General features: G+C 70.6%; 49 protein-coding genes and 1 other RNA gene (2 of these 50 only partly in view). 26 read left to right on the forward strand and 24 right to left on the reverse strand.

What is annotated here, in order from left to right; translation table 11 throughout:
* The 4 genes from lnt to ASF94_RS18905 all read right to left on the reverse strand — a co-directional run.
* On the reverse strand, positions 1–1,161 hold the 5' portion of the coding sequence (gene lnt, locus ASF94_RS18890) for an apolipoprotein N-acyltransferase (RefSeq protein ID WP_082493417.1). The gene continues 471 nt to the left of window position 1, outside the view; 1,161 of the gene's 1,632 nt are visible here — the first part of the coding sequence; its start codon is at positions 1,159–1,161; its stop codon lies off the left edge, out of view.
* Positions 1,161–2,060 (reverse strand): HlyC/CorC family transporter, encoded by a 900-nt coding sequence (locus tag ASF94_RS18895; RefSeq protein ID WP_056670193.1) that lies wholly within the window; start codon positions 2,058–2,060, stop codon positions 1,161–1,163. The genes lnt and ASF94_RS18895 overlap by 1 nt, the downstream gene beginning before the upstream one ends.
* A gap of 145 nt (positions 2,061–2,205) precedes the next feature.
* Complete coding sequence (locus ASF94_RS18900) at positions 2,206–2,964, reverse strand: GNAT family N-acetyltransferase (RefSeq protein ID WP_056670196.1); 759 nt, start codon at positions 2,962–2,964, stop codon at positions 2,206–2,208.
* 251 nt (positions 2,965–3,215) lie between these two features.
* Entirely contained in the window at positions 3,216–3,698 is a 483-nt protein-coding gene (locus tag ASF94_RS18905) for an Lrp/AsnC family transcriptional regulator (protein WP_056670197.1), read from the reverse strand.
* A 164-nt stretch (positions 3,699–3,862) separates the two neighbouring features.
* On the opposite strand from ASF94_RS18905, the gene ASF94_RS18910 reads away from it, so the two are divergent.
* The 3 genes from ASF94_RS18910 (at position 3,863) to ASF94_RS18920 (ending at position 6,988) form a co-directional block, all read left to right on the forward strand.
* Positions 3,863–4,834 (forward strand): triacylglycerol lipase, encoded by a 972-nt coding sequence (locus ASF94_RS18910; protein ID WP_056670198.1) that lies wholly within the window; start codon positions 3,863–3,865, stop codon positions 4,832–4,834.
* Positions 4,835–4,838: 4 nt separating this feature from the next.
* Positions 4,839–5,828: a lipase secretion chaperone gene (locus ASF94_RS18915; protein ID WP_056670201.1), complete on the forward strand. Its 990-nt coding sequence runs from the start codon at positions 4,839–4,841 to the stop codon at positions 5,826–5,828.
* Between the two features lie 152 nt (positions 5,829–5,980).
* Positions 5,981–6,988 (forward strand): tripartite tricarboxylate transporter substrate binding protein, encoded by a 1,008-nt coding sequence (locus ASF94_RS18920; protein WP_056670204.1) that lies wholly within the window; start codon positions 5,981–5,983, stop codon positions 6,986–6,988.
* Positions 6,989–7,126: 138 nt separating this feature from the next.
* Here ASF94_RS18920 and ASF94_RS18925 read toward each other — a convergent pair whose 3' ends face one another.
* Positions 7,127–8,047 carry a triacylglycerol lipase gene (locus ASF94_RS18925; RefSeq protein WP_056670206.1) on the reverse strand — a complete coding sequence of 307 codons (921 nt, stop codon included), beginning with the start codon at positions 8,045–8,047 and terminating at the stop codon, positions 7,127–7,129.
* 124 nt (positions 8,048–8,171) lie between these two features.
* Positions 8,172–10,886, reverse strand: coding sequence for a sulfite reductase flavoprotein subunit alpha (locus ASF94_RS18930; RefSeq protein WP_056670209.1), 2,715 nt, complete (start codon positions 10,884–10,886; stop codon positions 8,172–8,174).
* 202 nt (positions 10,887–11,088) lie between these two features.
* Between ASF94_RS18930 and ASF94_RS18935 the strand changes: the two genes are divergently transcribed.
* Positions 11,089–12,783, forward strand: coding sequence for an AMP-binding protein (locus tag ASF94_RS18935; protein WP_056670211.1), 1,695 nt, complete (start codon positions 11,089–11,091; stop codon positions 12,781–12,783).
* A 36-nt stretch (positions 12,784–12,819) separates the two neighbouring features.
* Here ASF94_RS18935 and ASF94_RS18940 read toward each other — a convergent pair whose 3' ends face one another.
* On the reverse strand, positions 12,820–13,227 hold the full coding sequence (locus tag ASF94_RS18940; RefSeq protein WP_056670212.1) for a GFA family protein: 408 nt from the start codon (positions 13,225–13,227) through the stop codon (positions 12,820–12,822).
* Positions 13,228–13,789: 562 nt separating this feature from the next.
* On the opposite strand from ASF94_RS18940, the gene ASF94_RS18945 reads away from it, so the two are divergent.
* The 6 genes from ASF94_RS18945 (at position 13,790) to rbsD (ending at position 20,128) form a co-directional block, all read left to right on the forward strand.
* The gene (locus ASF94_RS18945; RefSeq protein WP_056670606.1) at positions 13,790–14,746 is read left to right on the forward strand and encodes a sugar ABC transporter substrate-binding protein; all 957 of its coding nucleotides are present in this window, start codon (positions 13,790–13,792) and stop codon (positions 14,744–14,746) included.
* Positions 14,747–15,062: 316 nt separating this feature from the next.
* Positions 15,063–16,709 carry a sugar ABC transporter ATP-binding protein gene (locus ASF94_RS18950; RefSeq protein WP_056670214.1) on the forward strand — a complete coding sequence of 549 codons (1,647 nt, stop codon included), beginning with the start codon at positions 15,063–15,065 and terminating at the stop codon, positions 16,707–16,709.
* On the forward strand, positions 16,706–17,713 hold the full coding sequence (locus ASF94_RS18955) for an ABC transporter permease (RefSeq protein WP_056670215.1): 1,008 nt from the start codon (positions 16,706–16,708) through the stop codon (positions 17,711–17,713). Before ASF94_RS18950 ends, ASF94_RS18955 begins: the two co-directional genes overlap by 4 nt.
* 11 nt (positions 17,714–17,724) lie before the next feature.
* Positions 17,725–18,795 (forward strand): LacI family DNA-binding transcriptional regulator, encoded by a 1,071-nt coding sequence (locus ASF94_RS18960; protein ID WP_056670216.1) that lies wholly within the window; start codon positions 17,725–17,727, stop codon positions 18,793–18,795.
* Complete coding sequence (gene rbsK, locus ASF94_RS18965; RefSeq protein ID WP_056670219.1) at positions 18,792–19,742, forward strand: ribokinase; 951 nt, start codon at positions 18,792–18,794, stop codon at positions 19,740–19,742. Before ASF94_RS18960 ends, rbsK begins: the two co-directional genes overlap by 4 nt.
* Complete coding sequence (gene rbsD / locus ASF94_RS18970) at positions 19,739–20,128, forward strand: D-ribose pyranase (protein WP_056670222.1); 390 nt, start codon at positions 19,739–19,741, stop codon at positions 20,126–20,128. The genes rbsK and rbsD overlap by 4 nt, the downstream gene beginning before the upstream one ends.
* 54 nt (positions 20,129–20,182) lie before the next feature.
* On the opposite strand, the gene ASF94_RS18975 is transcribed toward rbsD, so the two are convergent.
* Complete coding sequence (locus ASF94_RS18975) at positions 20,183–21,304, reverse strand: sensor histidine kinase KdpD (protein ID WP_056670223.1); 1,122 nt, start codon at positions 21,302–21,304, stop codon at positions 20,183–20,185.
* A gap of 163 nt (positions 21,305–21,467) precedes the next feature.
* Between ASF94_RS18975 and ASF94_RS18980 the strand changes: the two genes are divergently transcribed.
* Entirely contained in the window at positions 21,468–21,830 is a 363-nt protein-coding gene (locus ASF94_RS18980) for a response regulator (RefSeq protein WP_056670226.1), read from the forward strand.
* Positions 21,831–21,876: 46 nt separating this feature from the next.
* Here ASF94_RS18980 and ASF94_RS18985 read toward each other — a convergent pair whose 3' ends face one another.
* The 4 genes from ASF94_RS18985 to ASF94_RS19000 form a co-directional block, all read right to left on the reverse strand.
* Entirely contained in the window at positions 21,877–23,430 is a 1,554-nt protein-coding gene (locus ASF94_RS18985; protein WP_162244649.1) for a sensor domain-containing diguanylate cyclase, read from the reverse strand.
* Positions 23,431–23,585: 155 nt separating this feature from the next.
* Positions 23,586–24,377, reverse strand: coding sequence for an rRNA pseudouridine synthase (locus ASF94_RS18990; protein ID WP_056670229.1), 792 nt, complete (start codon positions 24,375–24,377; stop codon positions 23,586–23,588).
* 127 nt (positions 24,378–24,504) lie between these two features.
* Complete coding sequence (locus ASF94_RS18995; protein WP_056670231.1) at positions 24,505–26,202, reverse strand: MBL fold metallo-hydrolase; 1,698 nt, start codon at positions 26,200–26,202, stop codon at positions 24,505–24,507.
* A 175-nt stretch (positions 26,203–26,377) separates the two neighbouring features.
* Complete coding sequence (locus ASF94_RS19000) at positions 26,378–27,643, reverse strand: flavin-dependent oxidoreductase (protein ID WP_056670233.1); 1,266 nt, start codon at positions 27,641–27,643, stop codon at positions 26,378–26,380.
* 423 nt (positions 27,644–28,066) lie between these two features.
* Between ASF94_RS19000 and ASF94_RS19005 the strand changes: the two genes are divergently transcribed.
* Positions 28,067–29,059 (forward strand): Bug family tripartite tricarboxylate transporter substrate binding protein, encoded by a 993-nt coding sequence (locus ASF94_RS19005; protein ID WP_235505433.1) that lies wholly within the window; start codon positions 28,067–28,069, stop codon positions 29,057–29,059.
* Positions 29,060–29,368: 309 nt separating this feature from the next.
* Here the strand turns inward: ASF94_RS19005 and ASF94_RS19010 are convergent, their stop codons facing one another.
* From ASF94_RS19010 to ASF94_RS19030, 4 genes are all read right to left on the reverse strand, one after another.
* Complete coding sequence (locus ASF94_RS19010; protein WP_056670238.1) at positions 29,369–29,827, reverse strand: tetratricopeptide repeat protein; 459 nt, start codon at positions 29,825–29,827, stop codon at positions 29,369–29,371.
* Between the two features lie 3 nt (positions 29,828–29,830).
* Positions 29,831–30,622, reverse strand: a complete 792-nt coding sequence (locus ASF94_RS19015) for an ABC transporter ATP-binding protein (protein WP_056670239.1) — start codon at positions 30,620–30,622, stop codon at positions 29,831–29,833.
* Positions 30,623–30,879: 257 nt separating this feature from the next.
* Positions 30,880–31,728, reverse strand: coding sequence for an ABC transporter permease (locus ASF94_RS19025; RefSeq protein WP_082493420.1), 849 nt, complete (start codon positions 31,726–31,728; stop codon positions 30,880–30,882).
* A 22-nt stretch (positions 31,729–31,750) separates the two neighbouring features.
* Positions 31,751–32,845, reverse strand: a complete 1,095-nt coding sequence (locus tag ASF94_RS19030; protein WP_200933152.1) for an ABC transporter substrate-binding protein — start codon at positions 32,843–32,845, stop codon at positions 31,751–31,753.
* A 201-nt stretch (positions 32,846–33,046) separates the two neighbouring features.
* On the opposite strand from ASF94_RS19030, the gene ASF94_RS19035 reads away from it, so the two are divergent.
* From ASF94_RS19035 to ASF94_RS19065, 7 genes are all read left to right on the forward strand, one after another.
* Positions 33,047–34,222 carry an acyl-CoA dehydrogenase family protein gene (locus ASF94_RS19035; RefSeq protein WP_056670244.1) on the forward strand — a complete coding sequence of 392 codons (1,176 nt, stop codon included), beginning with the start codon at positions 33,047–33,049 and terminating at the stop codon, positions 34,220–34,222.
* A gap of 10 nt (positions 34,223–34,232) precedes the next feature.
* Positions 34,233–35,069, forward strand: a complete 837-nt coding sequence (locus tag ASF94_RS19040) for a transporter substrate-binding domain-containing protein (RefSeq protein WP_056670246.1) — start codon at positions 34,233–34,235, stop codon at positions 35,067–35,069.
* Positions 35,070–35,152: 83 nt separating this feature from the next.
* Positions 35,153–36,100, forward strand: coding sequence for a cytochrome-c peroxidase (locus ASF94_RS19045; RefSeq protein WP_200933154.1), 948 nt, complete (start codon positions 35,153–35,155; stop codon positions 36,098–36,100).
* A 139-nt stretch (positions 36,101–36,239) separates the two neighbouring features.
* A complete protein-coding gene (locus ASF94_RS19050; RefSeq protein WP_056670252.1) occupies positions 36,240–36,536 on the forward strand; it encodes a cupin domain-containing protein in 297 nt (98 codons plus the stop codon).
* Positions 36,537–36,549: 13 nt separating this feature from the next.
* Entirely contained in the window at positions 36,550–37,428 is an 879-nt protein-coding gene (dapF, locus tag ASF94_RS19055; RefSeq protein WP_056670254.1) for a diaminopimelate epimerase, read from the forward strand.
* Positions 37,425–38,174 carry a DUF484 family protein gene (locus tag ASF94_RS19060; RefSeq protein ID WP_082493422.1) on the forward strand — a complete coding sequence of 250 codons (750 nt, stop codon included), beginning with the start codon at positions 37,425–37,427 and terminating at the stop codon, positions 38,172–38,174. The genes dapF and ASF94_RS19060 overlap by 4 nt, the downstream gene beginning before the upstream one ends.
* A 22-nt stretch (positions 38,175–38,196) precedes the next feature.
* On the forward strand, positions 38,197–39,210 hold the full coding sequence (locus tag ASF94_RS19065) for a tyrosine recombinase XerC (RefSeq protein ID WP_056670257.1): 1,014 nt from the start codon (positions 38,197–38,199) through the stop codon (positions 39,208–39,210).
* A gap of 48 nt (positions 39,211–39,258) precedes the next feature.
* On the opposite strand, the gene rnpB is transcribed toward ASF94_RS19065, so the two are convergent.
* Positions 39,259–39,694, reverse strand: an RNA gene (rnpB, locus tag ASF94_RS19660) — RNase P RNA component class A.
* Between the two features lie 173 nt (positions 39,695–39,867).
* Between rnpB and cysK the strand changes: the two genes are divergently transcribed.
* The 6 genes from cysK to ASF94_RS19095 all read left to right on the forward strand — a co-directional run bounded on the left by cysK (position 39,868) and on the right by ASF94_RS19095 (position 47,221).
* On the forward strand, positions 39,868–40,785 hold the full coding sequence (cysK, locus tag ASF94_RS19070) for a cysteine synthase A (RefSeq protein ID WP_056670260.1): 918 nt from the start codon (positions 39,868–39,870) through the stop codon (positions 40,783–40,785).
* 192 nt (positions 40,786–40,977) lie between these two features.
* On the forward strand, positions 40,978–41,742 hold the full coding sequence (locus ASF94_RS19075; RefSeq protein ID WP_056670619.1) for an endonuclease/exonuclease/phosphatase family protein: 765 nt from the start codon (positions 40,978–40,980) through the stop codon (positions 41,740–41,742).
* Positions 41,739–43,019, forward strand: coding sequence for a cardiolipin synthase ClsB (clsB, locus tag ASF94_RS19080; RefSeq protein ID WP_056670262.1), 1,281 nt, complete (start codon positions 41,739–41,741; stop codon positions 43,017–43,019). Before ASF94_RS19075 ends, clsB begins: the two co-directional genes overlap by 4 nt.
* Before the next feature lie 26 nt (positions 43,020–43,045).
* Complete coding sequence (locus tag ASF94_RS19085; RefSeq protein ID WP_082493437.1) at positions 43,046–44,164, forward strand: YbhN family protein; 1,119 nt, start codon at positions 43,046–43,048, stop codon at positions 44,162–44,164.
* Positions 44,165–44,203: 39 nt separating this feature from the next.
* Positions 44,204–45,358, forward strand: a complete 1,155-nt coding sequence (locus tag ASF94_RS19090) for a hypothetical protein (protein WP_056670265.1) — start codon at positions 44,204–44,206, stop codon at positions 45,356–45,358.
* A gap of 99 nt (positions 45,359–45,457) precedes the next feature.
* The gene (locus tag ASF94_RS19095; protein WP_056670268.1) at positions 45,458–47,221 is read left to right on the forward strand and encodes an NAD(P)/FAD-dependent oxidoreductase; all 1,764 of its coding nucleotides are present in this window, start codon (positions 45,458–45,460) and stop codon (positions 47,219–47,221) included.
* 46 nt (positions 47,222–47,267) lie between these two features.
* Here ASF94_RS19095 and ASF94_RS19100 read toward each other — a convergent pair whose 3' ends face one another.
* The 5 genes from ASF94_RS19100 to ASF94_RS19120 form a co-directional block, all read right to left on the reverse strand.
* Positions 47,268–48,521 (reverse strand): Zn-dependent hydrolase, encoded by a 1,254-nt coding sequence (locus ASF94_RS19100; protein ID WP_056670271.1) that lies wholly within the window; start codon positions 48,519–48,521, stop codon positions 47,268–47,270.
* 101 nt (positions 48,522–48,622) lie between these two features.
* The gene (gene hydA / locus ASF94_RS19105; RefSeq protein ID WP_056670274.1) at positions 48,623–50,092 is read right to left on the reverse strand and encodes a dihydropyrimidinase; all 1,470 of its coding nucleotides are present in this window, start codon (positions 50,090–50,092) and stop codon (positions 48,623–48,625) included.
* 25 nt (positions 50,093–50,117) lie between these two features.
* Positions 50,118–51,608: an NCS1 family nucleobase:cation symporter-1 gene (locus ASF94_RS19110; RefSeq protein ID WP_056670277.1), complete on the reverse strand. Its 1,491-nt coding sequence runs from the start codon at positions 51,606–51,608 to the stop codon at positions 50,118–50,120.
* 85 nt (positions 51,609–51,693) lie between these two features.
* On the reverse strand, positions 51,694–53,001 hold the full coding sequence (gene preA, locus ASF94_RS19115) for an NAD-dependent dihydropyrimidine dehydrogenase subunit PreA (protein WP_056670280.1): 1,308 nt from the start codon (positions 52,999–53,001) through the stop codon (positions 51,694–51,696).
* 51 nt (positions 53,002–53,052) lie between these two features.
* Positions 53,053–54,405 carry an NAD(P)-dependent oxidoreductase gene (locus tag ASF94_RS19120; protein WP_056670283.1) on the reverse strand — a complete coding sequence of 451 codons (1,353 nt, stop codon included), beginning with the start codon at positions 54,403–54,405 and terminating at the stop codon, positions 53,053–53,055.
* Positions 54,406–54,702: 297 nt separating this feature from the next.
* Between ASF94_RS19120 and ASF94_RS19125 the strand changes: the two genes are divergently transcribed.
* Positions 54,703–55,404, forward strand: a complete 702-nt coding sequence (locus ASF94_RS19125) for a TetR family transcriptional regulator C-terminal domain-containing protein (protein WP_082493423.1) — start codon at positions 54,703–54,705, stop codon at positions 55,402–55,404.
* A gap of 63 nt (positions 55,405–55,467) precedes the next feature.
* Here ASF94_RS19125 and ASF94_RS19130 read toward each other — a convergent pair whose 3' ends face one another.
* The gene (locus ASF94_RS19130) at positions 55,468–55,827 is read right to left on the reverse strand and encodes a YXWGXW repeat-containing protein (protein WP_056670288.1); all 360 of its coding nucleotides are present in this window, start codon (positions 55,825–55,827) and stop codon (positions 55,468–55,470) included.
* A gap of 166 nt (positions 55,828–55,993) precedes the next feature.
* A protein-coding gene (locus ASF94_RS19135) for a methyl-accepting chemotaxis protein (RefSeq protein ID WP_056670290.1) crosses the window boundary here: on the reverse strand, positions 55,994–56,890 show its 3' portion. 684 nt of this gene lie beyond the right edge of the window; the window shows 897 of its 1,581 coding nt (coding positions 685–1,581); the start codon falls outside the window, past its right edge; it ends in the stop codon at positions 55,994–55,996.

A 56,890-nucleotide genomic window follows, 5' to 3' on the forward strand; every position in this document is an offset into this window, starting at 1 on the left:
CCCGCGGTTGAAGTCGCCCAGCGGGATGTTCATCAGCTCGGTGAACCAGCGGAAGAAGGGCGGAACGAATTCGCCGAACGGCACCAAGTGGTGCTTGTCGTAGCGGTACGGCGTGCCCTGCCCGGGCGCGAAGCCCAGCACCGAATTGGTGTAGCCCAGTTCGCCGTTGCCCAGCGGAATGCCGATCAGCGCGGCCTGCCCGCCGCTGGCGTAGCGGGCGGTGATGCCCTCCAGGTAGCCGGGCATCAGCTGCTGGGGCAGCAGGGGAATGGCGGTTTCCGGGGCCACCACCAGCGATGCGGTGGCGCCGTTCAGCTGGTCGGCGTACCAGCGCAATGCCAGCGGCACGCCGCTGCCGGGCTGGAACTTCTCGTCCTGCGGGATGTTGCCCTGCAGCAAGGCCAGCGACAGCGTGCGCGGCGGCTCGATGCCGGTGTGGCACATCTCCACCGCGCAGTGCCGCTGGGCCGTCAGCGCCGCCCAGGCCAGCAGCGCAACGGTCGCCAGCACCCAGACGCCCCGGCGGCGCGCATCGGCGCGGCGCAGCAGCGCGATGCCCATGGCCAGCGCGGCGGCGACGAAGCCGATGCCGTACACGCCCAGGCTGCGCGCCAGCACGGCCAGCGGCCCGTCCACATGCGCATAGCCGCCCGCGCCCCACGGAAAGCCCGTCCACCAGATGCCGCGGGCCAGTTCGGCCAGCAGCCAGAATGCTGCGAAAACAAGAGCAGACAGCGCCCTGTTCCTGGGCGCCAGAGCCCTGAAACACCCTGCGGCGACGGCGTAGTAGCTGCCCAGGAAGGCCGCCAGCCCCACCACCGCCAGCACGGCCAGCGGCGCGGCCAGGCCGCCATAGGTATGCATGGAAATGAACAGCCACCAGAACGTGCCCGACAGCCACACGGTGGCGAACAGCCAGCCCAGCGCCGCCGCGCGCCGGCCGACGGGCGCCGTCACCAGCACCCGCGCCAGGAGCGCGAGCGACAGCACCTGCAGCCACCAGAGCGGCTGCCCGCCCCAGGGCCAGGCGATGGACGCGGCCTGCGCCAGGCCGGCGATGCCCGCCGCCAGCCAGGGCAGCAGGCGCCGCCACGGCGCAGCGTGGACGAGGTCGCCGGGAACGGTCGCGCCCAGGCGCGCGGCAGCGGCCGGGGCGCCCATCAGCCGGAGGAAGCCGTGCCGGCCGCTGCGGCCATGTCAGCGTCCGTCGCGGGCGACACCTTGAACCAGCGCACCGCGCCGCCCTTGGCATGCAGCACGACGAACTGCAGCCCGCCCAGCACCACGGGCTCGTCCTTGCGCGGCATGCGGCCCAGCTCGTGGACGATCAGCCCGCCGATGGTGTCGAATTCTTCCTCGGGGTCGCTGGCCTGCAGCACCACGCCGAAGGCCTCGGCCACCCGCTCGACCGAGGTGTCGCCGCTCACCCGCCAGGTCTGGTCGGCCAGGCGGAAGATGTCGCCTGCATCTTCGGGAATGTCGAATTCGTCCTCGATCTCGCCGACGATCTGTTCGAGCACGTCCTCGATGGTGACCAGGCCGGCCACGCGGCCGAATTCGTCGATCACCACCGCCATGTGGCTGCGCGTGCTGCGGAAGTCGCGCAGCAGGTCGTTCAGGCCCTTGCTCTCGGGCACGAAGACGGCTGGGCGCAACAGCGCGCGGATGTTCAGTTCAGGCGCGCGCCGCAGCTTGAGCAGGTCCTTGGCCAGCAGCACGCCGATGATGTTCTCGCGCTCGTCCTGGAACACCGGGAAGCGCGAATGCGCAGTGTCGATCACCTGGTTCACCAGGGTTTCGAGCGGCGCGCCGATGTCGAGCAGGTCCATGCGGGTCGAAGGGACCATCACGTCGCTGGCCGTCATCTCGGCCATCAGCAGCACGCGCTCGAGCATCACGCGGGCGTCCGCGTTGATGACATCGTTGGTTTCGGCCTCGGCCAGGGTGGCGATCAGCTCGTCGGTCGAATCCGGTCCGGGGTGGATGAATTCGATGAGCTTTTGCAGGAAGGTGCGCTTGTCTTCCCGGTCGGAAGGGCGCCCCGGGTGGGGATCTGCCACGGTCTTGGAATGCAGGACGTGCCGTCGTTGAACAAGCCGCAAGGATAGCGGATCGCCCTGGCCGTGCCTGGCGCGCCTGCGTCCGGCGTGTCGCGCGGGCACCAGGACCGCGGCCGCCCGCCGCCTGGGCAGCCGGGCGCGGTGGCTATTCGGCGGCCCGGTGGCGGCCGCTGCGCACGCCCTGGCGCACCTCCTGCACGCCCGAGAGGAACTTCCAGAACTGCCGCGCCTGCTTCTTGAGCTGGTAGTTGGCCTCGCCGTAGTGCAGCGTCATCAGTTCGGCCATGTGCGTGCCGCGTCCGGGCGGGCTCAGCTCCAGGTACGCCTCCGACTCCGAGCCGTCGCGGCGGACGGTGGCGCCGGCGCGGCGGGCGATCTTCAGCATGGCCGTGTTCTCCGACAGCGCGTGGATGAACACCATGCTCACCCCCGCCGTGCGCGCATGCATCACGGCGCGCTCGAAGAGCCGTGCGCCGAAGCGCCGGCCCCGCGCCCGGCGCAGCACCGACACGCCGAATTCGGCGCAGCCCGGATGGCCCGGCTGCGCGGCGAAGGCCAGGTGGGCCGTCGCGATCAGGTCGAGCCGGCGATTGAAGATGCCGAAGATCTCGTCGCGTTCGAAGTCGAGCTGCTCGGCATAGCGGCGCACCTGCTCGTCGGTGGCTGCAAAGCCGAAGCGGAGATAGCGGTCGTTGGGCTCCAGCGCCAGCAGGTGCTGGGCGATGCGTTCGCGGTGCTGGGGCCCCAGCGAACGGATGGGCACCGACACGCCGAACGACGAGGAGGAGGCAGCAGACGAAGAGGCCGATGGCATGGATTCCCTCCGATGCACCGCGAGCCGCGCCCGCAGCAGATTGCGGCAAGCGTGCCAGGAAGTGCGGATCCAGTCAGGGGAAGACAGCATGATGGTGGCGATTTTAGGGTTTTCCCTAGGTTCGCGCCGCGCAGCGGCAAAGGCTCACCGCAAGCCACATTCCCCATCAAATCCAGCCCTGGCGCCCATCCATTCTCGGCCTTTAGCTATGTTTTTTATAGCACTTCGAGCCCAGCCCTGAATCGCGCCGCTGTCGCCTGCGCGTCACCCGGTCCCAGGCGGTCGGGCGGTCGGCCTGGCCGGCTCCGCCGGAGGTCACCTCCGGATACCGACACCCACAACTAGACCGGCACTGCCGTGGTGGCCTTGACCCGGTCCAGCACGAAGCTGGTCTTGCAGTCCTGCACGCTCGGGTGCTTGAGCAGCGTGTCCATGATGAACCGGCTGTAGTGCGCCATGTCGGCCACCACCACGCGCAGCAGGTAGTCCATCTCGCCCGTCAGCGCGGCGCATTCCACCACCTCGGGCCAGGTCTGCACGCTGGCGCGGAACAGGTCCATCGGGTTGCGCTTGTGGCTTTCGGTGTGCTTTTCCAGCCGCACGTTCAGGTAGGCCGTCAGCCCCAGGCCCACCGCCTCCGGCTGCACCAGGGCGACGTAGCGGTCGATCACGCCGGCATCTTCCAGCCGCTTGGCGCGGCGTAGCACGGCGCTGGGCGACAGGCCCACCCGCTCACCGATCACGTCGTAGGTTTCGCGGCCATTCGCTTGCAGGCAGCGCAGGATGGCGCGGTCGAGCCGGTCGAGTGCATGTGGGGCTTCCATGGCGCAGGATTCTAGAAACCCGTGGGGCCGCTGGCGAGCGGCCCGCCGCCCATCCGCGGGTTTGTCCCCGATGCGACGGGCGCGACCCGCCGGAAATAATGGCCTGCCGAAGAAAAGAACGGTCGTTCTTTTTTCGCTGTCCGTCACTACCTCGGGAGACACCCATGCACGCCATCCTCCACCGCTGCGGGCGGCTCGGCACGCTGACCGTCGGCGCCGCGCTGGCCGCCCTGCTGTCGTTGACCTCTGCGCCTGCCGCACAGGCGCAGCCCGCGCCGACCGGCTCCGGCTACACGCAGACGCGCTACCCGATCGTGCTAGTGCACGGCCTCTTCGGCTTCAAGTCGCTGCTGGGGGTGGACATGTTCTACGGCATTCCGCAGGCGCTGCAGCGCGATGGCGCGCAGGTGTTCGTGGCGGAGGTCTCGGGCGCCCACAGCACCGAGGTGCGCGGCGAACAGCTGCTGGCCCAGGTCAAGGACATCCTGGCCATCACCGGTGCGCACCAGGTGAACCTGATCGGCCATTCCCACGGCGGCCCCACCGCCCGTTACGTGGCGGGCGTGGCGCCGCAGCTGGTGGCCTCGGTCACCACCGTGGGGGGCGTGAACCGCGGCTCGCGCGTGGCCGACGCGGTGCGCGGCACGCTGCCGCCGGGCTCGGTGCAGGAGTCGGTCGCCAATGCCGCCGTGAAGGGCTTCGCGCAGTTCCTGGCGCTGCTGGCGGGGTCGCCCTCCGGCCAGCCGCAGCAGCCCAAGGCAGCGCTGGAGTCGCTGTCCACCGCCGGCGCAGCCGATTTCAACCGGCGCTTTCCGCAGGGCATTCCCGACGGCTGCGGCGACGGGGCATCGGTGGTCAACGGCGTGCGCTACTACTCGTGGACCGGCACGCAGCCGCTGACCCATCCGCTGGACCCGAGCGACGGCCCGCTGCTGCTGCTCTCGCGCGTCTTCGGCGAAGCCAACGACGGCCTGGTGTCGGCCTGCTCGTCACGGCTGGGCACGCATCTGGGCGACTATCGGCAGAACCACCTGGACGAGATCAACCAGTTCGTGGGCCTGCGCGACCTGTTCTCCGTCGATCCGGTCACGCTCTACCGCCAGCAGGCCCATCGCCTGAAGCAGCAGGGGCTCTGAGGCCATGGCTGCCGCGCACCGCCGTCACGCCGCGTGGGCCCTGCCGGCCGCGCTGGCGCTGTGCGCCGGCGGCTGGTGGGCTGGCCGGACACCGGGCGAAGGCGGCCTGCCCCGGGGGTTGCACGCCTTGAGCCCCTCGCCGGCCGCCCCCGGCCAGGCGGTGGCGCGGGGTGCGTCCTCCGCCGACCCGTTCATGGCGCCGGGCTCCGCCGGCCGGCCGGACGGCCCCCTGGCCGATCCGCTGCTGCGGCCCGGCCTGCGCTATGCCATCGACGCGTGGCTGAATGCCGCGCTGCAGGCCGGCGACACCAGCGACCCGGCCGAGATCAAGCGGCGGCTGCGGGCCCTGGTGGACGCGCACTTCGGCGCCGACGTGCGCGAACGCGCGCTGGCGCTGGGGCTGCGCTATGTGGACTACCGCTCCGCGCTGGGCCGGATCACCCCGCCCGCCGACCTGTCGGATGCGGGCGCGGTGCGCGAGGCCATGGCTGCCCGCGACGGCATCCGCCAGCAGTTCTTCGAGCCGGCCGAATACGACGCACTCTTCGCGGAAGAGGCCGCCCTCGACCGCCACACCCTGGCGCGCATGGCGATCGACGCCGACCGCAGCCTGACCGCCGAAGCGCGAACCCAGGCGATGCACGCCGCCGAAGCTGCGCTGCCGGCTGCCCGGCGCGCCGAGCGCGAGGCCGCCAGCGCGCAGCTGGGCGTGGCGCAGCAGACGGCCGCGCTGCAGGCGCGCAACGCGGACGACGCCACCCGCTTCGCGGAACGCAGCGCCCGCTATGGCGAGGCGGCCGCCCAGGCGCTGGCCGCGCGCGACCGGGAGGAGCGCGACTGGCAGCAGCGGCTGGGCCATTACCGGCACGCGCAGTCCGCCAGGCCGCCGGGCGACCCCGCGATCGAGCAGGTGCGCCAGCAGCTTTTCACGCCCGAGGAGCGGCTGCGCGTGGACGCGGCACTCGCCTTGCGCAGCATGCAGCCGGGCGGCTGACGGCAGGGCTGCGCCCCCCGGTCGCGCCGGCAGGGCAGCGCCTGCGGGCGCCCTCCCGATCACCTTTCCGCCGACCGGCACGCCCGCAGCGGCACGGCGCGACACCGCTCCCTATACTCCGCCCTTCGCCCGATCCGAAGACCAGGAGACCCATGCCGCGCCGCCACCGTCCATCTTCCCTGGCCGCCCTGCCGTACCTCGCGCCCGGGCTGCTGGCGGCCGCGCTGTCCACCGGCGCGAGCCTCGCGCTGGCGCAGAACCCCGGCGCACCGCTCGGCATCGTGGTGCCCTACCCCGCCGGCGGGCCGCTCGACAAGACGGCGCACATCCTGGCGAAGGCAGCGGCCGCGCAGCTCGGCCCGGTCGCCGTCCAGAACAAGCCGGGCGCGGGCGGCAACCTCGGCGCAGAAATGGTGGCCAAGGCGCCGGCCGGCGGCAACCTGCTGGTGATGGGCGCGGTGGCCACGCACGCGGTCAACCCCTGGCTGGCCAAGCCCTTCCCCTACGACCCGGTCGCCGACTTCACGCCCATCGCCCTGGTGGCGCGCACGCCGAACGTGCTGGTGATGGAAGCGGGCCTCGCGCAGCGGCTGGACATCAAGTCCACCACCGACCTGGTGAAGTACCTCAAGGCCCACCCCGACACGCTGAAATACGGCTCGGGCGGCAACGGCAGCATCGGCCACATCGCCGGCGAGATGTTCAAGTCGCTCACCAACACGCGCATGGCGCACACCCCTTTCCAGGGCGCGGGTCCGACGCTGAAGGCCCTGCAGGACGGCGCGGTGGCGCTGGCGTTCGACAACCTGGCCTCGTCGCTGCCGCTGATCCGCTCGGGCAAGCTGGTGGCCCTGGGTGTCACCTCGCTCGGCAGCGACGACGAGCTGCCCAAGGTGCCCAGCATCAACAGCGAGGTGCCGGGCTTCAACGTGTCGACCTGGTTCGGCCTGTTCGCACCGGCCGCGCTGCCGCAGGCGGCGGCGCAGAAGTACGCCGCCGCGTTTTCCGCCGCCATGCAGACCGCCTCGGTGCGCGAGCAGTTCAAGGCCATGGGACTGGAGCCGGAGGAGCTGACCCTCGGCGCCTTCGGCAGCTTCGTGCGGTCGGAGCACAGCAAGTACGGCTTTCTGATCAAGGCCGCGAAGATCAAGACCGATTGAGCCGGCCCGACGCCGCGCGTCTTTGCCGCCGGCTTTCGACCGGGCTGAGCGGGTCGACATCGGGGCTCGGGGGGCAGGCAGCGCTTTGCCCAGGCCCGGGGCGAATGCGATTCGCTCAGAACGAACGGCCGGCCGCCGTCAGTCGGCCAGCAGCTCCAGGCAGGCCTGCATGACGGCCGGATGGAACGCCATCTGCACATGCGCCACGCCGGGCACAAAGCGGTTGTCGGCACCCGGCAGCGTGGCGGTGCGGGCAGGGAACACGATGTTGTCGCAGCTGGAATAGAAACAGGTGAAGCGCGCAGCGCGCCCGGGCGGCTCGGCCCGGCGCAGCGCCTGCACCCACTCGCCTTCCAGCGCCATCTGGCGTCCATTCACCGCGTTGCTGAACCGGCCGGCCCAGGTGCCGCCGTGGGGCGAACCCAGCGTGATGACGCGGTGGGCGCAGGCTTCGGCCCGGCCTGCGTCGCAGGCCCGCAGCCAGGCGCGCGCGGCGATGCCGCCCATGCTGTGGCCGATGACGACGGGCGCGCGGCCGGTGGCCTCGGTCACGCGGCGCACGGCCGCGTCGATGGTGGCGGCATAGTCGTCGATGGAGCCGAAAGGCGGCTCCAGATCCACCGCCACGAAGGCATGGCCGCGCTCGCGCAGCAGCGGCAGCCAGGGCGTCCAGAAGCCGCGGTTGCAGAGAAAGCCATGCACCAGCACCACGCCGCGCGGGGCCGGGCCTTGCGCGCCGCCGCTGCGCTCGGGCAGCCAGTCGGCGATGGCGCCGCGGCGAAAGGGCTGCCACCAGCCGAACACGCGCGTGGCCCAGCCGCTTTCGGCCCACCAGGCGCGCAGCATCTGCCCGCCGCTGGGGGCGGGCGACGGGTCGGCCCGGTTGGCACGCGCCATCAGCACGAACTGCAACCCCATCAGCATGCGAAAGCCGAGCAGCGCCAGCACCGGCCCGCCCAGCGCCCAGCCGGGCGAACGGGGCCACTGCCAGGCGATCCAGGCGACGGTGAGCGCCAGGTTGACGAAGACCATCCAGCGCTGCCAGCGTGCGTTGCTCAAGGTGCTGCCTTTCCGGCCCGATCACGGCGGGCCGCGGGGGGCATCATGGCACGCCGGCGCACGATGCTATATTTTTTATAGCTAACGGTGCTTGTCCATCCAGCGCCAACAGGCATTTTCATCCTCAATAGACGTCGCGCCGGTAGCGCCCGGCGGCGATGAGATCGTCCAGCCCGTTGCTGCCCAGCACCTCGGCCAGCGCCGCGTCCACGCCGGCGGCCATGCCTTGCAGGCTGCCGCAGACGTAGATCACCGCACCGTCCTGCACCCAGGCGCGTAGCAAGTCGGCGGCGTCGCGCAGCGCGTCCTGCACATAGCGGCGCTCGGGCTGGTCGCGGGAATAGACGAAGTCGCCCCGCGCGATCTGGCCTGCCGCGAGCCAGCCGGCGGCCTCGGCCTGGCAGAACGCATCGAAGGCGCGCTGGCGTTCGCCGAACAGCAGCCAGTTGCGGTAGCGGCCGCTGCGGATGCGGGCCAGCAGGTGGCCGCGCAGCCCGGCATAGCCCGAGCCGTTGCCGATGAAGATCGCCGGGGCATCCCGGTCGTCTCGCCCGGCGCCTGTTTCGGCGGGCGCAAAGGCCATGTTCTCCACCAGCCGCAGCGTGATCGGCGTGCCGAGCGGCGCGTGGGCCGTGAGCCAGCCGGAAGCCATGCCCAGCCCCGCGTCGTGCCGCACCTGGCGCACCAGCAGGGCCAGGTGCCCGTCGCCGGGCAGCGACGCCACCGAGTAGCTGCGCGGGGCCAGCGGCTGCAGCGTGTCCGCCAGGCGTTGCCAGACTTCTGCCCCCGGCGGGCCCGCGTCCGGAGCGGTCGGCGCCGGCCCCGCGCCGGGCACGGGCAGCACGCTCCGCGCCAAAGCCTCGCGCAGGCTCAGCATCTGGCCGGCCCAGCGCACCGGGGCATCGCCGGGCCAGGCGTTGCGTTGCAGCAGCGCGTCGAGGGTGGCGCCGTCATGGCGCGGCAGCACTTCGACCAGCGCACCGGGCTTCCACTCGGCGGCGGCGGCAGCAGCAGCGGTGGCAGCGGCCGGCGGCGGCGTGAGCTGCAGCGCGAACAGCGGCGCGCCCTGGCTGCCGGCGTTGCACAGCGTGCGCCCCGCCAGCGTCCAGTCGGCAGTTGCCGTGGCGCCGACGTCGCCCAGCGCGGGCGATGCGGCCTCGGCCGACGCGGCCAGGCCGGGGGCGTTCAGGTGGCTGGCCAGCGCCGCCAGCCAGGCCGTCCAGGCGGCGGGTGCCTCGCCGTCCATCTCGATCAGCGGGAAGAGTGGCTGCGCGCCCAGGCGGCGCAGCTGGTGGTCGAGCGCATGGCCGAAGCCGCAGAAGGCGGCGTAGTGCCGGTCGCCCAGGGCCAGCAGCCCGTAGTGCACCGGCGCCAGCGCGGCGCCCTGCGCGGTGGCCAGCGTGCGCGCGAAGCGCCGGGCGGCATCGGGCGGGTCGCCCTCTCCGAACGTGCTGGCGATGAACAGCACGCGGCGATGGTGGCGCAGCGCCTCGGCGCCCAGGGTAGCGACGGGAGCGAGCGTGGCCGCCAGCCCGGCCCCACGCAGCAGGGCGGCGGTGCGCACGGCCAGCCGCTCGGCCCGGCCGGACTGGCTGGCGAAGGCCACCAGCACGCCCTCGCCCCCGGCCACCGCATCGCCGGCCGCAGGGGCCGACGCGGCCAGCGCCGCCCGTTCGCCGCGCACCGCGCGGGCGCGGCGCCGCCGGTCCAGGTACAGCAGCCAGCCGGTGACGGCAAAGAGCGGCATGACCAGCGACGCCAGCGTCATCACGATGCGCCCCGGCAGCCCGAAGTACGTGCCCATGTGCAAGGGGTAGATGGCGCCCACCGCGCGCCGGCCGGCCGGCAGGTCCGCAAAGCGCTCGTCGCGCTGCACCGTGCCGTCCGGCCGCAGCTGCAGCTGGTTGCGGGCGCGTTCGTGCGCGGCGTCCGCGTCCAGCCAGCTGATCTGCAGGGGCTGGCCGGCCCGCTCGGGAATGCGCAGGTCGGCCGTGCGCCAGCCCGCAGCCAGGCGCTCGAAGGCCGACCAGGCGGCCGTGAGGTCAGACGGTGCGGAAGTTGCGGGTGGTGCGGACGGCGTGGGGTCGGCCGCGCGCGCGCTGACTGCGGCCGGGGGCCTGGGCGCCATGGCGGCAGAGCGGGCCGGCACGCCGGCCCAGCGGTCCACCGGCGCGCGCACCGCGTCGAACGCCCAGTAGAGGCCCGTGGCCGCGAACACCACGTAGGCCGCCAGCGCCCAGGTGCCCACCACCGAATGCAGCCCCCACAGGAAGGACCGGCCCCGGAGCGCCGGGTCGAACGTGAGCCAGGTGCGCCACGACAGCGGCCGGCGCGGCCAGCGCAGGTAGAGCCCCGACAGCGCCAGCACCAGCAGGCCGGCGGCCAGGGTGCCGGTGACGGTGCGGCCGTCGCTGCGCGGCAGCAGCAGCCAGCGGTGCAGCGACTCCACCCAGTCGAAGAAGGCGGCGCCCCGCTGCGCGGGCAGCACCGCGCCGGTGTAGGGGTCGACGAACACGGCGTCGCCCCGGCGCTGGCCGGGAGGCGGCGCGAAGGTCACCCGGGCCGAGCGGCCCGCTTCGGCTCGCACGGCGATGCGCTGCACCGGGCGCGCCTCCCCGGCCTCGCGCAGGGCCTGGGCGATCTGCGGCGGAGTGAGCGCGGGGGCGGCACGCACGGGGACCGAGGCGGTGCCGGGGTTGGCCCAGTCCAGGATCTCTTCATGGAAGGACAACACCGCGCCCGACAGCCCGATGACGATGAGCACGGTGCCGGCGGTGATGCCGATGAACCAGTGCAGCTGGAACCAGAGATTCTTGAACGTGAGCGAAGGCGAGAGCATGGACTGGGCGCGCGCGGCCCGGAGGGACGGTATCCACACCGCCGCGCCCCCAGATCGCTAAATGCGAACCAATTGTATTCAGGATCGCATCGCCCAGCCGCTGCCGTAGCCCGCTGTCGCCTGCATGACGCAGCCCTGGGTACGTCCCGAGGCGGGTCGGCGCGGGCGCTTCCACAATGCCAGCTTCCAAGGAGGACACGACATGACCCCGCAACGCCCCTGGCTGGCGCACTACCCCGCCGGCGTGCCGCACGACATCGATCCGGAGCAGTACCGCTCGGTGGCGCACCTGCTCGAGGAATCGTTCGGAAAGCACGCCGCCAACCCGTTCTCGGTGTGCATGGACCAGTGGATGCGCTATGGCGAGCTGGACCGGCTGTCTGCCCAGCTGGGCGCCTGGCTGCAGGGCCAGGGGCTGGCGCCCGGCGCGCGCGTGGCCATCATGCTGCCCAACGTGCCGCAGTTCGCCGTGACCATGGCGGCGGTGCTGCGCGCGGGCTACACGTGCGTCAACGTGAACCCGCTCTACACCGCCCGCGAGCTGGAACACCAGCTCAGGGATTCGGGCGCCGAGGCCATCGTCATCCTGGAGAACTTCGCCCGCACGCTGGCCGAGGTGATCGACCGCACCGCCGTGCGGCATGTGGTGATGGCCGCCATGGGCGACCTGCTGGGGCCGGTCTATGGCCGCTGGATCACCTTCGCCGTGCGGCACCTGGCCAAGATGGTGCCGGCCTATGCGCTGCCGCTCACGGGCAGCCGCCGGCTGACCACCTTCCCCGAGGCGCTGGCGCAGGGCGCAGGGCGCACGCTGGCCCCCAGCACCGCCACGCTGGAGTCGGCCGCATTCCTGCAGTACACGGGCGGCACCACGGGCCTGTCCAAGGGCGCTGTGCTGACCCACCGCAACATCGTCGCAGCCACGCTCCAGGCCGAGGCCTGGTTCACGCCGGCGCTGGCCCGGGTGGGCGACGTGACCCGGGCCAACTCCATCGCCGCGCTGCCGCTCTATCACATCTTCGCGCTCACGCTCTGCCTGCTGGCCATCCGCCAGGGCTCGCACCTGACGCTGATCCCGAACCCGCGCGACATCCCGAAATTCGTCGCCGTGCTGAAAAAGCGCCCCTTCCACATGCTGCCGGCGGTGAACACGCTGTTCAACGCGCTGCTGCAGAACGCCGACTTCCGCGCGCTCGACTTCCAGCCGCTGTGCGTGTCGCAGGCGGGCGGCATGGCGGCCAGCGAGAGCACGGCGCGGGAATGGCAGAAGGTCACGGGCAGCACCATGATCGAGGGCTGGGGCATGAGCGAGACCTGCGCCATCGGCACCAACAACCCGGTCAGCAACACGGCCTTCACCGGCACCATCGGCCTGCCGCTGCCGGGCATCGACATCGCCATCAAGAACGACGCGGGCGAGAGCCTCGCCCTCGGCGAAGCGGGCGAGATCTGCATCAAGGGCCCGAACGTGATGCAGGGCTACTACCAGCAGCCCGAGGAGAACGCCCGCGCCTTCACCGCCGACGGCTTCATGCGCACGGGCGACATCGGCGTGATGGACGAGCGCGGCTACACCCGCATCATCGACCGCAAGAAGGACATGATCCTGGTCAGCGGCTTCAACGTCTTCCCCAACGAGCTGGAGCAGGTGGTGGCGCTGTGCCCCGGCGTGCTGGAATGCGCGGCCATCGGCATCGCCGACGAAAAGCAGGGCGAGGCGATCAAGGTCTTCGTGGTGCGCAGCGACCCGGCGCTGACCGAGGACGACGTGGCGCGCTACTGCGAGGAGAACCTGACGGGCTACAAGCGGCCCAAGCACATCGAGTTCCGCGACAGCCTGCCCAAGACCAATGTGGGCAAGATCTTGCGGCGGGAGCTGCGCGGGCCGGCGGCCTGAACCTGCGGGCGAGCGCCTCCGGCGGCGGGCCAGGCGTCAGGGCTGCCCGTCGCAGCTTTCCATGCCCGCAGGCAGGCTCACCCAGGCGTGGCGCCGACGGGTCCAGATCTGCCGCTGCGGGGTGCCCAGCTGTTGGCGCTGGCGGATGGTGCCCACGCGCAGCGAATAGGCGACGGGCCGATCCACATCGCAGGCATACAGCGTGGTGCCGCACACCTCGCAGAAGGCCAGCAGCCGCTGGTGGCCGCTGTCCGCCGTCTTGAGGTAGGTGCGAGGCGTGCCGCGAACCAGCCGAAACCCGTCCGCTGGCGCCGGAATGTTGGCGCGAAACACGGAACCTGACTGCGCCTGGCAGTCGTTGCAATGGCAGACCGTGATGCTGCCGGATTGCACCTCGGCCTCGTAGGCGATGGCCTGACAGTGGCAGCTGCCGTCGATTTTCATGGCGGGTCCTTTCAGCGGCGTGCCGCTGTGATGGCACTGTACGGTGTGAAGTCGGCGGGCAGGCACGCCATTCCCGTGATTCCGGGGAATGGCTTGCCGCCGATGCGGGCGGGTCGCGGTGACAGCCTGGCGCGCCACAGAAACGCGCAGCGGGCAGCGGGGCAACGGCCTGCGGCGGACGGCGTCACGCCCATCTCCGCGGGAGAAGCGCCGCACCACGGCGAGGTCGGGCAAAAAATTTCTGGCTGTGACCCGGTTACAGCTGGCCGCCCCAAAACCCGCCTGGGTGCCGCGATCGCCATTGTGTGACGCGGTTACCAAGCCGCTGACCTTCCGGGCTGCGAAACCGGATTCAACCCGGCATATGCGGGTAAACCACGCCGCGCAAACGTTTGCGCAAACGTTTTACATGGATAACATGCGCATCCTCGGCCGGATCGGATGGGCGCATTGCAGTGCCTGCAGACCGTTTCCAGCCGGAGATGCCATCCGGCAGACCGCTGCCGGGCCCTGTTTGCCGATCCCCATCGCACCCGACCCCAACGCACTGGAGACATACACCATGCCGTTCACCCGCCGCACCATTCAAACCGCAGCCGCCCTCGCCCTGATGGGCGGGCTGCTGGCCAGCCCCGCCTTCGCGCAGGACGGCAAGCCCAAGATCGCCCTGGTGATGAAGTCGCTGGCCAATGAATTCTTCCGCACGATGGAAGACGGCGCCAAGGCGCACCAGAAGGCGCACGCCGGCGAATACACGCTGGTGTCGAACGGCATCAAGAACGAAACCGACACCGCCGCGCAGATCAAGATGGTCGAGCAGGCCGTGGCGCAGAAGGCCAGCGCCATCGTGCTGGCCCCGGCGGATTCCAAGGCGCTGGTGCCGGCCGTCAAGGCGGCCATCGACAAGGGTGTGATCGTCGTCAACATCGACAACCGCCTGGACGCCGACGCTCTGAAGGAAAAGAACATCAACGTGCCCTTCGTCGGCCCGGACAACCGCGCCGGCGCCAAGCTGGTGGGCGACTACCTGGCCAAGCAGCTGAAGGCGGGCGACAAGGTCGGCATCGTCGAAGGCGTGTCCACCACCTTCAACGCGCAGCAGCGCACGCTGGGTTTCCAGGACGCGATGAAGGCCGCGGGCATCAATGTGGTGGGCGTGCAGTCCGGCCAGTGGGAAATCGAAAAGGGCAACACCATCGCTGCCGGCATGCTGCGCGAGCACCCCGACCTGACGGCCCTGCTGGCCGGCAACGACAGCATGGCGCTGGGCGTGGTCGCCGCCGTGAAGGCAGCGGGCAAGGCCGGCAAGGTGCAGGTCGTCGGCTACGACAACATCCAGGCCATCAAGCCCATGCTGGCCGACGGCCGCGTGCTGGCCACCGCCGACCAGTACGCCGCCAAGCAGGCCGTGTTCGGCATCGAGCTGGCGCAGAAGGCCCTGGCCGCCAAGACGCCGCAGGCCCAGCTGCCTGCCGAGGTGAAGACCGACGTGGTGCTGGTGACCAAGGGCAGCAAGTAAGCCCGATCCTTTTGCGGTGGCCCGCCTCCCGTTCGCCCTGAGCCTGCCGAAGGGCTGCCAGCCGTGCGCCCTGGCTTCGACAGGCTCAGCCCGAACGGTTGGGGGCGGATGAACGGGCGAGCTGGATGGACCCAGGAACCCAGACCCCGGATCCATTCCTCTTCCCCGTTCGCCCTGAGCCTGTCGAAGAGCTGCCAGCCAGGTGCCCCGGCTTCGGCCAGCTCAGCCGAACGGTTGAGGGCAGAGCCGGTACATCGACCCTGGAACGCACCCCGTAAGCCTCCGCCCCTCCGCCCCGGTTTTCCGCCCCTGCCCCATGCCCCACACGCCTTCACCCACTCCCGCCACGCCCTTGCTGCACGTCGACGCGGTGGGCAAGGACTACCACGGCACGACCGTGCTGCATGACGTGACGCTGGCCCTGAACGCCGGCGAGGTGCTGGCGCTCACTGGCGAGAACGGTGCGGGCAAGAGCACGCTGTCGAAGATCATCTGCGGCCTGACTCCCGCCACGCGGGGCGGCATGCGGCTGGCGGGCGCCGCCTTCATGCCCGAGTCGCGCCAGGATGCCGAGCGCCAGGGCGTGCGCATGGTCATGCAGGAGCTGGGCCTGGTGCCCACCCTGACCGTGGCCGAAAACCTGCTGCTGGGCCGCATGCCCAGCACCGCCGGCTGGGTGCGGCGCGCCGAGCTGCATGCCGCCGCCCGCGCGCAGCTGGCCAAGATCGGGCTCGAATCGATCGACCCGGCCACGCCGGTGTCGCGGCTGGGCATCGGCCAGCAGCAGATGGTGGAGATCGCCCGCAACCTGCAGGACGACACGCGCATCCTGGTGCTGGACGAGCCCACGGCCATGCTGACCCCGCGCGAGACGAACTACCTGTTCGAGCAGATCGCGCGGCTGACAGCGCGGGGCGTGGCCATCGTCTACGTGTCGCACCGGCTGGAAGAGCTGCGCCGCATCGCCGACCGCGTGGCCGTGCTGCGCGACGGCCGGCTGGTGGACGCCTGCCCGATGGCGGGCCTGTCGGAAGACGACCTGGTGCGCCGCATGGTGGGCCGGTCGGTGAACGACCTGGAGCACCGCCCGCGCCGCGCGGCCGGTGCGGTGGTGATGCAGGTGAACGGCATCGGTCGCGCCAGCGCCGTGCAGGACGTGAGCCTGGAATTGCGCGCGGGCGAGGTCTTCGGCATCGCCGGGCTGGTGGGTTCGGGCCGCACCGAGCTGCTGCGCCTGCTCTACGGCGCCGACCGGGCCGACCGTGGCAGCGTGTCGCTGCCAGTGGACGATTTCAAGCCAAAACAGGCTGCAGCGCTTGATGCACCTGCGCATACAGCTATTAAATCTATAGCAAAAGGTGTTTACAAGACCTTTGCCAAGGGTTTCCACTCGCCCCTGCAGGCCATGGCCGCCGGCGTGGGCCTGGTGAGCGAGGACCGCAAGTCGCAAGGCCTGCTGCTGGCCCAGCCCATCCGCATCAACGCCACGCTGTCCGACCTGTCCGCCGTCTCGCGTGGCGGCTGGCTGCAGGGCGCGCGCGAGCACGGCTTGGTGCAGGGCTTCATCCGCACGCTGCGCATTCGCTGCACCAGCGGCGAGCAGCCGGTGGGCCAGCTCTCGGGCGGCAATCAGCAGAAGGTGGTGTTCGCCCGCTGGCTGCACCGGCCGGTGCGCGTGCTGCTGCTGGACGAGCCCACGCGCGGTGTGGACGTCGGCGCCCGTGCCGAGATCTATGGCGAACTCGACCGCATGGCCGCCGAAGGGCGCGCCTTGCTGATGGTGTCGTCCGACCTGCGCGAGCTGATGGCCATGGCCGACCGCATCGGCGTGATGAGCGCGGGCCGGCTGGTCGCCATCTTCGAGCGCGGCGAGTGGACCGAGCAGTCGCTGCTCGCCGCCGCCTTTTCCGACGCCGCGGGCCGCCCCGCCCCGGCGCAACCCGTTTCTCCTGTCGCCGCATGAACCCCTCCACGCCCCCCTCCCCGGCCGCCGCCGCTGCGGCCTCCACCGCACCCTCCGCCACGCCGATCTGGCGCACCCAGCTGGGCACCTACCTGGGCCTGGCCCTGGTGCTAGCAGGCATGGTGGGCCTCTTTTCCTGGCTGTCCGAGTACTTCTGGAGCGTGGAGACCTTCGTCACCATCGCCAATGAAATTCCGGCGCTGGCCGTGATGGCCGTGGGCATGACCTTCGTGCTGATCATCGCCGGCATCGACCTGTCGGTGGGCTCTGTGATGGCGCTGGCCGCCGCCACCTCGGCCGCCGCCATCCTGCAATGGGGCTGGCCAGTGCCGGCCGCCGCCGCGCTGGCGCTGGTGACGGGCCTGGTCTGCGGCACCATCACCGGGGCCATCTCGGTCGCCTGGCGGCTGCCCTCGTTCATCGTGTCGCTGGGCATGCTGGAGGCGGTGCGCGGCAGCGCCTACCTGGTGACCGATTCGCGCACGCAGTACGTGGGCGACGCCATCTCCTGGCTGGCGGCGCCGCTGGTGGGCGGCATCTCCGTGGCGTTCCTGATCGCGCTGGTGCTGGTGGTGGTGGCGCAGCTGGTGCTGTCGCGCACGGTGTTCGGCCGCAGCGTGGTGGGCATCGGCACCAACGAGGAGGCCATGCGCCTGGCGGGCGTCGATCCGCGGCCGGTGCGCATCATCGTCTTCGCCGTCACCGGCCTGCTGGCCGGCCTGGCCGGGCTGATGCAGTCGGCCCGGCTGGAAGCCGCCGACCCGAACGCCGGCAGCGGCATGGAGCTGCAGGTGATCGCCGCCGTGGTGATCGGCGGCACCAGCCTGATGGGCGGGCGCGGCTCGGTGGTGACCACCGCCTTCGGCGTGCTGATCATCGCCGTGCTGGAAGCGGGCCTGGCCCAGGTGGGCGCGAGCGAGCCGAGCAAGCGCATCATCACCGGCTGCGTGATCGTCGCCGCCGTCATCATCGACACGCTGCGCCAGCGCCGCACCACGCACTAGCCACCGAACCCATGGCCACGATCAAGGACGTCGCCCGGCACGCCGAGGTGTCCGTCACCACGGTGTCGCACGTGGTCAACGGCACGCGCCATGTCAGCGCCGAGGGGCGCGAGCGCGTGGAGCAGGCCATCCGCGCGCTGGGCTACGTGCCCAGCGCCATCGCCCGCAGCCTGAAGCGCAACAACACGCGCACGCTGGGCATGCTGATCCCGAACAGCTCCAACCCGTACTTCGCCGAAATCGTCCACGCCGTGGAAGACCGGGCCTTCGGCGCGGGCTACAACGTCATCCTCTGCAACACCAACGACGAGCCGCACCGCCAGGGCAGCTACCTGCAGGTGCTGGCCGAGCGCCGCATCGACGGGCTGATCGTCGTCTCCACCGGCCAGGACGCCACCCTGCCCACGCAGCTGGCGGGCCTGCAGGTGCCCACCGTGCTGGTGGACCGCGAGGTCGAGATCGACGAGCAGCCCGGCGACCTGGTGGAGACCGCGCACATGCAGGGCGGCCTGCTGGCCACGCAGCACCTGCTGGCGCTGGGCCACCGGCGCATCGCCTGCATCCACGGGCCGGCGGGCCTGCGGCCGAGCGAGCAGCGCATTGCCGGCTGGCGCAGCGCGCTGGCCGCCGCCGGCTGCGAGCATGGCGACGCGCTGCTCTGGAACGGCCACTTCACCAGCCAGGGCGGGCACGACGCCATGCAGGCGATGCTGGCGGCCCATGCGGACGCCGCCAGCGCGCCGCCCACCGCCGTCTTCGTGTGCAACGACCTGATGGCGATGGGCGCGCTCTGCGCCGCGCACGAGCGTGGCTTGCGCGTGCCCGAATCGCTGGCCCTCGTCGGCTTCGACGACATCGAACTGGCCGCCTTCACCAGCCCGCCGCTCACCACCGTCGCCCAGCCCAAGCTGCGCATCGGGGCGCTGGCGGTGGAGATGCTGCTCGAACGCATCGACGGCCGGCGGCAGGCGGCGCGGCAGGTCATGCTGCAGCCCGAGCTGCGCGTGCGCGCCTCCACCGCGGCGCCTTCCGCCGATGTCCCTGACCCTGCTTCTTCCCCGTCTCTTGCCTTCCGCCCATGAATGACCGCGTGACCCCGCCCCGTATTGCCGTCGTCGGCAGCCTCAACATGGACCTGGTGCTCCAGGTCGACCGTGCGCCGGAGGGCGGCGAAACCGTGCTGGCCCAGGGCCTGCGGCTGATACCCGGCGGCAAGGGCGGCAACCAGGCCGTGGCCTGCGCGCGCCAGGGCGCCCGGGTATCGCTGTTCGGCCGCGTGGGCGACGACGACCACGGCCGCGCCCTGCGCGCCGCGCTGGAGGCCGACGACATCGACCACACCGGCGTGCTGACCGACGCGCACGAACCCACCGGCGTGGCCGCGATCACGGTGGAGTCCGGCGGCCAGAACCGCATCGTGGTGGTGCCCGGCGCCAACGGCCGCTTCACGCTGGATGCCGGCTTGCTGCAGGCCGCGCTGCACGGCGCGGGTGGCCTGGTGCTGCAGTTCGAATGCCCGCTGCCCGAAGTGCTGGCCGCCGCCCATCAGGCGCGCGCCGCCGGCTGCCCGGTGCGGCTCAACCCCTCGCCCATCCAGCCCCTGCCCGATGCGCTCTGGCCGCTGGTCGATACGCTGGTCGTCAACGAAGGCGAAGCGGCTGCCCTCGCCGGCCTGCCCGTCGCCACGCCGCAAGAGGCCGCCGCCGCCGCGCAGGCGCTGCGCGCGCGCGGGCCCGCGCAGGTCGTCGTCACGCTGGGCGCTGCCGGCGCGGTGGCGGCTGATGCGGTCGGCTGCCGCCACCACCCCGGCATCGCCGTTCGCGCCGTGGACACCACCGCCGCGGGCGACACCTTCCTGGGCGCCCTGTCGGTGGCCCTGGCGCGCGGCGACACGCTGGACGCCGCCGTGGCGGACGGCATGCGCGCCGCAGCGCTCTGCGTCACCCAGCCCGGCGCGCAGCCCTCCATCCCCACCCGCGAAGCGGTGCTGCAGAGCCCGCCCGCCCCCGCCTGGACCGCCCTGCCATGAAACGCACCACCCTGCTGCACGCCGAGCTCTCCCACGCCATCGCCAGCCTGGGCCATGGCGACATGCTGGTCATCGGCGACGTGGGCCTGCCCATTCCGCCGGGCCCGCGCCGCATCGACCTGGCGCTGACGCCCGGCATCCCGGCCGTGGCCGACGTGCTGCGCACCGTGCTGTCCGAGATGCAGGTCGAGCGCGCCGTGATCGCCACGGAGGCCGTCGCCCGCGAAGGCGGTGCGCTGCCCGCCTGGTGCGCCCTGCCGGTCACCCCCGACCAGGTCCCGCATGAAGACTTCAAGCGCCTGACGGCCCAGGCGCGGGTGATGGTGCGCACCGGCGAATGCACGCCCTATGCGAACGTGGTGCTGGTGGCGGGCGTGACATTCTGAAACAGCTCCGCAGGGGCCTGCGACGCGGGGTGTCCGCAGGCCGTGGACGCATCCTCAGCCGTCCTGCCGTGGCGCCGTGACTGCCTTGGGCAGGTGGATCGTGAACGCCACCGTTCCGTTGCCGCTGGCGCCCACCACGTCTCCGCCGTGGGCCCGTGCGATCTGCCGGGCGATGAAGAGGCCGAGGCCCAGATGCGTTCGCTCGGTCCGCACGGACGGGGAATCCCGCTGACGCAGCGGCTCGAACAGCGATTCCATCTCGCCTGCCGGGATATCGCCCGCGTTTTTCACCGATACGCGGGCGACCGAGGCGTCGCCTGCCAACGTGACGATGACGGGCTGGCCGGCCTTCCCGTGCTTCACCGCGTTGGAGACGAGATTGGAGAGCGCCTCGCGCACGCGCGATGCATCGACATCCGCATGCACCGCGTCGTCGGCGGTCAGCTGGATCTGCGCGTCCGGGTGGGCAGCCCGCAGCAGCTCGAGTTCCTCCGCACAGGCAGCCCGCAGGTCCGTGGCCCTGCGTTGCAGCTGCATTCCCGCGCCGAACCCCGCCCGGTTGTATTCCAGCAGTGAGTCGAGCAGCGAAGTGAGTCGTTTGACGGCGCGGGACAGAAGCGCCGTTTGGTGCGTTGGCGCCGTGCCCGCGCGGCGCATCACCTCGATGGTCAGCGCGATCGAACTGAGCGGGCCGCGCAGGTCGTGGCCCAGCACCCCCAGGAAGATCTGGCGCCACCGCTCCCGCTCCTGCGCGTAGTACTGCACGGACTCGGCCACGGCCTGGTCGATCGCCTCGTTGAAGCGGATGATGTCTTCCACCGACTCCCCATCGACATCAGCCTTGTCCATCCACAGCCGCAGAATGCTGGACCGCAGGGCGCGGAACTCGGCCACCAGTTGCTCGATGCTGATGCCGCGGCGGGCGCGCAGGAGCCCGTGGACCTGCGCCGAGGTCACGGCACCGCCCTCCGGCGCATCGCCGTGCGACTTCTCGATGGACTGCTGCCTGGTTTGCGTCGTGCGCAAGTCCGCGGAAATGCTCTCCAGCAGATGCGGGAGATGGTCGCGCAGGGTCTCTTCGTCCGTGGAGGCCAGGGCCGGAATCGTTCGGGCGTAGGCGGACGCGGCGGAGAGGATGGCTTCGCGATCCGTTTCGAGAAATCTGGCCAGGCGCATTGCTTGTCTCACAGAGGGTGGCCGTTTATACGCCGAAGTGCGCGTCCACCCCACGTGAACTTCGGAATCTCGGTGTTCACAGATTATTACAGCGCTTTGGCCTACGTGACCCGGCCGGCAGCGGCCCTAAGCTAGGCACATTCCCGACAGCGACAAACCATCGATGCCCACTCGAGCCATTCTGGTCGAAGACAGTGCAGCCATCCGCGCGACCCTGATTCCCGCGGTGCGCGAGCTTGCCGACGTGCAGGTCATCGCCTGCGCGGAAACCGTGACGGAGGCGCTCTCGGCCAGCGACAACCATGAGTGGCATCTAATGATCCTCGACATGTTCCTGCGGGAAGGTTCCGGCCTGACCGTGCTGGACCGGCTGCGCCACCGCAGCCCGCTGCAGCGCATCGTGGTGCTCACCAACTACGCCACGGCGGACATGCGGGAGCGCTGCACCCAGCTCGGTGCCAACGCGGTGTTCGACAAGTCCACCGAACTCGACGAATTCTTCGACGACTGCGCGCGCATCCACTGACGTTCCGCCCCCTCGGAGCTTCCTGAGACGGCCGCTGGCAGACCCCTCAGGCGGCCGTTGGCCCGGCCGGGTACACCCGGAAGCCGTTGCGCCCGGCATGCTTCATCTCATACAAGGCCCGGTCTGCCTGCGCCACCAGTTCCGACAGCGTCGGAGCCGGCCGCAGCTGGAAGCGCGTCGAGGCGACGCCGACGCTGATCGTGACCATGCCCTCCGGGCTGCCCGGATGCTCGATCCGCAGGCCCCGCACGGCCTCCACGGCGCTTTGCGCGATCACGCGGGCGCCAGCGGCGTCGGTTTCGGGCAGCACGATGATGAACTCCTCGCCGCCGTACCGGGCCACGATGTCGCCCGGACGCTGCGCAGTGCGCAACAGGGCGCTCGCGACCAGCCGCAGGCATTCGTCGCCGGGCTGGTGGCCGAAGCGGTCGTTGTAGGCCTTGAAGTGGTCGACATCGAGCAGCAGCAGGGAGACAGGGCGCTGATGCCGGGCGCTGGTGGCCACCAGGGCCGCGGCGCGCACGTCGAAGGCCCGGCGATTGAGCAGGTCCGTCAGCCCGTCATGGGTGGCCAGGTGTTCCAGCCGGATGTTGGCGTCACTGACCTGCCGGTGGGCCAGCACGATCTCCTGCTGCGCATCGCTGCGCAACCGGATCATCCGGATCACGAAGCGGCCGAAGATGGCGACCAGCACCGACAGCACCAGCACCGTCAGGCACTGCACGGCAATCGAGCGCCACCAGCTGCGGAACACTGCGCTCTCGGCCCGGGCCACGGCGGCCACCACCGGGTGGTTCTGGGTGATTTCGAAGCCCAGCACGCGGGCGACCCCATCGACCGGCGACCGCATGCGGGCCGTGCCCGATCGGGACCTCTTCAATGCATCGGCGATGTACGGGTTGGCGATGTTCCGGCCCAGGTCGCCGATCGCGAAGGGACGCCGGACCAGGATGGTGCCGTCCGCCAGGGTCAGCGCGGCGGCGCCGTTGTCGCCGAGGGAGAACCCTTCCAGCACCGCCCGGACGTAGTCCACCTTGATCGCCGCCAGCACCATCCCGTTGAAGCGGCCCTGCGCGTCGTTGAGCCGCCGCGTCACGGGGATCACCCAGCTGTCAGACAGCCGGGTCGTCAGCGGCGGGTTGATGAGCGTCATGGTGCTCGGGCTCGTCAGGTGCGCCAGGAAGTAGGGCCGGTCCGCATTGCTGATGGCGGACGAGCGCCCGGGCTGCGTGCTGACGATGGCAGCGCCGTCCCGGTCGAAAACGAAGATCGAATGCAGATGGTCGCTGTGGCTGAGGGTGTTCACCAGCTCGGGCTGGAGCGCCTCGATGTCCGCCGCCGGCATCTCCCCCTGCTCGATGCGGAACGCGATGTTCTCCACCGTGCGGGAGACGTCGGAGAAGATGCCGTCGAAGTGCTGGGCCACGGCATGCGACAGATTGCGCGCCGATTCCTCGGCCAGGCCCAGCTCTTTCTGATAGCTGCGCCACGCCAGCCAGGCATTGCTGCCGATCAGCGTCAGCAGCGTGAACGCGATGAACGCCACGACCACATGGACCCCGTTCAGGCGCCGCTGGACCCGGCCTGTCGTCGATCCCACGGTACTGCTTGCGTTCGATCTCACCTGGGCTCCGGCGCGCACGCGTGTTGGCGGATGGCCATTGTCTTACGCGCACCGCGTCGCACAGCGGAAATGCGCGAAACCGTTGGCGCGCCAATGCGGCCGGAGGCGGGGCCAGCCAGCGGGCGGGCGAGTCAGAACCGCTCCCACCCCTGCAGAAACCGCCACCCACCTTCCGGCACCTTGGCCAGCGGCACGCGCCCGATGCGGATGCGCTTGATGGCTTCCACCTGCAGCCCCACCGCCTCGCACATCGACGGGATCTGGCCCGGGCGGATGCCCTTGAGCGCGAAGCGCAGGCGGTTCTCGTTCTGCCAGCTGACCTTGATGGGCGGCAGCGGGCGGCCGTTGAAGGAGAGGCCGTGGCAGAGCCGCTCCAGCCCGCGTTCGGCGATCTGGCCCGAGACGGTGACGATGCACTCCTGCTCCAGCGATTCGATGTCTTCGGCCAGCTTGCGGGCCACGCGGCGGTCCTGCGTGTAGACGACCAGGCCGCTGGCCGGAGTGGGCAGCGGCGTGAAGCATTCGAGCTGGCGGAAATGGCGCTGCAGCACGCGAATGCCGCTGGCGTCCTCGGCCGCATGCGTGTCGGCGCGCAGCAGCGTGACGGCCTGCGGCGCGCCCTGGCTGCGGCTGCCGTGGCTCTGGTGGTGGCCGGGGCCCTCGGACGGGGCGGCGCCCAGGCCGGCTTCATAGCCAGCGGGCTTGTGCAGCAGCAGCGTGACGGGGGTCAGCTCCAGCAGGCTGGCATCGGGCGCCAGCGTCACCGCCTGGCCGGGCGACACCCGGGCGCCCGGCGCTTCGACCACGCGGCCATCGACGCTCACCCAGCCGCCTTCGATGTATTGCTCGGCCATGGTGCGCGAGCAGTTCAGTTGTTCGGCCAGGCGTTTGGCCAGGCGCACGTGCTCGGGAGGGTTCTGCAATCTGGAGTCCTGTCGGGGTTCGGGTTGGGGTCGGAGATGGGGTCGGGTTTCGGGGCGCTGGGCAGGGCGCTGTGCGGGACGCTGGTCAGGCCGTGGCCCGGGGCGCCCGTTGCCGGGCGTTTCGCGCTCACGCATGGCCGGGCTCCATCGCGCGGATGCGCTCCACATGGGCGATCAGCGAGCGCTCGGCCACCGGCCAGAGCCGCTCGGGCACATCGCCATACGCATGCTGCACCCATTCGCGCGTGCTGCCTTGCGGCAGCGCCTGCATGGCCGCCAGCACCTTGGCTTCACGCGCCAGGCGGTGGGCCTTCAGCGCGGCAATGGCGCCGCGCGCATGGCCCAGCACGTAGCCGTGCGCGGGCAGGATGAATTCGACGCCGTGCTGCGCGCAGAGCGCATCGAGCCGGTCCAGCGAATCGAGGTAGTCGGCCATGTTGCCATCCGGCGGGTCCACCACGGTGGTGCTGCCGTTCAGGATGTGGTCGCCGCTGAACAGCAGGCCGTCTTCGCGCAGCAGCAGGCAGACGTGGTTGGCGGCGTGGCCGGGCGTGTGCACCACCTCCAGCGTGTGGGTGGTCTCCGGGCTGGGCGCGGGCGCGGCGAGCACCAGCCGTTCGCCATCGGCCAGCGGCCGGTCGGGCGTGAACTGGCTGGCGGCGCGGGCCGTGGGTGCCGAAGGCAGCCCCAGCACCGGCGGACGCGGGCGGCCATGCGCGGCCACGCGGGCGGCCAGCGGCGCGGCGCCGGGCGAATGGTCGGGATGCGAGTGCGTGCAGACGATGGTGCGGATGTCGCCGCCCGCCGCGCGCCACAGCCGTTCCAGGTGTTCCTCGTCCGCGGGGCCGGGGTCGATGGCGATGTAGCCCGTGTCCGGGTCGCCCACCAGGTAGCTGTTGGTGCCGGGGCCGGTCATCACGCCGGGGTTGGGCGCGGTCAGGCGCTGCACGTTCTTCAGGAGGGGCACCGGGCGCTCGGGCTGCCAGTCCAGCGTGTGCAGCATCTGGCCGTCGGGACAGACCAGCGCCAGTTCGCCGAAGGGCGGCTCGTGTTCCATGTAGCGCGATTCCCTGCCGCCCAGCAGGCCGCTGCGCGGGCAGCTGGTCCAGAGCGGGGCCTCGTCCCGCTGCTGCGCCACCGCCCGCAGCACCGCGTCGGCGCTGGCGAATGCGGCCAGCCGCTCCAGCGTGCGGATGGTCGGGTAGATCATGAAGAACTGTCCCGCCGCATGGCGTGCCAGCGCATGGGCCGGGCGCACCCATACGGGCTCGAACTGCTCGCGCTCGTCAGCCACCGGTTCCTGGCCGTCGGGCATGCGGGCGACGAGGAAGTGCACGTCGAAGCGCTTGGGCAGGTCGCGGTCGGCCGTCCAGTGCGCCAGCCCGAACATCGCGTCCGCCGCCAGCGTGAGGCCGCGCGCCTGGCACTGGGCGACGAACGGCGCAGCGCGGTCCAGCGCGGCGATGTCGGCGGCATCGGCGAAACGCCCGTCGGCATGGCGCGCCAGCAGCACGCCCAGCTCCTCGAAGCTCTCGCGGATGGCGGCGACGGCCTGGGTCAGCTGCGCTGGCGACTGCGTGGGGCGGCGGTGCACGGCCGCATGGGTCTCGGGCGTGGAATCCAGGGCATCGACCGCGCCGCCCGGGAACACGTAGGCGCTGGGCGCGAAGCTGGCCTGCGGCGAGCGCCGGGTCATCAGCACTTCGAGCACGGCACCGGGGCCGCCATCGGCCGCGGGCGCATCGCGCAGCAGCAGCACGGTGGCCGCCGCCCGCGTGGCCACGGGCTCGCGGTGGGGGTGGAGTTGTTGGGTGATGCGGGGCATCGCCCCATTATCGGCAGAGTGCCGCCCTTCGGCAGTCACTCCTGAAAAGAGAGCACCATCCCCAGGCGGAATGGTCGCTGCAGGCATTTTTGCCTTCACACGCGACTCAGCGGCGCCGCACGCCGCCGTACGCCTTCGGCCTGGCGGCCACGGCGGAGCGCAGCGGCGGAGCCGCTCAGGCCGCCGCCACCACCTGCCGGTGCCCGGCGGCCGCCTTGTAGTCCTGCACCCAGCGCGCCAGCACGGCCGGGTCCACCACGTCTTCGACGCGGTCGAAGCCATCGGGCGCGCGCTCCTCCACCATGTCGAGGATGGCGTCCAGCCCCTCCTGCCGGTTCAGCGTGACGATGCGCGTGGTCATGGGCCGGCGGGCGGCTTCGTAGGCTTCAAGCGCCGCCAACGGCTCGCCCGCGTGGCGGGCCAGTTCGTCGGCCAGGGTGCGGGCGTCCAGGACAGCCTGCGTGGCCCCGTTCGAGCCGATCGGGTACATGGGGTGCGCCGCATCGCCCAGCAGCGTGACGCGGCCGTGCCGCCAGCGCGGCAGCGGGTCGCGGTCCACCATCGGCCATTCCAGGATCTGCGTGGCCTGGCGGATCACGCCGGGCACGTCCAGCCAGTCGAAGCGCCAGCGGCCGAAGGTGGGCAGCAGGTCGTCCACCGAGCCGGCGCGGCTCCAGTCAGCCCGGTCCGGCGCGGTCAGCCCGCCGCCGAAGCCGTCCTCGCGCAGGCGGCGGTCGGCGATCCAGTTGATGAGCTGGGTGCCATCCGCGGCGGGCGGCGCGATGGGATAGACCACGAACTTGGCACGGCGGTGTCCGGCCTGCACCATGGTGCGCCCGTCGAGGAAGGGCCGGGCGACGGTGGTGCCACGCCACATCATCATGCCGTTCCAGCGCGGCGCGCCCTCGTCCGGGTAGAACTGCCGGCGCAGGGCGGAATGGATGCCGTCCGCCGCCACCAGCAGGTCGCAGCGCAGCGACTCGGCCGTGCCGTCGGCATGCTCGATGCGGGCGGTGACGGCCTGCTCGTCCTGCGTGCAGCCCGCCACCCGCGCGTCGCTGCGCAGGCAGGCCTCGCCCAGCCGCTGGCGCGCCGCGTTCCAGAGCAGCATCTGCAGCTGGCCGCGGTGCACGCTGAACTGCGGATGGCTGTAGCCTGCCGCCACGCCGCGCTGGTCTTCGTAGATGGGCTGGCCGTGCCGGTTGGCGAACACCAGCGCCCGGGTCGGCACCGCCATGGCTTGCAGGTCGGGCAGCAGGCCCAGGCCGTCGAGCACCGCCACCGCGTGCGGCAGCAGGTTGATGCCGACGCCCAGCGGCTTGAGCTGCACGGACGCCTCGCACACCGTCACCCGGTGGCCCTGCTGCGCCAGCGCCAGCGCCGCCGTGAGGCCGCCGATGCCGCCGCCGGCGATGACGATGTGAAGGGGGGTGGCAGACATGCAAATGCTCCGGGTTGCTCCGCTTGACGGGCGTCAACGGCGACCCCTATTGTTGCGCACCCTGCCGGCAACGCGCCCTGACCTGGTTCGGCACTTCGGTGCCTGCGCACGCCGTGGCGCGGGTGGAGACGCCGGGGCCAGCCGGTACCCTGCGCACATCGCCGCCCGGCGGCGCGCGCGCCGCAGCGGCACCCGCCGCGCCCACACCCTTTCGCTGGCCGGTCGCGCCGCAGCGCCCGTCCGGACGACGCCGCCGCGCACCGGGCGCCTGCCCCCGCCGCCTGTGGCCCGGCGTTTCCGTCGCCGGCACCGGGCGATGGCCGGCCGGACCGGGCACCGCTTGCACTTCACCCACACTCCACCCCAACCCACCCCACCCCACCACACCACACCACACCACACCACACCATGAGGAGACTTGAGATGACGATGATGAACCGACGCCAGGCAGGCCAGACGCTGGCCGGGCTGGCTGCCGCAGGCGCCTGGGGCTGGGCAGGCACGGCAGCGGCCCAGCAGGGGGTGCCGCGCATCCTGGTCGGCTTTCCTGCCGGCGGGTCGATCGACGTGGTGGCGCGCCGCCTGGCCGAGAGCTGGCGTGCCCGCACCGGGGCCACCACGGTGGTCGAGCAGAAGGTCGGCGCCGGCGGGCGCATCGCGCTCGCCACGCTCAAGGACGCGGCACCCGACGGTCAGACCATGGTGCTCAGCCCCTCGTCCATGCTCACCATCTACCCGCACGTGTACAAGCGGCTGCAGTACAAGCCTGCCACCGACTTCATCGCCGTCACGCCGATCGCCCTGTCCACCTGCGGCTTCATGGTGGGCCCCAAGGTGCCCGAATCGGTCAAGACGCTGCGGCAGTTCGCCGACTGGGCCAAGGCGCAGGCCGAACCGCACGGCTATGCATCGCCGGCCGCAGGCGCCATGCCGCACTTCCTGGGCAACCAGTTCGCGCGGGCGGCGGGCATCCAGCTCACGCACGTGCCCTACCGGGGCGCGGCGCCGGGCCTGCAGGACCTGATGGGCGGGCAGGTGGCCTCCGGCTGCTTCAGCGTGGGCGACTGCCTGCCGCACATTCCCACCGGCCGCGTGCGCGTGCTGGGCGTGACGGACACGCGGCGCTCACGCTTCCTGCCCGAGGTGGCCACCTTCCAGGAACAGGGGTTCAACGACATCCACGGGGTGGAGAGCTACGGCCTCTACCTGCCGGCCAAAACGCCCTCGGTGCAGGTCGAACGCGTGGCCGACCTGGCCCGCCAGGCCATCCGCGAGCCGGCCGTGATCGAGTCGCTGGCCAAGCTGGGCTTCGAGCCGGTGACCAGCACGCCGGAGGAGTTCGCGCGCCAACTGGCGCAGGAACGCGAGCGCTGGGCGCCGGTGGTGGCGGCTTCGGGGTTTTCGTCGGAGGAGTAGCCAGCCGGCTGGGAACCAAGGGCAGCCTATGCGTCCCTAGACCGAAAAGTAGGCCACGCATGCCAGGTGCGCCTTGTCCACCGCGAATTCGCGCCAGCATGGGAGCATTCATCCCGGCGCAGTGCGCCGTGCTCAGACGCTGCGGCGGGTCCGCATGCAGGATGCAAACACGCACCACGTTCTGTGCATGTCGGCATGCTGCTGTTGGAGCGGCCACCAAAACCCTTTTGGCGCCGTTGCAGCATCTCGTCGCACTACGTTTACTGCCTGCGATGCAGCGCCTGGCCAGAACCGCTTCGCTGGGCTTTGTCAGCCGCCCTTCTTCGCTAGTGACAGCTGGATGGCCTGCCTGAGCTGTTCCTGCTCGGCACAACCTCCGGGATGGCACAGCAGCTCCAGATAGCGCAGGTTGCGGCGCGCGCCGGCCAGGTCGCCCATTGCGATGAAGAGCTCGCCCTGGTACTCCAGCGCGGGACGGTGCTCCGGATCGAACAGCAATGCCTCGCGGTACCAGCGCGCGGCCTCGTCGTAGCGGCGCAGCTGCCGCAGGCTGTAGCCCAGCAGGTTGTAGACCTCGGCATGCTGCACCGTCTGGGTGAGCTTGTTCAGTTCGACCACCGCCTGCGCATACTCGCCGCTGTAGATGCGAGCGCGCACCGCCGAGAGGTCGGGCAGGTCCGACGAAGGCGGCGCCCCGGCCGCCCCCACTGCCAGGTGCGCAGACACCCAAAGGGCCAGCAGCGCACCACGGCGCACGGGGGGCCGCATGCCTCAGGCCTCCGCCAGGGCTTCGTCCCGCGCGGCGGCGCGCTCGCCCATGCTGGTGAGGATCTCCCGCTTGAGCGCCGCGAACGCGGTGCTGGTGCGGTCGCGCGGCTCGGGCAGGTCGATGTCCACCTGCCGCACGATGCGGCCCGGATTGGCGCTCATCACGATGACTTTGCTGCTCAGGAAGATCGCCTCGTCCACGTCGTGGGTCACCAGGATCATGGTCACGCCCTCCGCGCGCCAGATGCGCTGCAGTTCCTCCTGCAGGCGCACGCGTGTGAGCGCGTCGAGGGCCCCCAGAGGCTCGTCGAGCAGCAGCAACTCTGGCTGGCTGACCAGCCCGCGCGCAATCGCGCCGCGCTGCGCCATGCCGCCGGACAGCTCGTGCGGGTAGGCGTGCTCGAAACCCTGCAAACCCACCAGCGCGATGTGCTCGCGAATGGTCTTGCGCTTGGCATCGGGAGAGAGCGGCGCGTTGGACAGGATCAGGCCGATGTTCTGCTCGAGCGTGAGCCAGGGCAGCAGCCGGTGGTCCTGGAAGACGATGCCACGCGATAGGCTGGTGCCCGTGATGCGTTCGCCGTGCAGGCGCAACCGTCCCTGGTATTCGGTATCCAGCCCGGCGATGAGCCGCAGCAGCGTGGACTTGCCGCAGCCACTAGGCCCCACGAGGGAGACGAAGGCGCCGGGCTCTACGGTGAAACTTGCATCCACCAGCACATCCAGGCGCGGACGGCCGGGTGTGGCGAAGCTCTTGGAAACGGCCTCGACTTCGAGGCGACCGGTTGCGGCCATGGAGAATCCTTAGAAGTGGGGAAACTGAAAACTGGCGCCGTCCCATGCCGCGAAGCAGCCCAGGCCGGCGGACGCCGTGGAACGTGCTTCTCCCAGCCTGTGGCGTCGTCCCAGGGGCTTTTTCTGCACGAACCGAGCCGAAAGCGCGCCCTGCAGCGCTGCAAACTGCCCGATGCCGCAGATGCGCACGGCGCGTCGGTGCGTCGGTGCGTGCAAAGGCTCCTCAGGGAGAAAGCGTTGCAGGCGGCTCAGGGGGCCTATCCCTCATAACCCTGTTTCCACCGCAGCACGCGCCGCTGTAAAAAATACATCGAGCGGTCAATGGCGAAGCCCACCAGGCCGATCACCACCATGCACACCAGCAGCTGGTCGGTCAACAGCAGCCCCTGCGCGCGGAAGATCAGGAAGCCCAGGCCCTCCAGCCCGCTGAGGCCTTCGGACACCACCACCAGTGCCCAGGCCAGGCCCGCCGCGTAGCGCAGCGAGACCATGATGTTCGGCGTGGCGGCCGGCAGGACGATGCGGCGCACAAGCTGCCAGCGCGTGAGCGTCATCACCTGGGCCAGGTCGATGTAGTTGCGGTCCACATTGCGAATGCCCTGCAGCGTGTTCAGGAACACGGGGAAGAACACCGACTTGGCGATCACCAGCACCTTGGCCGGCGCGCCCAGACCCAGCCAGAGCACGATGAGCGGCAGCCACGCGATGCCGGGGATGTGCCGAATGATGTCGAAGGTGGGCGAGAAGAACCGTTCCACCCGCTGCGACAGCCCCGCCGCGATGCCCAGCGCTATCGCGGCTCCCGCGCCGAAAAAGAACCCCAGCGAGACGATCTTGAGGCTGGCCAGGAAGTCCAGTGCCAGATCTTGCGAGACCACCATGGTGACGAAGGCCTTCGCCACCGCCGCCGGGGCGGGCAGGAAAACGGCATCCACCCAGCCCTGGCTCGAAGCCGTCTGCCACAGCGCCAGGACGATCGCGGGCAGCGCCAAACCGATGGCATTGCGCCGCCGCAGCACGGCGCGCAACCGGCTCGAGATCGAGTCAGCTGTGGCGGGGGCCGGGGTTTGGGACGGGGAAGGAAGCGTGTGCGCCAGCGTGTTCATCGGTAGGCCCTGGTTGCCGACTTCAGCGGTAGATGGAGTACTTGCCGCCGACGAAGAAGCGGGCATCGACGAAAGCGTCGATCTGCGCGTCGGTCAGCTTGCGCTCGCTCAGCACGTCGTCGCCCTGCGCGATGTACCAGGACTGGAAGGTCTTGATCGCGTTGCGCGTCCGGTCGGCGTTGGGCTCGCCCTGCGTGAACTCCCATTGGCCCAGGTGCGTGATCTGGAACTTGGCCACCTCGAGCGGCACGCGCGTTTCCTTGGCGACGATCTTGGAGGCCTCGTCCACGTTGTCCAGCGTCCATGCCATGGTGCGTTCGCGCGAGGCCAGGAAGGCCTTGACCACCTCGGGGTACTTGTTCACGAATTCGCGGCGCGCGAAATACGTGATGCGGCCCGCGTGGTTGATGTAGACACCGTCATCCGGCGGATGTCCCACCACCTTGAACTTACCCGAGAGCCAGGCGCCCGCGGCGTTGCCCGCCGCCAGGTGAACGGTGGTGGCGTCGGTGGCGCCCGAGAGCACGGCCGACAGCGCGACAGACACGTTGTCGATGGATTCGTAGCGCACCCGGCCCTGCTTGCCACGCGAGTCCAGCGGCAGGCCGACGGATTGCAGCGCCTCGGTGGGCGCGGACCAGTAGCAGCTGATGCGGCTGCTGCCGAACTTCTTGCCATCCAGGTCGGCCAGCTTGTTGATCTGCTCATTGCTGGCGCGCGCAATCACCGGCGCGCGGTAACGGTTGGAAGGCTCCGACGCCCAGATGATGACGCCGTCGAGCCCATTGGCGCGGTGCACGGTGGCCGGATAAATCATGCGCTGCGCGATCGCGATGGCGCCCTTGTTCACGGCTGCCGTCTCGGCGCCGATCAGATCGGCGCCGCCGGAAGCGATCAGGTTGACCTCCTTGGTGCCGATCTTGTCGAACTCTTCCTTGAAGATGCCTTTAGAGCGCGCTACCACGGTCCAGGGCGAGAGCTGCAGGTTGATCGAGGGCAGCGTCTCCGCGGCTGCGGCCGACATGGCACCGTGCAGGCCCAAGACCGCGATGGCGACGGCGCACAGCCCGCGCAGGCGGCTGGGGAGGCGGGGGTTCATCAGTTCAGGCTCGGTCATGCGTTCTCTCCGGTGGGTGGAATGGCGGCGCCAAGGGGTATGGCAACCGTCGAATGGAGCGCCATTGTTGGAAGCGCGAAGGGCTGAAGACAACGAACCGAACTTAGTAACCATATTTGGAAATCGCTGCACCGCGAGGGTGGCGGCTTTCCATAATTCGCGGCACTTTCCCAATGCCTGCGTCCCCCCGCACCGTCCTGCATGAATGCCGCGCTCCACCCCTCCCTGGAAGACAGCCTGTCTCTGTTGATCGAAGAACTGCGCCACAGCGCCGTGGAGCGGGACCGCGCGGGCGGCCATGCCGCCGAGGAGAAGGAGCGCATCCGTGAGGCCGGCTTGTTGCGCCTGTCGATTCCGCCCGGGTACGGCGGACTGGGCCTGCCTTGGCCCGGGATCTACCGTATCGTGCGGCGCGTCGCGGCGGTGGACAGCGCGCTCGCGCACCTGCTGGCCTTTCACCACTTGCAGGTGGCCACGGTGCTGATCTACGGCGACGAGGACCAGCGCCGGCGCTGGCTCACGCGCACCATCGAAGAGGGCGGCTGGTGGGGCAACGCCGTGAACCCGCGCGACACGCGCCTGGTCGCCACCGACACGGCGCAGGGCTACCAGCTCGACGGCGCCAAGGGTTTCTGCTCCGGCACGCGCGGCTCCCGGTTCCTGACCCTGTCGGCGCGCCATGCGGCCAGCCACGACGTGGTGCTGGGCATCGTGGAGACGCAGCAGCCCGGCATCACCGTGCACGACGACTGGGACCCGATCGGCCAGCGGCAGACCGACAGCGGCTCGGTCGGTTTCAAGCACGTGCCGCTGCGCCGCGAAGACGTGCTGCGCGCCCATGGCGCCACACCGACCGCCGCCCACACACTGCGCAATTGCTTTGCCCAACTGGTGCTGGTCAACCTCTACCTGGGCATCGCCATCGGCGCGCTCGAGGAGGCTCGTGTGTACCTGCACCGCGAGGGGCGACCCTGGATCGCCGCGCCGGTGGATCACGCCAGCAAAGACCCCTACACGCTACAACGCGTGGGCGAGCTGCACGTGCAGATCAGCGCCGCGACCGCGCTGGCCGAGCGCGCGGCGCTCAGCGTGCAGGCCGCCTACGAACGCGGTGAACAGCTCACCCCGCAGGAGCGCGGCGAGGCCGCCATCGCCGTGGCCGAGGCAAAGGTGATGGCGCACCGCGCAGGGCTGCAGGCCGGGCAGGAACTGTTCGAAGTGGTCGGCGCACGGGGCACGCGCGCAAGCCTGGGCTATGACCGCTTCTGGCGCAACGTCCGCACGCACACGCTGCATGACCCGCTGGATTACAAGCTCAACGCACTGGGGCGCTGGGCGCTCAACGGCGAGCTGCCCTCGCCCGACCAATACAACTGACACAACTGACATGTCACGCGCACGCTCCCTCCGTTCCTGGTGGCCCGGCGCCGTCGCGTCCACCCTGGTGGCGGCAGCGGCTCTGGGCGCCGCCGTGCTGCGCCCGCTGCTGGCGGCGCCATCCCCCGAGACGCCGCCCGCGGCCTCCCGGCAGGTGCTGCGCGTCGGCGTGCCTGAAGGCGCGCTGCGGTATGCCAACGGGCTGCGCGACTACACCGGCAACGGGCTGGAGCCCGCCTTCGCACAGGATTTGGCCGCCGCGCTGGGCGCGGAACTGGAGTTGGTGCCGCTGGCGCCGTTCGGCGCGGCGCAGGCGCTGCACGATGGACGCGTCGATCTGGCCCTGTCGCGAGACGAGGCCGGCTCCGGCAATGTGGCGCTGCTGCCGACGGGGCTGCGCAGCGGCGTGAGCGTGGCAATGCGGTCGGACACGCCGGTGCGCGCGTGGAGCGACCTGTCGGGCCGAGCGCTGTGCGCCACGCAGGGCCATGTGCGCGCGCAGGCCGCCGCTGCCGGCGTGCGGGGGCAGCTGCGGACATTCGCAGCCCCCGCCCAGGCGCTGGCTGCCGTGCGCACGGGCGAGTGCGACGCGGCGCTGATCGACCGCGCGCAGCTCGACGCGCTGTTCCAACGCCCCGAATGGCACAAGTTCTCCGCCACGCTGGCACCGGTCGAAGTGGCTGAACTGTCGGTGCTGGCGCGGGCCGATTTGTCCCAGATCCAGACGGTGCGCGAAGCGGCGCGGGAGCTGGGCAGCGCAGCGCAGTGGCGACAGCGCGCGCAGCAGTGGGCGGCCAACATGGCGTTCGAGGTGTATTTCGATCAGGTGGGGCCGGATTGCCATTGAGCCTCAAGCGCCTTGCGGCCTGGACGCTTGCCACGGTCCACCTGCTCTTGCAGGCGCAACCGCCCGGTGAAGCGACCTTTTCCTTGCGCCAGGCCTACACCCAGCCGTCGGCTCTCTGGCCTGCGCCGTGGCTCGACCCGGGCGTCGCCTTCACCGAACTCGCACCTGCTTTCATTCCCGCATCCACCCCCGCCCAGCGCCGACAAGCCGCCGTGGGCCAGCGCCTGTTCCTTGATCCCCGCCTGTCCGCCAGTGGCACTATCGCCTGTGCGAGCTGCCACCGGCCGGACCAGGGCTGGACGGTGAACACGCCCCTCGCCATCGGCCACATGGGCGAGCCGAGTCGTCGCAACCCGACAGCGCTGCACACGGCGGCCGCCCGTACCCGCTGGGGCTGGGACGGCAGCGGCACTTCGCTGGCCGGTCGCTCCCTTGCTCCTCTGAACGACCCTGCAGAAATGGGCCTTGCCTCCCTGGAGGACGCCGTGGCCCGTGCGGGCCTGCCCTCCGTGCAGGCCCTGGGCGAGGCTCTGGCCGCCTACCTGCGCACCCTGGACACACCCACCCGTTTCGACCGCTTCCTGCGCGGCGACGGCACCGCGCTCAGCGACCAGGAGATCCGCGGCCTGCACCTCTTTCGCACCGAGGCGCGCTGCATCAACTGCCACCACGGCCCGCTGCTGACCGACGAGCGGTTCCACAACTTGAGGATTTCGTCTTTCGGCGAGCGCTCGCAGGACCTGGGGCGCTACGCGGTCACGGGCCGCTGCGAGGACGCAGGCGCCTTCCGCACGCCCAGCCTGCGCCACGTTGGGCAGACCGGACCGTACATGCACAACGGTTTGTTCCGGACTCTGGAGGGCGTGATCCACTTGTACGCGCGCGGCGGCGGCGAGGTGCGGGCCCGCAATGCCAAGGAGGCGGCGCATCCGCTGTTCCCGTGCGCGTCACGGCTGTCGCCGCACATTCGCCCGCTGGCACTCACGCCCGGGGACGTGGAGGCGTTGCGGGCGTTCCTGCTGGCGCTTTGACCGGGAAACGTGCTGATCCGGCCTTCCCCCCCCCACCAGGCATGCGGTGAAGATTGAGCCATCAGCGCTTGCTGAATGCAAAAACGTCGAGAGCCATAGAGCGAACGGCGGCATCCCGAGAGCGCGGACAATACCGCCCATGCAGCCCACCCATCTACCCGATATCGCCCGTGCACTGCCCAAGGCCTGGCATTCCACCATCGTCGGCCGGGCGGCCGGCTCCCAGGTGAAGGTTCTGCGCATGGACGACCGGGCCTACCCCGACGAAGTGCACGACTTCGACGAAGCCCTGCTGGTGATCGACGGCTGCATGCTGCTGGAGTCCAAAGGTCAGGTGCAGCGCGTGGAGGCCGGCTGCATGGTCATCGTGCCGGCCGGCCTGCCGCACGCAGTGGCGCCGGGCAGCCACGGCACGCTGGTGATCATCGACCGGTGAGGATAATCCCCCCATGCACATCCGCTTCACCAAGATGCAGGGCGCGGGCAACGACTTCGTCGTGCTCGACGAGACCCAGGGCCGCCTGGGCCTGACCCCTGCGCAGTACCGGTTCCTGGCCGACCGCCACTTCGGCGTGGGCGCCGACCAGATCCTCACCGTGCGTCCGTCGCCGGCCGAGGGCATCGACTTCGAATACGTGATCCACAACGCCGACGGCGGCGAAGTGGAGCAGTGCGGCAACGGCGCGCGCTGCTTTGCCCGCTACGTGCGCGACAAGGGCCTGACCGACAAGGAGGCGCTGCGCGTGCAGACCGTCAAGGGCGTGATCTCTCCCCGGCTCACGCCCGATGGCCGGGTGACGGTGGACATGGGCCGCCCGCGCTTCGCGCCGGCCGAGATACCGTTCGACGCCGCGGGCCTGACGCCCGTGGCCCAGGGCTCTGGGGAAAAATGGCCGCTGGCGCTTAATAACACTGAACATGATGCTACTATTTTTGTAGCAATTGCCTCCATGGGCAACCCGCATGCGGTGCAGCTGGTGGACGACGTGGACACCGCGCCCGTCGCCACCGTCGGCCCGCTGGTCGAGCGCCATGCCCGCTTTCCGCAGCGCGTGAATGCCGGCTTCCTGCAGATCGTGAGCCGCGGCGAGGTGCGCCTGCGCGTGTTCGAGCGCGGCACCGGCGAGACGCTGGCCTGCGGCACGGGCGCGTGCGCGGCCGTGGTCTCCGGCATTCGCCTGGGGCTGCTGGATGCGCGGGTGGACGTGCACACGCGCGGCGGCCTGCTCACCATCGCCTGGGCCGGCGGTGCCGATGACGCGGTCTTCATGACCGGCCCCGCCACCACGGTCTTCGAAGGCCAGATCGATATTCCCGACACACCATGACCCAGTCCGCCATTCCTGCTTCTTCCCTGTCCTCTTCGTCCGCTTCGTCCGCTTCGTCCGCTTCGTCGGCCTCCGCCGTGCCGCCCATCACCGAGGACGACATCGCCGAGTTCCTGCAGCAGACGCCCGGCTTCTTCGAGCGCCACGCCGAAGTGCTGGCCAGCGTCACCTTCACCAGCCCGCACGGCCACCGCGCCGTCAGCCTGCAGGAACGCCAGGCCGAGATGCTGCGCGAGAAGATCAAGGCGCTGGAGCAGCGCGTGATGGAGATGGTGCGCAACGGCAACGAGAACGGCCACATCGCGCAGAAGCTCCATCAGTGGTCGCGCGAGCTGGCTGCCGTGAAAGACCCGCATGCCCTGCCCGGCGCGGTGACCGAGGGCCTGCGCCGCCTGTTCGACGTGCCCCAGACGGCCATGCGCATGTGGGAGGTGGCGCCCCCGTTCCAGACCGCCGCGTGGTGCGGCGCCAGCCCGGACGCGCGCGCTTTCGCCACGTCGCTCACGGCGCCCTTCTGCGGCGCCAACCTGGGCTTCGAGCCCACCGCCTGGCTGCCCGAAGCGGCGCAGGTGCAGTCGCTCGCGCTGCTGCCCCTGCGCGATGGCGCGCTGGACGGCGAATCGCCCGCCTTCGGCCTGCTGGTGCTGGGCTCGCCCGATGCCCAGCGCTTCACTGCCGAGATGGGCACCGACTTCCTGGTGCGCATCGCCGAGCTGGCGAGCGGCGCACTGTCGCGCCTGCGCTGAAGCGCCACCGGCCGGGGCCGACATGACCACCGCCCAGGCCGATCCCGGCACGGCAGCCCGGCCACCCGCCCCGCTGCCACCCGAGGCGCTACGCTACCTGGAGCACGTGCGCGTCGAAAAACGCCTGGCAGCCCGCACGCTCACCCTCTACACCCTTGACCTGGAACGGCTGGCCCGCCACGCCGCGGACTTGGGCGTGCCACTGCTGCAGCTCTCCACCGCGCACATCCGCCGCTTCGTCGCGCAGATGCATTCGGCGGGGCGCAGCGGGCGCGGCATTGCGCTGATCCTCTCCGGCTGGCGAGGCTTCTTCACCTGGGCGGGCCGGCAGGGCCTGGTGCCGCACAACCCGGTGCTGGACGTGCGCGCGCCCAAGGCGCCCAAGCCCCTGCCGAAGGCGCTGCCGGTGGACGACGCAGTGCGCCTGGCCGAACACGAGCATGCCGGCGGCGGCCCCTGGCTGGAGGCGCGCGACGCCGCCATGGTGGAGCTGCTCTACGGCTGCGGCCTGCGCGTGGGCGAACTGGTGGGGCTGGACGCCGTGCCGGGCCCGGACACGCAGCGTGCCGGCCGGGGGTGGATCGACCTGCAGGCGGGCGAGGCCCATGTCTTCGGCAAGGGGTCGAAGCGGCGCAGCGTGCCCGTGGGCAGCGCGGCCATCACCGCGCTGCAGGCCTGGCTGGCCCAGCGCGCGCTGCCGTTCGGCGGTGCGGCGTCGGCCCGGCTGGACGCGGCGCTCTTCGTCGGCCAGCGCGGCGCGCGGCTCGCCGCGCAGTCGGTGTGGCTGCGCCTGCGCCAGCGCAGCCAGGTGGCCGGCCTGACCACGCCGGTGCATCCGCACATGCTGCGGCATTCCTTCGCCAGCCACCTGCTGCAGTCCAGCGGGGACCTGCGCGCGGTGCAGGAACTGCTGGGCCACGCCAACATCACCACCACGCAGGTCTACACGCGGCTGGATTTTCAGCACCTGGCCAAGGTGTACGACGCGGCCCACCCGCGCGCCCGGCGCAAGCGGGAAGACGGCAGCAGCGACTGAGACCCGCGCAGCCGTGGGCTGCGCCCGGCCAGGGGCTGATGGAAAAAAGTGTGAAGCGCGCCGATAAGCCGGATTCTGTGCACCCGGTTGCCCGGGTGTGACCGCCATTACTCTGGGCCGGGGGTCGCCCACCCGGCTCGATGCTACCTACCCGCCAGCTCTGCGGAACCACATCAACGCTGGCCTACTTGGTATTGCTGCGCGTAGAGATTGCCCGTTTCACCCCGAGCGGAACTTGTCCGCCCGGGGTGGCTGTGCGGACCCGGCTTTCGCCGGGTTCGGACAGCTCGCGCTGCCTTCTCGCCAGCTTGCGCTGGCGCCTCACAGAACACTCCGAAGCGGGCTCCCACTCGGACTCGTCTCTGTTGCTCTGATCCTCACCTCACGGTGGGCAGCCGTTAGCTGCTACGCTGTCCTGTGCAGTCCGGACGTTCCTCCAGTGCCAAGTTTCCCATATGGCACCAGCGACGGTCTGGCGTGCTTCACGGCGCGCATTATCCCATTCGGCCGGGCCGGCGCGGGCGAGGCGGCCCGCAACCCCTGCCGCTGGGCATAACCATATTGCCGGGCGGCACATCGGCTGGCCCACAATGGCTGCCGTTTCCCGTTCGCTTTCCACCCACCCTTCTTTCTTCCTTCCTTCTTTTCGGAGATGCCATGCTCGTACAGAACATCCTGCAAACCATCGGCAACACGCCCCATGTGCGCATCAACCGCCTTTTCGGCGCCGGCGCCAACGTGTGGGTGAAATCCGAGCGCAGCAATCCGGGCGGCTCGATCAAGGACCGCATCGCGCTGGCGATGGTGGAAGACGCCGAGCGCAGCGGCACGCTGCAGCCCGGGGGCACCATCATCGAGCCGACCTCGGGCAACACCGGCATCGGCCTGGCGCTGGTCGCGGCCGTGAAGGGCTACAAGCTGATCCTGGTGATGCCCGAGAGCATGAGCCTCGAGCGCCGCCGCCTGATGCTGGCCTACGGCGCCACGTTCGACCTGACGCCCAAGGAAAAAGGCATGAAAGGCGCCATCGCCCGCGCGCAGGAACTCGCCGCCAGCATCCCTGGCGCCTGGGTGCCGCAACAGTTCGAGAATCCGGCCAACATCGACGTGCACGTGCGCACCACGGCGCAGGAGATCCTGGCCGACTTCCCCGAGGGGCTGGACGCGATCATCACCGGCGTGGGCACGGGCGGCCACATCAGCGGGGTCGGCCGGGTGCTGAAGGCCCGGTTCCCGCAACTGCGGGTGTTCGCGGTGGAGCCGGTGGCCTCGCCCGTCATCTCCGGCGGGCAGCCCGGGCCCCATCCCATCCAGGGTATCGGCGCGGGCTTCGTGCCCGCCAACCTGGACATCGGCGTGCTGGATGGCGTGATCCAGGTCGATGCCGAACCGGCCCGCGAATACGCCCGCCGCGCGGCGCGTGAAGAAGGCCTGCTGGTGGGCATTTCCTCCGGCGCCACGCTGGCGGCCATCGCGCAGAAGCTGCCCGAGCTGCAAGCCGGCGCCAAGGTGCTGGGCTTCAACTACGACACCGGCGAACGCTACCTGTCGGTGGAAGGCTTCCTGCCTGCCTGACCGGGCCGCCCGCCAGCCCTGACCGACCCACCCGGGGCCGCCCGCGCGCGGCCCCGGGGCGTTTCCGGCATGCAGCGTCAAGGGGTCGGCCACCCGTCCTACAGGGCCTGGAAGGGTCATTTTGGAACAATCGACCACCGCAGACAGCCCGCCCTTTTGGCGACGCACCTGCCACCTTTTGCGATCGAACTGATGGACACAGCCACCCCAAAGCCCATTGCGTTCAAGGTGCTGACCGTGAACGTCCACAAGGGTTTCACGAGCTTCAACCGCCGCTTCATGCTGCACGAGCTGCGCGACGCCGTACGCGAGGTGTCGGCGGACCTGGTCTTCCTGCAGGAAGTGCTGGGAACGCACCACAAGCATGCCGGCCGCGTGGAGAACTTCCCGCAGGAGCCGCACTACGAATTCCTGGCCGACACGATCTGGCAGCAACACGCCTATGGCCGCAACGCGGTGTACGACAACGGCCACCACGGCAATGCCCTGCTGTCGAAGTTCCCCATCACCCATTACGAGAACCACGACATCTCGGTGACCGGCCCCGAGCGGCGCGGGATGCTGCACTGCGTGCTGCAGCCGCCGGGCAGCCCCACGCCGGTGCACGCCATCTGCGTGCATCTGGGCCTGCAGGAGGCGCACCGCCAGCGGCAGCTGCGCCGCATCTGCGACCTGGTGGCCACGTTCGACCCCGAGGAGCCGGTGGTGCTGGCGGGCGACTTCAACGACTGGCGGGGCCGGGCCCACGAGGTGCTCAAGAAGGGCGCCGGCCTCCACGAGGTGTTCATGCAGGGCGGCCGCAAGGCGGTGCGCACCTTTCCGGCGTCCATGCCGCTGCTGCCGCTGGACCGGATCTACGTGCGCAACGCCGCGGTGCTGACGCCCGTGACGCTGCCCCGCAAACCCTGGGACCGGCTTTCCGACCACGCGCCGCTGGCGGCGGAGATCGCGCTGTGAGCGGCCCTTCCGCCACACCGTCGAGCGCGGCGCGCAACCAGCGCGGCGCGAACAGCCGCTGGGTGCCAGGCAACGACTTCGACCTGCTGGAAAACGGCGAGGAGTTCTTTCCCCGCGTGTTCGAGGCGATTCGCGCCGCCCGGCGCGAGGTGTGGCTGGAAACCTTCATCCTCTTTGAGGACAAGATCGGCCTGCAGCTGCACGCCGCCGTGCTGGAAGCCGCCCGGCGCGGCGTGACCGTGCACATGCTGGTGGACGGCTTCGGCTCGCCCGACCTGTCCGACCGCTTCGTGGGCGAGCTGGTGGAGGCCGGCGTGCATTTCCGCATCTTCGATCCGGGCCGCCAGCTCTTCGGCCAGCGGCTGAACGTGCTGCGCCGCATGCACCGCAAGATCGTGGTGATCGACGGCGAGCGCGCCTTCATCGGCGGCATCAATTATTCGGCCGACCATGTGGCCGATTTCGGCCCCGAGGCCAAGCAGGACTATTCCGTCGAGGTGCGCGGCCCGCTGGTGGCACAGATGCACGCCTTCGCGCAGGACGCCGTGGTGCCGCTCAAGCAACGGCGCCGCCTGCGCCAGTTGAACCAGGGCAACGCGTTGGCCGACCGGCCCCACGCCGGGCCGGCCCAGGCCATCTTCGTCACCCGCGACAACCACAACCACACCAACGACATCGAGCGGCACTACCGCATCGCGTTGCGGTCGGCGCGCCACCGCGTGGTGATCGCCAATGCCTATTTCTTCCCAGGCTACCGGTTCGTGCGCGAATTGCGCCGGGCCGCGCAGCGCGGCGTGGACGTGCGGCTGATCCTGCAGGGCCAGCCCGACATGCCCATTGTCAAGACCGCCGCCGGCCTGCTGTACGACCACCTGCTGCGCGCCGGCGTGCGCATCTACGAATATTGCGACCGGCCGCTGCACGGCAAGGTGGCGCTGGTGGACGACGAGTGGTCCACCGTGGGGTCGAGCAACCTCGACCCCTTGAGCCTGTCCCTCAATCTGGAGGCCAACGTCATCATCCGTGACGCGGGCTTCAACGCGCGGCTGTACGAACGGCTGGCACACCTGATGGAGAACAGTTGCAAGCAGGTGGAACCCGAGCCCAAGGGGCGTTGGGAGGGCCTGCGCCTGGTGCGCAGCTACTGCGTGTTCCACCTGATGCGCTGGTTCCCCACCTGGGCGGGCTGGCTGCCGAAACACGAGCCGGAGATTTCCCTGGTGGACCAGGCCGCGTTGGCAGCGGATGTGTCGCAGCGCCCGTCGGGCGCGCAGTGAAGCGCGAGCCCACGCGCCCAGCCGCCATGCCGCCCACTCCGCGCGCCGCGTCGCCCGAGCCGAAGCGGCCTGGGTGGGCAGGCCGCTTCGCCCGGTTGCGCCAGCAGCGCTGGTGGCCGTGGCTACTGACGGGCCTGACTGGCGGCTTCATCGGCTTCGTGCTCTATCTGCTGTGGCACCAGGGCAGCCGGGTGGATTGGGGATCGGTATGGCATTCGTTCCTGGCCCTGCCCCCCGCCGTGGTCGTGACCGCCGGGGCGCTGGCCTGGAGCAGCCATCTGCTCTACAGCACCTTCGACCTGTTCGGCCGCCACTACACCGGCCACGGCCTGACGATCGCCCGCACCATGGGCATCACGCTGATCGCCTACCCGTTCACACTGAACCTGGGCTCGGTCATTGGCGGGGTGAGTGCCCGCTACCGGCTGTATTCGCGCCAGGGCGTGGGCATCGCACACATCGGCCATATCGTGGGGCTTTCCATCCTCACCAACTGGCTGGGCTACTTCACGCTTGCAGGCGCCCTGTTCTGGGCGTGGACGCCCCAACTGCCGGAAGGCTGGGCGGTCGGGGCGCAGGAGCTGCGCTGGGCCGGCACGGGCCTGGCCTGCTTCGGCCTGGCCTATCTGGCGCTGTGCGCGTGGCGCCGGGGCGAACCGCTGGTGGTGCGCGGGCATGCCCTGCCCATGCCGCACTGGGCGGTCGGCCTGCTGCAGGTGGCAGTGTCGGCGCTCAACTGGGCCCTGATGGCCGCCGCGCTGTGGTGGCTGACCCAGCGGCAGGCGCCCTATCCGGCGGCGCTGGCCACCATCTTGCTGGGAGCCGTGGCCGGCGTCATCTCGCGCATTCCCGCCGGCCTGGGCGTGCTGGAAGCGGTGGGCACGGCCGTGCTGTCGGTCAACATGCCGGCGCCGCAGGCACTGGCGGCCGTGCTGGCTTACCGGGCGCTGTACTTCTTCGCGCCGCTGGGGATGGCCGCCCTGGCGTTCGCGGCCACCGAGCTCTGGTGGCGCCGCCGCGCCGCGCCCGGGGCGCTGCAGGAGACCATAGCAGCACCACCACCACCACCGCCACCACCAGCACCCGCACCAGCACCAGCGTCGGCGGCAGCGAACGGCACGAGGCCGTCCAGCCCCGCGCTGTGACAGGGCGCCACACCGCCTGCGCACAGGCATGATCGCGACATGCCCGGTCACCGCGAAACCCCGCCGCCCTCCTCCCCGTCTTCCCCGTCCTCCATCGCCATCCCGTCACGGGTCGGCCTCGCGGACGCCGCCGCTGCGCCGCCGCTGTCGGCGGCCCAGCAGCAGTTCAACACCCTGGTGGAGCGGATCGCCGAGGAGCGCGCGCAGCTCGACACCTGGAATACCGCCATCGCCGCCTACCAGCAGCGCTACGCCCGCGAGCTGCAGCCGCTGATCCGCGACTACCACGCCATCCATGTGGAGCTGGTGCAATGGCTGGACACCGAGGCCACCAGTCGCATGGGTCTGAGCAAATCGATGCAGCAGACAGCGGGCGAGGTCATCGCCAGCATGGCGGCCTACCTGGCCGACGGGGTGCTGGACGAAAACACTCGCGCCGCCATGCAGGCCCTGCACGCGCGCTACGGCCCCGAGCAGGGGCCCGCGCCGGCCCCGCCAGCGCCTTCGGCGGCCCCAGCCCCGGCCCCGCCATCCGACGCGCCCGGCGAGGACGCGGCGGCGGACGACGCCTCGCCCGAGGCGATCCTGGAGCGCGTGGAAGCGCAGATGCGTGCCGACCAGGCCCGCGTGGAGGCCGAGCGCCAGCGCCACCGGGCGCAGCGCGCCAGGAAGCCCACCGCCCGGGAGCGGCGCGAGCAGGAGGCGGCCCAGCAGGCCGGCCAGTCGGTCCGCTCGGTCTACCGGCAGCTGGCCAGCGCGCTGCACCCGGACCGCGAGCCCGACCCCGCGCAGCGCGACCGCAAGACAGCGCTGATGCAGCGGGTGAATCTGGCCTATGCCGCCGACAACCTGATGGATCTGCTGCAGTTGCAGCTGGAGGTGCAGCAGATCGACCCGGACCATCTCGCCCGGCTGGGCGAGGAACGCCTGGCGCACTACAACCAGGCGCTGGCCGCCCAATTGGCCGGGCTGCAGCGCGAGTTGCGCGCGATCCAGGACGACTTCAAGGGCCGCTTCGGCATGACGGCGCCCGGCCAGCTGTCGCCCCAGTCGCTGGACCGGCATGTGCGCGCGCAGGCGCAGCAGCTGCAGGAAGACATCGCCGACTGGCGGTTGCAGCGACGCGCGCTGGAGCACCCGGCCGAGCTGAAACGCTGGCTGAAGGCGCAAAGCGCGGCCTGGCGCGCCCGGTAAGTCGTCTGGAGCGCCGCAGCGTGCAGAAAACGCGCCCCTTCGGTATCATGGGCGCCCCGCGAAACTGCCACACGCCCGATAACCACGGGCCTGCACGCCATGATCCGTCTCTCAGAAATCAAGCTGCCGCTGGCCGCCTTGCCGGCCGACGCCGGTACCGCCGACTCCCCCGAAAACCCGCACGCCCACCCCGAGGCCGCCCTGCGCGCGCAGGCGGCCGCGCTGCTGGGCATCGCCACCAGTGCGCTGGCACGCCTGCACGTCCACAAGCGCAGCTTCGATGCGCGCAAGCCCGAGCTGCTGGCGGTCTATCTCCTCGACGTCACCCTGGCCGACCCGGCGCAGGAGGCCGCGCTGATGGCCCGTCATGCCGCCCACCCCCACATCCAGCCCACGCCCGACATGGCCTGGAAGCCCGTGGGCCAGGCCCCGGCGAACCTGGCGCACCGCCCGGTCGTCGTCGGCTTCGGGCCGTGCGGCATCTTCGCCGCGCTGGTACTGGCGCAGATGGGCTTTCGCCCGATCGTGCTGGAGCGGGGCAAGCCGGTGCGCGAACGCACCAAGGACACCTGGGGCCTGTGGCGCAAGCGCGCGCTGCATGCCGAATCCAACGTGCAGTTCGGCGAAGGCGGCGCCGGCACCTTCAGCGACGGCAAGCTCTACAGCCAGATCAAGGACCCGCGCCACCTGGGGCGCAAGGTGATGGAAGAATTCGTGCAGGCCGGCGCGCCGCCCGAGATCCTCTACGTCGCCCACCCGCACATCGGCACGTTCAAGCTGGTCAAGGTGGTGGAGACCCTGCGCGAGCAGATCATCGCCCTGGGCGGCGAGGTGCGCTTCGAGCAGCGCGTGACCGACGTGGTGGTCGAGACCGACTCCAGCGGCCAGCGCCATCTGCGCGGCCTGCAGGTGCTGGACCAGGCCACCGGCCAGTCGCACACCTTGCGCGCCGACCATGTGGTGATGGCGCTGGGGCACAGCTCGCGCGACACCTTCGCCATGCTGTACGACCGGGGCGTGCACATGGAAGCCAAGCCATTTTCGGTGGGCGTGCGCATCGAGCACCCGCAGGGGGTGATCGACCGCGCGCGCTGGGGCCGCCATGCCGGCCACCCGCTGCTGGGTGCGGCCGACTACAAGCTCGTGCACCACGCCAGCAACGGCCGCGCGGTCTACAGCTTCTGCATGTGCCCCGGCGGCACGGTCGTGGCCGCCACCAGCGAGCCCGGCCGCGTCGTCACCAACGGCATGAGCCAGTATTCGCGCAACGAGCGCAACGCCAACGCCGGCATGGTGGTGGCCATCGACCCGCGCGACTATCCGCGCGATGCCGATGCCTTCGCCGCGGCGCTGGGCGGCACGCATGGCGTCGAATCGCTGCCCCCCGGCCAGTCGCACCCGCTGGCCGGCATCGTGCTGCAGCGGCAGCTCGAATCCAACGCCTACCTGCTGGGCGGCAGCAGCTACAACGCGCCCGCGCAGCTGGTCGGCGACTTCCTTGCCGAGCGCGCCTCCACACAGCTGGGCAGCGTGGAGCCGTCGTACAAGCCGGGCGTGACGATGGTCGACCTGCGCGAGGCCCTGCCTGCCTATGCCACCGAGGCCATGCGCGAAGCCCTGCCGGCGTTCGGCCGCAAGATCCGGGGCTACGACATGCACGATGCCGTGCTGACCGGTGTGGAAACGCGCACGTCGTCGCCGCTCAAGATCGGCCGGGGCGAGAACCTGCAGAGCCTGAACACCGCCGGTCTCTATCCGGCGGGCGAAGGCGCCAGCTACGCGGGCGGCATCTTGTCGGCCGGGGTGGATGGCATCAAGGTGGGCGAGGCCGTGGCGCGCGCGCTGCTGGGCCAGGCGGCCTGACGCTTCGGCGCCGCGCGCCGCGCGCCGCCCGCTGCGGTACCGCCTGCTAGCCCGCGCGTTCCAGCATCGCCTGCAGCAGCACGTTGCAGCCGGCCTCGATGTGCGCGGGCTGGGCGTCCTCGATCTCGTTGTGGCTGATGCCGTCCTTGCAGGGGATGAAGATCATTCCTGCCGGGGCCAGCTTGGCCATGTACACCGCGTCGTGCCCGGCGCCGGACACGGCCGGCATGTGGCTGTAGCCCAGCCGGGCGGCGGCGCGGCCGACGGCCTCCACGCATTCGGCATGGAACTGCTGCGCGGGGTAGCTGGAGACGAGGTCGATCTGCACCTGCACGCCGTGTTCCTGGCCCACCTGCTCGGCCAGCGCCTTCACCTCGGCCGCCATGGCATCGACCAGCGCATCGGTGCTGTTGCGCAGGTCGATGCTGAACTTGACCCGCCCCGGAATGACGTTGCGGCTGTTGGGGAAGACCTGCACCATGCCCACGGTGCCCCGGCCATGCGGCGGGTGCCGGTGCGCGGCGGCGACCACGTCCTGCATGATGCGGGTGGCGGCCAGTAGGGCGTCCTTGCGCAGCGCCATGGGCGTGGGGCCGGCATGCGCTTCCATGCCCGTCACCGTGCAGTCGAACCAGCGGATGCCCAGCACGCCGCTGACCACGCCGATGGTCTTGTCGTTGTCCTCCAGCACCGGGCCCTGCTCGATGTGGGTCTCGAAATACGCGCCGATGGGGTGGTCGCCGGGCTCCTGCTCGCCGATGTAGCCGATGCGCTCCAGTTCGCCCCGGACGGTCTTGCCTTCGGTGTCGGTGGCGGCGTAGGCATGTTCCAGCGTGAAGGCCCCGGCGAACACGCCCGAGCCCATCATGACGGGCACGAAGCGCGAACCTTCCTCGTTGGTCCAGAACGCGACCTCGATGGGCGCCTCGGTCTCGATGCCGTGGTCATTGAGCGTGCGCACCACCTCGATGCCCGCCAGCACACCGTAGTTGCCGTCGAACTTGCCGCCGGTGGGCTGCGTGTCGATGTGGCTGCCGGTCATGATCGGCGGCAGGCTGTCGTTGCGGCCCGGGCGCCGCATGAAGCCATTGCCGATCTTGTCGATGGTGACCGACATGCCCGCCTCGCGCGCCCAGCGCGTGACCAGGTCGCGGCCCTGCTTGTCCAGGTCGGTGAGCGTGAGGCGGCACACGCCGCCCTTGGGCGTGGCGCCGATCTGCGCCAGCTCCATCAGCGAATTCCAGAGGCGCTCGCCGTTGATGCGCAGATGGCTGGTGTCTGTTTTCACTGTCGTGTCCATGGGGTTCTCCGGGATGTGGGGAAGAAAGCGTCGCGGCGCGCTGGCTGGTTCATTCCACCGTTGGGCTGAGCCTGTCGAAGCCTGCGCGCACGGGCAGCCGGTCAGCGCGCCACTGCCGTGGGCGCGAGGTCCTGCGTGCGGCGCTGCTGCGCCTGGAACTGCGGGCCGAAGGCCGGACGCCGCACGTAGCGGCCCGCGCCCGGCTCGGCACGCAGATCGCCTTGCGCGAACACCACCCGGCCCTGGCTGATGGTGTGGCTGGGAATGCCGCGCACGGTGCGTCCCTCGAAGATGTTGAAGTCGCCCTTGCTGTGCTGCGTCCTGGCCGAGAAGGTCTTGGTGCCCTCCGGGTCCCAGAGCACCAGGTCGGCATCGGCGCCCGCGCCCACGAAGCCCTTCCTCGGGTAGATGTTGAACAGCTTGGCGGCGTTGGCGGAGGTGATCGCCACGAACTCGGAGGGTGTCAGCCGCCCGGTGTTGACGCCGCCGTCCCAGATGGCCGCCATGCGCTCTTCCACGCCGCCCGTGCCGTTCGGGATCTTGGCGAAGTTGTCGCGCCCCATGGCCTTCTGCGCGGCGCAGAAGGTGCAGTGGTCGGTGGCCGTGGTGTGCAGCTGGCCCGACTGCAGGCCGCGCCACAGGGCCTCCTGGTGGCCTCCTGCGCGCGGGCGGAAGGGCGGGCTCATGACGTGGGCGGCGGCGGTGGCGAAGTCGGGGTCGCGGTAGACGCTGTCGTCCACCAGCAGGTGCCCCGCCAGCACCTCGCCGAACACGCGCTGGCCGCGCGCGCGGGCCCGGGCGATGGCTTCGGCGGCTTCGGCGCAGCTCACGTGCACCACGTAGATCGGCACGCCCAGCACGTCGGCGATGGCGATGGCGCGGTTGGCGGCTTCGGCCTCCACCATGGGCGGGCGGGCCAGCGGATGGCCTTCGGGGCCGGTGATGCCCATCTTGGCGACCTCCTGCTGCAGCAGGTAGACCAGCTCGCCGTTCTCGGCATGCACGGTGGGCATGGCGCCCAGCTCCAGCGCGCGCTTGAAGCTGTTCACCAGCGTTTCGTCGTCGCACATGATGGCGTTCTTGTAGGCCATGAAGTGCTTGAAGCTGTTGATGCCCTCCTGCTGCACCAGCGTGCCCATGTCGGTGCGGACCTGATCGCTCCACCAGGTGACGGCCACGTGGAAGCCGTAGTCGGCGGCCGATTTCTCGGCCCAGCCGCGCCACTGCCGGTAGGCCTCCATCAGCGGCTGCTGCGGGTCGGGGATGACGAAGTCGATGATGCTGGTGGTGCCGCCCGCCAGACCGGCCGCCGTGCCGGTGAAGAAGTCGTCCATGGTCACGGTGCCCATGAACGGCAGCTGCATGTGGGTGTGCGGATCGATGCCGCCGGGCAGCACGTACTGGCCGCTGGCGTCCAGCGTCTCGGCGCCAGCGGGCGCCTGTGCGGCGGCGCTCTCGCCCACCGCGGCGATGCGGCCGTCCACGCAGAGCACGTCGGCGCGCTCCTCGCGGTCAGCGTTCACCACGGTGCCGCCGCGGATCAGCAGGGCTTGCGAAGAAGTGGGTGTCATGGCTTGTCTCCTGGATTGGGGGGTTTCATGCGCGGCGCAGGGTGGCGCTGGCGGGGTGCGGCTGGCCCGCCATGCCCAGCCGGTACACCACGGCGGCGATGGCGAGGCCAATGAACCAGGCATAGGCGTAGATCTGCTTGAAGACCTCGCCCACGCCCGGGAAGGCGGCGGGGAACGCCGCGTTCAGAAAGCCCGGCACGTTGGGCGCCACGCCCAGCACGAAGGCCGCGACGGCCACCACGTTCCAGCCGTTGCGGTAGCGGTAGGGGCCCTCGTCGGCGTAGAGCGCCTTCACGTCCAGCTCGGTGCGGCGGATGAGGTAGTAGTCCACCATCAGGATGCCCGCCACCGGCCCCAGCAGCGCCGAATAGCCGATGAGCCAGGTGAAGATGTAGCCCTGGGTGGATTCGAGGACCTTCCACGGCATCATCGCGATGGCGATGCCCACGGTGATGTAGCCGCCCACGCGGTAGCTGATGCGCGAGGGGCTGAGCGCCGAGAAGTCGTAGGCCGGGCCGACGAGGTTGGCCGCCAGGTTCACGCTCACCGTGTCGATCAGCAGGATGATGAGCGCGATCAGCACGGCCGCGCCGGTCATGCGGCTGGCCAGGTCCACCGGGTCCCACAGCGCCTTGCCGTAGATCACCACCGTGGCGGAGGTGACGATCACCGCCAGCGCCGCCAGCAGGCCCATGGGCACGGGCAGGCCGATGGCCTGGCCCAACACCTGGTCGCGCTGCGACTTGGCGAAGCGGGTGAAGTCGGGAATGTTCAGCGCCAGCGTGGCCCAGAAGCCCACCATGGCGGTGAGCGACGGCCAGAACACGGCGTGGAACTGCCCCGCCTTCGGGCCGCCGGGCGCGAACTGGGAGGGTTGCTGCAGGATGGGGCCGAAGCCGCCGGCCTTGTCATACGCCCACCAGAGCAGCACGAAGCAGATCACGATCTTGATGGGGGCCGTCCAGGTCTCCAGCTTGCGGATCGACTCGATGCCGTGCACCACGAAGTAGAACTGGATCGCCCAGAAAAGCAGGAAGCAGACGAGCTGGCCGAGGTTGATCCCGAGGCCGGCGATCTTGTCGCCCTCCAGCGGGTGGCCCAGCAGCACGCCGGCCAGCGTGTAGATCATCATGCCGCCGAACCAGGTCTGGATGCCGTACCAGCCGCAGGCCACCAGGGCCCGCAGCAGCGCCGGCAGCTTGGCGCCGCGCGTGCCGAACGAGGACCGCGCCAGCACGGCATACGGAATGCCGTGCTTGGCGCCGGCATGGCCGATGAGCAGCATGGGCACCAGCACGATCAGATTGCCCAGGAACACCGTGCCGACCGCCTGGCCCCAGGACATCCCACTCTCGATCAGGCTGGCCGCCAGGGTGTAGGCGGGAATGCACATCACCATGCCCACCCACAGGGCGGCGAAGTGGTACCAGCGCCAGGTGCGCTGGTGCGCCTGCGTGGGCGCGAGGTCCTCGTTCCATAGTTCGCTGTGGGAGCCGGGGGGTTGCGAGACATTCATGGCGTGTTCTCCGGGACGTTGCGGGCAGGGGGGCTGAAAGGGTCCGGGCCGTGGTCGGCGCGGGACGCAGGCCGACAAGCAAGGCTCAGGCCGCGATGCGCTGCGGGTTGTTCGGGTGGGTGGTCCAGTTGGCGTATTCGCCCGTCACCGTGCGGCCGGTGCGCGCATCGACCTCGCCGGGCGCCAGGCTGCGCATGCTGATGCACTCGGGTACCGGGCAGATCGAGGCGCAGAGGTTGCAGCCCACGCATTCCGCCTCGTTCACCTCGAAGCGGCGCACGCCGCCCTGCTTGTCGAAGGTGATGGCCTGGTGGGATGTGTCTTCGCACACCACATGGCAGCGGCCGCAGCCGATGCAGGCGTCCTGGTCGATCACGGCTTTTTCGATGTGGTTCAGGTCCAGATGCTTCCAGTCCTTGACGGTGGGCACCGCCTGGCCGCGGAAGTCGTCGATGCGGTCGTAGCCGTGCGCGTCCATGAAGTTGGAGAGGCCATCGCACAGGTCCTGCACGATCTTGAAGCCATAGACCATGGCGGCGGTGCATACCTGCACGGTGCCGCAGCCCAGCGCGATGTATTCGGCCGCATCGCGCCAGGTGGTGATGCCGCCGATGCCGCTGATGGGCAGGCCGGCGGTCTGCGCATCGCGCGCGATCTCGGCCACCATGTTCAGCGCGATGGGCTTGACGGCCGGGCCGCAGTAGCCGCCGTGCGAGCCCCAGCCGCCAATGTGGGGGCTCATGGCCATGCGCTCCAGGTCCACCCCCATGACGGAGTTGATGGTGTTGATGAGCGACACCGCATCGGCCCCGCCCGCCTTGGCCGCGCGCGCGGGCTGGCGCACGTCGGTGATGTTGGGGGTGAGCTTCACGATCACCGGCAGGCGGCTGTACTGCTTGCACCAGGCCGTCACCATCTGGATGTATTCGGGCACCTGGCCCACGGCCGCGCCCATGCCGCGCTCGCTCATGCCGTGCGGGCAGCCGAAGTTCAGCTCGATGCCGTCGGCGCCCGTGTCCTCCACCATCGGCAGGATGCGCTTCCAGCTCTCCTCCACGCAGGGCACCATCAGCGAGACGATCATGGCGCGGTCGGGCCAGGCGCGCTTGACGCGGCGGATCTCCTCCAGGTTCACGGCCAGCGGCCGGTCGGTGATGAGTTCGATGTTGTTGAGCCCGATCACGCGCCGGTCCTGCGACATGAGCGTGGCATAGCGCGGGCCGTTGACGTTGACCACGTGCGGGTCTTCGCCCAGGGTCTTCCAGACCACGCCGCCCCAGCCGGCCTCGAAGGCCCGGGTGACGTTGACCTCCTTGTCGGTGGGCGGCGCCGAGGCGAGCCAGAAGGGGTTGGGGCTGCGGATGCCGAGGAATTCGCTGCGGATGTCTGCCATGGGATTGCTCCGGTAGATGCGATGTCGCTTGAGGAAGAACAGGCCGTCGTCTCAGCCCGGCAGTGCCGCGCTGATCGAGCGCGCCGCCACCTTGCCGTGCTCCACGGCCTCCACCGTGAGGTCGCGCCCGCCGGCACGGCAGTCGCCGCCGGCCCACACGCGGGGCACGCTGGTGCGGCCTTCCGCGTCCGTGGCGATGCGGCCGGCCTGCAGTGCGATGGCCGCGCCGGCATGCTCTTGCAGGTAGCTCTGGCCGATGGCCTTGAGCACCATGTCGGCTTCCAGCGTGAAGGTTTCGCCCGTTGCGGCCAGCCGGCCCGTGGCATCCAGCGCCGTCGCGGCGAAGCGCATGCCGCGCACCCTGCCGTCCTCGCTCAGCAGTTCCTGCGGCGCGGCCCAGTGGCGGATCGTGACGCCGTTGGTCTGCGCCCACTGCTGCTCGACCGCAGAGGCCGACATGCCTTCCGGCCCGCGGCGATAGACGATGGTGACCTGCTCGGCACCCAGCTTGCGCGCCTGCACGGCCGCATCCACGGCCGTCATGCCCCCACCGATCACCACCACGCGCCGGCCCACCGGCACGGCCGACAGGTCTTCGGCCTGGCGGATGTCGGCGATGAAATCCACCGCATTGCGCAGGCCCTGCACCTGCGGCTCGGCGATGCCGAGGGCGTTCACGCCCGCCAGCCCCAGGCCGAGGAACACGGCGTCATAGGCCTGCAGCAGGCCGTCGACGGTGATGTCGCGGCCCAGCACCTGCCGGCAGCGCACCTCGATGCCGCCGATGGACAGCAGCCATTCGACCTCCTTCTGCGCGAAGCCGCCGGTGGTCTTGTAGCTGGCGAGGCCGTATTCGTTCAGCCCACCGAGCTTGGGCCGGGCGTCGAACAGCACCACGTCGTTCCCGCGCAGGGCCAGGCCGTGCGCGCAAGCCAGCCCGGCCGGCCCGGCCCCCACCACCGCCACGCGCCGGCCGGTGGGCGCGGCCCGGGTGAAGAGCGGCGCCCCCGGCTGCGCGAAGTACGCATCGGTGGCATGGCGCTGCAGCGCGCCGATCTCCACCGCCTTGTCGTCGTGCGCGTTGCGCACGCAGGCTTCTTCGCACAGCACCTCCGTCGGGCAGACCCGTGCGCACATGCCGCCCAGCGGGTTGGCCTCCAGGATGGCACGCGCCGCGCCGCGCTCGTTGCCCTGGGCGATGCGGTGGATGAAGGAGGGAATGTCGATGCCCGTGGGACAGGCCGTGGCGCAGGGCGCATCGAAGCAGTAGTAGCAGCGTTCGGCTTCCACCAGCGCCTGCGGGCGGGTGAGCGGCGGGTGCGCGTCGCTGAAATTCACGGCGTAATCGGCCAGGTTCAGGCGTGCGGCATGCACGCCGCAGGCACGGCTTGCGGTCGTTTCCATCGGATTGTCTCCAGCAGGGGTCAGTCGTGGGGGATGCGCGAGCGCGGTCGCGCAGCAGGGAGACCCGAACGTTTTCGGCGCGGCATGGTGCATGCGCAGGCGACAAACCCGGCGCACATCGGTGCGAACTGCGGAGATTTCATCGGGGCCTCACGGGGTGTGGCAGGTGTCATCGGCGATGCCGGCGCCCTGCCTGTGGGTCAATTTACCGCCTGGTAAATATTTACCAATCGGTAAAAACCCATCTGCAAGCCCCATGCCAGACAAAGCCCGGCGCATTCACCCCACAATGGTGCGATGAGCCGCCCCCCGTCCACCCGACGCCCAGTCCCTGTGCAGAAGCGCACCGCGCCAGACAATCCGCCCGCAGCCATGCGCCAGCCCAGCGCCGCCCGGCTGAAGAAGGAGCAGTCCATCCTGCTGGAAGCCGAAAGCCAGTTCGCCCAGTTCGGTTTCGAAGGCGCCTCGCTCGAAGGCATCGCTGCGGCCGCGCACATCAGCCGCCACAACCTGCTCTATTACTTTCCGAGCAAGGAAGCGCTCTATCTGCGCGTGCTCGACGACGTGCTGACCCAGTGGCTGTCGGGCATGGAGGCGATGTCGCACGGCGACGATCCGCAGACGGCGCTGCGCCAGTACATCCGCGCCAAGCTGCGCTCGTCGCTGGAGCGGCCGAATGCCGCCAAGGTGTTTGCCAAGGAAGTGATCGCCGGCGCCCCGCGCTATGCCGAGGTGATCGCGCGGCGCGTCGGGCCGGTGCTGAAGAACGACGTCCGCACCTTCGAGCGCTGGGCCGGCGAAGGCCGCATCGCGCGCGTGAACTTCACGCACCTGATGTTCATCATCTGGTCGGTGACCCAGGCCTATGCCGACCAGCAGACCCAGTTCGCCCTGCTGCTGGGCAAGCCCGCGCTGACCGAACGCGACTACGACCATGCAGAGACGCTGCTCTGCCACCTGGTGCTCAAAGGGCTGGAATCTCCCCCCTCGGGCGCCTGACCGGCTGCGGGGACGGGGGCCTCCCAGCAGTTCGCCCCTGCAGCCGGCCGAGCGCCGAGCCGGTCAGCGGTATGCCCAGTGCCCCGGCCGCATATGCCAGCCGCCCGCGCCCGGCTCCCACCGGTGCGGCACCCAGACCCAGCCTGCCCGCGGCGGTGCCGCCCAGTGGCCGGGCCGCCAGACGTAGCGGCCGCCGCCCCATTCCCAGAAGCCGCCGACCCAGACATGCGTGGGAGAGGGCGCCACGGTGATGGTTTCCACGTACGGTGCGGGCGGTGCCATCGGCGCGACGACGACGGGCCCCTCTTCCACCACCACATGCCGCGCGGGTGGCGCCACCACGCAGCCCGACAGCGCAGCGGCCGCCAGGACGGCGGCAGCACCCGCCAGGCGAACGCGTTTTCGATCCGGGGTGAAACGCATGTCAACGCTCCATTCAGTCCATGATGAGATGGAGATTCAACGCCATGCGGCGCTGGCCGGCGCACGGGCCTGCTGTAAAGAAAGGCAAAGCCCATCGAAGCAGCGCGAAGCCAGAGCAGACGAGGGGCGCCCCCCTGCCCGCATGGCGGCGGCAGCTGTCCGCCCGTCAGCGCAGCGCAGCCAGGGGCTGCGCCTCCGGCAGGCGGAAGGCCGCCACCAGGTCGGCCAGTTGCTGGGCCTGCACCCGCAGCCCCTGCGCGGCGGCGGACGACTCCTCCACCAGCGCCGCGTTCTGCTGCGTCATCTGGTCGAGCTGGTTCACCGCCTCGCCCACCTGGCCCAGGCCGGTGCTCTGCTCGCGGGTGGCGGTGCTGATCTCGCCGATGATGGTGGCCACCTGCTGCACCGACTGCACGATCTCGCCCATGGTGCCGCCGGCCGCATGGGCCAGCTTCGTGCCCTCGTCCACCTCGCGCACGCTCTCGGAAATGAGGCTGCCGATTTCCTTGGCGGCCGTCGCGCTGCGCTGCGCCAGGCTGCGCACCTCGCCGGCCACCACCGCGAAGCCCCGGCCCTGCTCCCCTGCGCGCGCGGCTTCCACCGCTGCGTTCAGCGCCAGGATGTTGGTCTGGAAGGCGATGCCGTCGATGACGCTGGTGATGTCGGCGATCTTGCGGGAGGACTGGGAGATGCCGTTCATCGTGCCCACGACCCGTTGCACGGCGTCGCGCCCACGCTGCGCCACCTCGCTGGCGGACGTGGCGAGGCCGGTCGCCTGCTGGGCCGCGTCGGCGCTGTGCCGCACGGTGGAGAGGATCTCCTCCATGCTGGCGGCGATCTCCTCCAGATTGGAGGCGGTCTGCTCGGTCCGGGCCGACAGATCGCTGTTGCCCGCGGCGATCTCCGCACTGGCGCCCGCCACCGAGGTGCTGGCCTGGCGCATGCCAACCACCAGCTGCGCGAGCCGCGCCTGCATGGCGTCCAGCCGGCCCAGCAGCGCGCGCACTTCGTCGCGGTTGCCGGGCGGCACGGCCGGCACGGCGGAGGTCAGATCGCCTTCGGC

The organism is Acidovorax sp. Leaf160, assembly GCF_001424265.1.
Taxonomy (GTDB): domain Bacteria; phylum Pseudomonadota; class Gammaproteobacteria; order Burkholderiales; family Burkholderiaceae_C; genus Paracidovorax.

Coding starts and splice junctions, on each gene's coding strand:
- ASF94_RS18900 (WP_056670196.1), bottom strand. CDS start 2,964: ATGCTGTCTTCCCCTGACTGGATCCGCACTTCCTGGCACGCTTGCCGC.
- ASF94_RS18905 (WP_056670197.1), bottom strand. CDS start 3,698: ATGGAAGCCCCACATGCACTCGACCGGCTCGACCGCGCCATCCTGCGC.
- ASF94_RS18910 (WP_056670198.1), top strand. CDS start 3,863: ATGCACGCCATCCTCCACCGCTGCGGGCGGCTCGGCACGCTGACCGTC.
- ASF94_RS18915 (WP_056670201.1), top strand. CDS start 4,839: ATGGCTGCCGCGCACCGCCGTCACGCCGCGTGGGCCCTGCCGGCCGCG.
- ASF94_RS18920 (WP_056670204.1), top strand. CDS start 5,981: ATGCCGCGCCGCCACCGTCCATCTTCCCTGGCCGCCCTGCCGTACCTC.
- ASF94_RS18930 (WP_056670209.1), bottom strand. CDS start 10,886: ATGCTCTCGCCTTCGCTCACGTTCAAGAATCTCTGGTTCCAGCTGCAC.
- ASF94_RS18935 (WP_056670211.1), top strand. CDS start 11,089: ATGACCCCGCAACGCCCCTGGCTGGCGCACTACCCCGCCGGCGTGCCG.
- ASF94_RS18940 (WP_056670212.1), bottom strand. CDS start 13,227: ATGAAAATCGACGGCAGCTGCCACTGTCAGGCCATCGCCTACGAGGCC.
- ASF94_RS18945 (WP_056670606.1), top strand. CDS start 13,790: ATGCCGTTCACCCGCCGCACCATTCAAACCGCAGCCGCCCTCGCCCTG.
- ASF94_RS18950 (WP_056670214.1), top strand. CDS start 15,063: ATGCCCCACACGCCTTCACCCACTCCCGCCACGCCCTTGCTGCACGTC.
- ASF94_RS18955 (WP_056670215.1), top strand. CDS start 16,706: ATGAACCCCTCCACGCCCCCCTCCCCGGCCGCCGCCGCTGCGGCCTCC.
- ASF94_RS18960 (WP_056670216.1), top strand. CDS start 17,725: ATGGCCACGATCAAGGACGTCGCCCGGCACGCCGAGGTGTCCGTCACC.
- rbsK (WP_056670219.1), top strand. CDS start 18,792: ATGAATGACCGCGTGACCCCGCCCCGTATTGCCGTCGTCGGCAGCCTC.
- rbsD (WP_056670222.1), top strand. CDS start 19,739: ATGAAACGCACCACCCTGCTGCACGCCGAGCTCTCCCACGCCATCGCC.
- ASF94_RS18975 (WP_056670223.1), bottom strand. CDS start 21,304: ATGCGCCTGGCCAGATTTCTCGAAACGGATCGCGAAGCCATCCTCTCC.
- ASF94_RS18980 (WP_056670226.1), top strand. CDS start 21,468: ATGCCCACTCGAGCCATTCTGGTCGAAGACAGTGCAGCCATCCGCGCG.
- ASF94_RS18995 (WP_056670231.1), bottom strand. CDS start 26,202: ATGCCCCGCATCACCCAACAACTCCACCCCCACCGCGAGCCCGTGGCC.
- ASF94_RS19000 (WP_056670233.1), bottom strand. CDS start 27,643: ATGTCTGCCACCCCCCTTCACATCGTCATCGCCGGCGGCGGCATCGGC.
- ASF94_RS19005 (WP_235505433.1), top strand. CDS start 28,067: ATGACGATGATGAACCGACGCCAGGCAGGCCAGACGCTGGCCGGGCTG.
- ASF94_RS19010 (WP_056670238.1), bottom strand. CDS start 29,827: ATGCGGCCCCCCGTGCGCCGTGGTGCGCTGCTGGCCCTTTGGGTGTCT.
- ASF94_RS19015 (WP_056670239.1), bottom strand. CDS start 30,622: ATGGCCGCAACCGGTCGCCTCGAAGTCGAGGCCGTTTCCAAGAGCTTC.
- ASF94_RS19025 (WP_082493420.1), bottom strand. CDS start 31,728: ATGAACACGCTGGCGCACACGCTTCCTTCCCCGTCCCAAACCCCGGCC.
- ASF94_RS19030 (WP_200933152.1), bottom strand. CDS start 32,845: ATGACCGAGCCTGAACTGATGAACCCCCGCCTCCCCAGCCGCCTGCGC.
- ASF94_RS19035 (WP_056670244.1), top strand. CDS start 33,047: ATGAATGCCGCGCTCCACCCCTCCCTGGAAGACAGCCTGTCTCTGTTG.
- ASF94_RS19040 (WP_056670246.1), top strand. CDS start 34,233: ATGTCACGCGCACGCTCCCTCCGTTCCTGGTGGCCCGGCGCCGTCGCG.
- ASF94_RS19050 (WP_056670252.1), top strand. CDS start 36,240: ATGCAGCCCACCCATCTACCCGATATCGCCCGTGCACTGCCCAAGGCC.
- dapF (WP_056670254.1), top strand. CDS start 36,550: ATGCACATCCGCTTCACCAAGATGCAGGGCGCGGGCAACGACTTCGTC.
- ASF94_RS19060 (WP_082493422.1), top strand. CDS start 37,425: ATGACCCAGTCCGCCATTCCTGCTTCTTCCCTGTCCTCTTCGTCCGCT.
- ASF94_RS19065 (WP_056670257.1), top strand. CDS start 38,197: ATGACCACCGCCCAGGCCGATCCCGGCACGGCAGCCCGGCCACCCGCC.
- cysK (WP_056670260.1), top strand. CDS start 39,868: ATGCTCGTACAGAACATCCTGCAAACCATCGGCAACACGCCCCATGTG.
- ASF94_RS19075 (WP_056670619.1), top strand. CDS start 40,978: ATGGACACAGCCACCCCAAAGCCCATTGCGTTCAAGGTGCTGACCGTG.
- ASF94_RS19085 (WP_082493437.1), top strand. CDS start 43,046: ATGCCGCCCACTCCGCGCGCCGCGTCGCCCGAGCCGAAGCGGCCTGGG.
- ASF94_RS19090 (WP_056670265.1), top strand. CDS start 44,204: ATGCCCGGTCACCGCGAAACCCCGCCGCCCTCCTCCCCGTCTTCCCCG.
- ASF94_RS19095 (WP_056670268.1), top strand. CDS start 45,458: ATGATCCGTCTCTCAGAAATCAAGCTGCCGCTGGCCGCCTTGCCGGCC.
- ASF94_RS19100 (WP_056670271.1), bottom strand. CDS start 48,521: ATGGACACGACAGTGAAAACAGACACCAGCCATCTGCGCATCAACGGC.
- hydA (WP_056670274.1), bottom strand. CDS start 50,092: ATGACACCCACTTCTTCGCAAGCCCTGCTGATCCGCGGCGGCACCGTG.
- ASF94_RS19110 (WP_056670277.1), bottom strand. CDS start 51,608: ATGAATGTCTCGCAACCCCCCGGCTCCCACAGCGAACTATGGAACGAG.
- preA (WP_056670280.1), bottom strand. CDS start 53,001: ATGGCAGACATCCGCAGCGAATTCCTCGGCATCCGCAGCCCCAACCCC.
- ASF94_RS19120 (WP_056670283.1), bottom strand. CDS start 54,405: ATGGAAACGACCGCAAGCCGTGCCTGCGGCGTGCATGCCGCACGCCTG.
- ASF94_RS19125 (WP_082493423.1), top strand. CDS start 54,703: ATGAGCCGCCCCCCGTCCACCCGACGCCCAGTCCCTGTGCAGAAGCGC.
- ASF94_RS19130 (WP_056670288.1), bottom strand. CDS start 55,827: ATGCGTTTCACCCCGGATCGAAAACGCGTTCGCCTGGCGGGTGCTGCC.